This is a genomic window from Acinetobacter sp. FY683 (assembly GCF_059515885.1).
This window is the reverse complement of record NZ_JCAKNA010000003.1, coordinates 115344-172302: the sequence shown is the minus strand read 5'-3', so window position 1 is coordinate 172302 and position 56959 is coordinate 115344. Positions and strand designations below refer to the sequence as shown.

The window sequence follows — 56959 nt, the reverse complement described above, 5'->3', positions numbered from 1 at the left end:
CTTATCCATACACTTATGATTTAGCAAAGCAGTTACATGCTGCTGCAAGCCAACACGGCGATCATGACTATGGTGCATTTTGGGCTGGTGCTCATGTTGCACAAATTCGTAAACTAGAAGCACCCGATTTAATAAATCAGCTTATTCTTGAAATGAATATAAACTAAGCTGTAATAAAAAAGCTTCTATTAGAGAAGCTTTTTACTTTATTTCGTTTCAAGTAAATTCACGTGTTCAACTTGAACATCACTCATAATTTCACCATGAGCAAGTAAATTATTAAAGTAATCTTCCACAACTTTAAATTGATCGACCGTCGATTCTACCTTATACATATTTTGGCGAAACTCATTACTTGCACGTAACCCTTTTGTGTACCATGCAATATGCTTACGAGAGATACGACATCCTGAATATTCACCATAAAACTCATAAAGTTCAGACAAATGTCCAAGCAAAACATCTTTCACTTCTTGAATACTTGGTGCAGCTAAATGCTCACCTGTTTTTAAATAGTGTCCAATTTCACGGAATATCCAAGGTCGACCCTGCGCAGCACGACCAATCATGACAGCATCAGCACCTGTATAATCCAAGACATATTTGGCTTTTTCAGGGCTATCGATATCACCATTGGCAATAACTGGAATGCTCAGCATGTCTTTAACATCTTTAATTAAAGAATAACGTGCCGTATTTAAATACATATCTTCACGAGTACGACCATGTAAAGCTAACGCAGCAATACCTGCTTCTTCCGCACGTTTCGCTACTCGCATAATATTTTCATGACCATTTAAATAACCCAAACGGGTTTTTAATGTCACTGGCACATCTACAGCTGCCACAACAGCATCTAAAATACGGGCAACTAAATCTTCATCTTGAAGCAATGCCGAACCTGCAAGCTTATTACAAACCTTTTTTGCAGGGCATCCCATGTTGATATCTACAATTTGTGCACCATTTGCGACCTGATAACGTGCAGCTTCAGCCAAGTCGGCAGGATCTGAGCCTGCAATTTGGGCAGAAATAGGCGCTAGTTCACCATCAAAGTTGGCACGATATAAGCTTTTCTTACTCATGCGTAAGGTCTTATCTGACGTCATCATTTCACTCACAGCATGCCCTGCACCAAAGTACTTGCATAGTGTTCGAAATGGACGATCTGTCACACCTGCCATAGGAGCGACAATCAAATTATTTGACAGTTGATAAGGACCAATATACATATATATTCTTAACTTTTAGGACTTGCGTAGTATACTGCATCTCCCCTATTAGCTCATCACCTGTGAACGAGTTTTCCATATATGAAAGAAAAAGTGTTTAGTTCAGTGCTTAAACCTGTATCTATTTTAGCCTTTTCAATTGCCTTAACAGCGTGTGGCAATGGCTCTTGGTGGGCAAGTGATGAACCGACATTAAAACAAGAACAACTCAAACGATTACTTCCAAATCGTGTAAACGACCGTGAATCTTGGTCTAAAGATATTTATGATATTGCTGAACAGTTTGGTATTCCACAAACCAAAGAAAATATGTGTTCTATTATTGCTGTGGTCGATCAGGAATCAAATTTCCATGCAGATCCAGAAGTTTCAGGCTTAGGTGCAAAAGCAGTTAAAGAAGTACAAGAACGCTTAGAAGAAAAATTTACTGACAAACTTGGTGATACTATTGGAACACCTATTGCAGGCTACTTCCAAGATGTTTTAAAAAATCAGCCAAGTCCTGAAGACAACTATTTAAGCCAAATGCGTCGAGTTAAAACGGAACGCCAACTTGATGAACTTTACCGTGAAATTTTTGACTATATGTCTAAACACTATCACGTTAGTGCTTTAACAGGCGCTGCAAAATTAGTAGGACAAGATATTGGCGAGAAGATGAACCCGATTACAACATTAGGTTCTATGCAAGTTCATATTGGTTATGCCAAAGAACATAAGCGTCAAAGTGGTAGCGTGGCAGATTTAAGAACCGATTTATACAGTCAATATGGCGGTTTATATTATGGAATTCATCGTTTAATGATGTACCCTGCTAGCTATGACAAACCGATATATCGTTTTGCTGATTACAACTCTGGACGTTATTCTAGCCGTAATGCTGCATTCCAAAGTATGCTCAATGACTTAACCACAACAAAACTTGATTTAGATGGTGACTTACTTCTTTACAATAAAGATGGTGATCCAAAATCGGTTCAAAGTCAGTCTGAACGTGAACTTATTAACGTGTTTTCCAAAAATAATGTTCTCATAACACCGCGCCAAATACGTTCAGATTTGAAAAAAGAAAAAGATCAGGATTTTGAAGACACCGCAACCTATGCCGCGGTTAGCAAACTTTATAAAGAAGCGACAAACAAAGAACCAATCTATGCGATTATGCCTGAAGTTGTTATTACAGGCCCTAAACTCAGTCGTGACTACAATACAAATTGGTTTGCTTCACGTGTAAATGGACGCTTTGAAACATGCATGAGAAAAGCAAGAAATATAAAAATTTAGCGATTTTTGATTTCGATGGAACCCTGTACAAGAAAGATAGTTTCACAGGGTTCATCTTCTATACACATTCAAAAAAGCACATCATAACGCAAGGGTTTAAAATTTTACCTTGGATTCAGGCTTATTATTTAAAAGCCTATCCTGCTCATGCGATGCGTCCAAAGTTATTTCAGGCGATGTTTAAAAATGCCGATGTAAATACCATTGAAAAAATTGCCGAAGAATATGCCCACCATATTACAAAAAACTATAATCCTGAACTATTACTCAGACTACGGGATCACCAAAGCTTAGGAGATGATGTTGTTTTAGTTTCTGCAACAATCGATATTTATTTAAAATATGTGGCTAAATACCTTAATATTGACTTCATCTGTTCACATGTTGAAATACAAAATGGGCAATATACTGGAAGCTACACTACACCAGATTGTAGCAACCAAGAAAAAGCCAACCGCCTTTTAAAACAATACAAACTTAGCCAATACCAACATGTTTATGCTTATGGCAATAGCGATGAAGATCTTGCCATGCTTAATTTGGCACATTACTCACATTATGTTGGCAAAAGCACTCAACTTCCTATATTAGAAAAAACTAAACAATTGGCTTAAACCACACATAAAAAAAAGCCACTGATTTACAGTAGCTTTTTAAAACTTTATAAGCTTACTTTTTAAATGGGAACGCATATTTCACAATACGTTTAATTACACTGCCATATTGCTTAACCAAGCTCGCATTATTGTAATTTAAGCCATATTTTTCACATACTGCCTGCACTTTTGGCGCCATTTTACGATAACGACGCGCAGGAATATCAGGATATAAATGATGTTCAATTTGATGGCTTAAGTGACCCGTCAGAATATGGAAAGCTTCAGAACCTGTTAAGTTTGAAGAGCCACGGATTTGACGCATATACCAGTGACCACGACTTTCATTCTGCAGTACCTCTTTGGAAAACACTTCAACATCTTTAGTAAAGTGACCACAGAAAATAATACTGAACGTCCAAATATTACGAATACCGTTGGCAACACAGTTACCAGCTAAAACAGGTAATGCCGCAGGACCTGCAATCACAGGAAAGAATACATAATCTTTGACCAATTGCTTAGTCATTTTCTTTTTCATAGGAGCAAAGCGTGATTTAAACTCTTCTTTGCTCATACGTCCTTTCAAGTATTTACCAATTTCAAGATTTTGTATTGCAACACCCCATTGGAACAGTAAACAGAATGGAATGCTATAAAGCGGTTGTAATAAATAACCTTTCTTCCAACGCTGTTCTGGGAATAAACGCAGTACACCATAACCAATATCATCATCCATACCTTTAATATTGGTATAAGTATGATGTTTGTAGTTATGCGTTTGACGCCAATCGTCTGCTGTACCGACAATATCCCATTCGTATTTTGTACCATCAAACTTAGGATCATTCATCCAATCATATTGACCATGAATAACATTATGTCCTAATTCCATGTTTTCCATGATTTTAGAAAAACCAAGTAAACCTGTACCTAATAACCATGCTGGCGGAAACCATCCTGCAAACAACAATGCACGACCAGCAATTTCTGAGTATTTCACTGTCGAATATACACGGTTAATATATTTTGCATCTTTTTCGCCTAAATCATCTAAGACCTCTTGGCGAATAGCATCAAGTTCACGTGCCAACTCATCTTGCTCAGCCTGAGTTAATTCACGATTTTTAGGGTTCTTAAAATATTCAAGTTTTACTGGCATATTCATATTTATAGCCTCTTATAAATCTATAACTAAGTCAGTTTGTGCCGAGTTAACACAAATTTTAAGTAAATTGCCTGGTTCGTTATTTTGCGAACCGTTTACCAAGTTTTTAGTAGAACCTTCCGATTTATTGCATGCGCATTTATTACAAATACCCATACGACAACCATGTTTAGGCTTAATATTCTGTTGCTCTAAGCCTAATAAAATTGGCTGACCTTTCGGAATTGCAACAATTTTATTTGACTGTGTGAGCGTCACATTCACAAATCCAACTTCATCATGTAAAACAGGTGTCATGCTAAATGCTTCTGTTTTTACATTTGTAGCATGAGCAAATAACGATTCAACATTTGCAGTAAAACCTGACGGTCCACATGCATATACCGTGCTCTGCTCAATATTGTCTAATGTTTGTAGATGCGATTCATTTAAACGTGCAGCAGCTTGCTCAATATCTTGCGTATAAAAAAATGTAACTTTGAAGTTTTCATACTGTGCTGCTAGTTTTTCAAACTCTGCCTTAAAAGCAACATCCGCTTGAGTTTTTACCCAATACAATAATGTCACTGGCATGGTTTTAATTTTAGCTGAAACCACTAAAGCTCGAATTAAGCTATACATAGGTGTGATACCACTACCCGCAGCAAGCAAAATTAAAGATGAATGATCTTTTGGAAGGAGCATGTCACCATATGGACGACCAAACTCTAGAATATCTCCAACTTTGGACTGTTCTAACAACCAAGAACTCGCCACACCATTTTCAACTTTCTTAGCCACAAGTAATACTTTTTTAGCATCAACCTGCGTCAAACTATAAGTGCGTTCGTAACGAATTCCATTTACCACAATAAATACTGGATGATGCTGTCCTGCTTCACCCACGCTAAATTTACGATTAAATTCAATCGTTAAAGCAACTGTGTCATTTGCAATAACTTCTTTTTTCACAATTGAACCTAAAGCCTGATTTACAGACCACAAAGGGTTCAATTTTTGAAGCCAGAAATTTGTTGAATATGGATCAATCACCACATCAACTAATGTAGATAGAGGAGATTTCGTTTTTTCGATTGCATGCATAGTTCGTACACCACGCCTTTGAATTTTTAATTATTATACACATGTATATATATTTGTATATATACATGTATTGTATCCAATCATTTCAAAGTGTAGTCGTAATGGTTATAATAAGTTAAAGCGACCTTACAACCCAATTTATGATTAAACCACTAATGAAAACAAGCAATGACGCTACTTTGCATGAAGCAAAAAATGTACAGGAAACAATTCCTGCACGTACAGTTGGTCGTAAAGCAACTATTACAAAAGAAGAACTTTTCCAAGCTGCGCTTAATTTAATTGGTCCACAAAAAAGTATTGCATCATTAAGTTTACGTGAAGTTGCACGTGAAGCAGGCATTGCACCTAATAGCTTTTACCGCCATTTTAAAGATATTGATGAATTAGCAATTGAACTTATTGAACGCTCTGGTGGTGTATTACGTAAAATTTTGCATCAAGCACGTTTAAAGGCATCACAACAAAGCAGTATTATTCGTACATCTGTTGAAGTATTTATTGAACAACTTAATGCTGATGAAGGTAATTTAAGCCTTTTATTACGTGAAGGTTATACAGGTTCTCATTCTTATAAATTAGCAGTAGAACACCAACTGAACTATTTTGAACAAGAGTTACGTGATGATCTTATTCGCTTAGAAAAAGAAAATAATAGTAAACTCATGCATCCTGAAATTGTTGCCAAAGCGATTACCCAACTTGTGTTTAATATGGGTGCTAAAGTCATTGAAATGCCTATAGAACAACGTAAAGAAATTGCTGAACAAACCATGATTATGATTCGAATGATCTTAGAAGGTTCACGCCATTTGGATGATGCAAAAATTCGTTAAACAGCGAGTATCCTAAAAACTCTTAAATAAAGCCTTAATGATTAAATTAAGGCTTTTTTCATCTTAATTATTTCACATGACAGTTCTATTTTTATTTTCATAGACCATATATGCCTTATATGAATTCACCATAAGCTTTGTACATTTTGATACTTAAGAACTATAGATACTTTATTATTCACACTTTAAAATATCCATCACATTGACCGTAAAGCCTCTCCCATGCGTTACCAAATCATTGATGTCTACAAAACTAAGTGTTTAAACCGATATATCGCAAAATGCTTAAAAAAACACTCTCCACAGTTTATTGTTATTGAAAGCAAAAGAACCTTTTGCCTAAATATTGATATCATTAATGTGAATCAACAACACACATCTGCAAGCTCTGCAACAGGTGAAGAAATTTCACTAAAGATACTTAATTCCTTCGATACTTTTGATAAAACGTATATGTCTAGACTCTAAAGCTCATACAAACCAATTGACCATTATCTTTTTATTTCCTTATTCTAGTATGTAGATATATTTTAAAAATCATCTATAAATATTAAGGAAATAAAAGTGAACGTAAAGGAACTGTCTGGTCTAGAAATTATGCAAGCGATGTGTGATGGCACTATTCCGCCACCATCAATGAGCCTAACAATCCCTATGATTGCTGGACAAGTAACTCAAGGACACGTTGTTTTCAGCGTTAAAGCAAATGAGCGACATATCAACCCATTAGGTGGTGTTCATGGTGGTTTTGCTGCAACTGTTTTAGATTCAGTGACAGGTTGTGCTGTTTTTTCAATGCTTGAAGCTGGTGTTGGTTATGGCACAATAGATCTGAATGTAAAAATGTGTCGCCCTATTCCACTCAATCAAGAACTCATTGCTTATGGCGATATTATTAATATAAGTAAAAGCTTAGGAATAGCAGAAGGAAAAATTGTTGATAAAGATGGAAAACTCTTTGCTCATGCGACTGCCACATGTATGATTTTTCGTAGTTAGCCTATTTATCAATAATATTTTGAGCGCTAAATTAAGTTTAATTTGCGCTCATTCAAAAAATTAAATTGCAGATTTCAACTTATCTGCTTGATTGAATATCTGAACAGGACGAGATAATCCTCTAAATACACAATAAAATTGAAAAATTGAACCTACTGAAATATCAACTGCTTTATTTTCACTTAATGACCAAGCTTTTGAAGCATCTTGACCAGTAATTGAACTACCTTTAATTTCATAGACAAACAAATCTTGTTCAACATGATCTAAAGATTTATCTCTCAGAATAGTGTTGATCAGTAGTTTCTTCTTCGAATCTACCGTCCATTTATCACCAAACCAAAGTTGCAATAAATCACCTAGAAATAATTGGTGAGATGTTAATGGCCAAATTTGTACTTCAGCACCTTGTACAGGTACATAGTATTGATCAGCATTATTGATAATTGAAAGATAGTTTTCTTTGTAAAAAGAAAAATTAGTGAAAATTTGAGGGATAGTGAGCGTATTCATTCGCTTTCTCCTGTTTAGCCATTTTAGTGCTGGCAAGTTGGTTTTAAATCCACACTGTTTAAACTTTCGTTTAAACGCTCTGTTGTTAATATCAGATTAGCAACAGCAGTTTTTCTTTGCAAGCACTTCATTCAATTTTTCTTTAATTTTTTGATTTCTGCTCAAATAAAAAGCATACAGATTAAAAATGTAAGAAAGATGACAGTTTCCCCTTGACCCACTAGTAAATGTCCTTATAATCGCATGCAGATTCTCCAATAGCTCAGTCGGTAGAGCGACGGACTGTTAATCCGCAGGTCCCTGGTTCGAGCCCAGGTTGGAGAGCCAAATATTAAAAAGCCCAAGCATTTAAGACTTGGGCTTTTTTATGTCTTATTTAAAATAAAAGCACCTAACTTTTTTAGCTAGATGCCCTTTTAAGCAAATCAAATAACATTAAAACTCAAAGTATATTTATAGCGCTTTAAGCTATCACTTTTTATATCAAATGGTTGTTGATAATCTATTTTCAACAAATATTGCCCTTTATCTTTAATTGTAAAATTCAAATTTCCTTGCTCATCTGTTGTTACTTCTTTATACACTTTAGTATCACGTGAGAAATTAACTGTTTGCGTTAAAACCTCAGCACCCAAATTAGAAATACCTTTTTTATTATCTATAAGCTTTAAATGAATAGGTTGATTCGCACGTATTGCATTTGGATGTGTTAAAAATTGAATATCCAAACCATCATGTAAATGCTCAAACACTTTATTACTTGTATTTTTACGCGATACAAAGGTTTCTATAATCTCTGTGACCTGAACGGTTTTAACCTTGTTCTTTTTATCTAATTGCGACTCATATATAACTTTTGTAGAAGCTGGCTTAGTTGCTACTGGTTTCCCCGTTATTACCACCTTCCACATCTTTTCATCTAGAGCAAATTGAGTTGTCGCCCCTTGTTTTACCCCACGAATTCGATAAGTTCCATCAACTTTATTTTCCAAACTCATACTACTTAGCGTTTGAGTTTTAGCCCACTGCTCATCTGCAATTTCAATCTTTTCACCTTGTGGATTGTGATAGTGAAATTTAAAATTTTTAATTGCAATCTCAGGTGAAAATGGATTGTCATAAAAACCCGAAACAATAGCAGAGTGATTATTAAAAGTTTGATAACTTAACGGAGCAACATAAGGGTAATGTGCATAAGTATGAGTCATTAAAAATATAGAACTACACAGCCACAGACCCGTCTTCAATAATTTCATGCGATATAATCTATATACAATTTTCAGCCTCAAGATTAAATTAACCAGACTTATAATACAAATGATTATCATTAATATTTATCGGTGTTAAGCATAATTACAGAAAAACAAAACCCCTCAAGAACTTAATTCTGAGGGGTTTTAGTATTCTTTAATATTTAAGCAGCCTTCACAGGTACACCACTATGGAAACGGAAAAGCTCATCTGGTGCTAAAATCAGATTCTTTTCTACTTCACGAATATGGTCAATACGCTGTTGAATATCCTCTTCAGGATTTTTCAACTTAGATGTTTTAGCAACTTCTATTGCAAGTGCTAAATAATCCTCATAATGGCGAGATTCAGACTTCAATAAGTAACGGTAGTAACGTCCTAATTCTTCATCTACAAGTGGAGCAAGCGAATAAAAACGCTCACACGATCTTGCTTCAACAAATGCCCCAATCACCAATACATCAATTAATGCTTCAGGCTCATAAGTACGAATTTCTTTGCGCAAACCACCTGCGTAACGCCCTGCACTCAAATTTTGCCAAGCTTGCCCACGCTTATTCATTAGCGATAAAACTTGTTCATAGTGCAACATTTCTTCACGTACAAGCTGTGCAAGTTTCACTTGTAAATCGACAAAATAGCTATATCGAAACATCAAGTTCATTGCGGTACTTGCTGCTTTTTTCTCACAATTAGCATGATCTTGCATTAAAACTTCTAAGTTATTTACTGCTTCATCTAGCCAAGGCTGTGGCGTTTTACAACCCAAGAAACCAATAACTGGTTGCATGAGTTCATCATAATTAATTGTAGACATAACTTACTTACGTGCCGCCTTGATAACCGCTTTCATTTCTTTCACTGCTTCTGCTAAACCAATAAATACTGCATCAGCAATAATAGAATGACCAATGTTTAATTCGTGAATTTGTGGGATTTTCGCAATTGGTGTGACATTATGCAAATTTAAACCATGCCCTGCATTTACAACCAAACCTTTTGATGCCGCATATTCAGCACCTTTTACAATTCGATCAAGCTCTGCTTGCTGCTGTTCAGCTGTTTCTGCATCGGCATAAGCACCTGTATGGATTTCAATGGTTGGTGCACCACATGCAACAGCAGCATCAATTTGTGCAAAATCAGCATCAATAAATAATGAAACATCACAACCAATTGCCGTAAGTTCTTGAGTCGCTTTTTTTACATCCTCAAAATGACCTACAACATCTAAACCACCCTCTGTTGTAACTTCTTGGCGCTTTTCAGGAACAAAGCAAATATGATGTGGCTTTACATTTTTAGCAATTTCAACCATTTCATTGGTTACTGCCATTTCCAAATTCATACGAGTTTTTAATACTTTACGCATACGATATACGTCTGCATCCTGAATATGGCGACGATCTTCACGCAAATGCAAAGTAATACCTTCTGCACCCGCTTGCTCACAAATTAATGCCGCATTTACAGGATCTGGATAAGAGGTGCCACGTGCTTGTCGCAAAGTTGCAACATGGTCAATATTTACACCTAATAATGCAGCCATAATACTTTCCTACTTACGATGAGTTTGAGCGTTTTGAACCCACAATTGCCTACTTTTTAAAGGGCGATCCCCTAATAGCGAAGTAATCACTTGTCGATATAGCTTAGTGAGTAATTGTAACTGTTGTAGATTAAATTCCCCACCTTTTTCATACTGCATCATTGTTTCAATTAAAGCACCCGAAATTGCAGATCGAGATGCTTGAGCAGTGGCAAGAAATCCATCATTCAGTTGAAACTGGTAATTCATTTCACTAGAAATAGGTGATTGATTTGAATCGACTGAAAAATCAATTGCATAACCTAAATCCTCTAATAATTCATGTTCAAATTGACGTAAAATTTGACGTAAAAATAAGTTTTGATCTTCTTGTTGAGATAACTTTTGTAATTGCTCTAACGTTTTTGAATATTGCACAAAGCTTTGAGGCATCTCTACCTCAAGTGGACAAAGTCTTAATAAAACTTCATTCAAATAAAAACCTGAAAAAAAGGCATCACCATGAAAAAAAATCGGCTGATTTACAATTTCTAATTTACTAAAATTTTTTAATTCAGATTTCCCTGATGCTTGCAGGCAGATCGGTTGATATTGAGGTGGTGGAGTTTGTCTTAAAATTCCATCGACACGACCATGCTCTTGTGTAAATAAATGCACAATATGGCTACGATCACGATATTTTCGGTGATGAATTAAATAACCATGCAAAATTTCATTGCGCATAAGGCAAGTTTTTAATCCTAATATTATTTTTTTTGCTTATCTTCATCATCTTCATTTGAATCAGCATCATCATGCCCATGTGGAACAACAGCACCCACAACTGCAACAGTACCTTTAACAACACCTTTTGTTGCTTTATAAGCAACTTTAACAGGAACTGTAACAATTTTAGTAATGCATCCTTGCAGAAATAAAATACATATTCCGACAATGACCACATTAATCATTACAGCCCCTAAGCTTTTAGCCAAGCGATATTAAATATCGCTATACCCTAAACTCTTTAATGCACGCTCATCATCAGACCAACCACCTTTCACTTTAACCCAAAGTGTCAGCATAATTTTCTGTTCGAACATTTTTTCCATGTCCACACGTGCATCCATACCAATTTTTTTCAGCTTCGCGCCACGCTCACCAATTACAATGGCTTTTTGGCTTGGACGATCTACAAAAATAGTGGCATCAATATATGTACAAGCAGCTTTTGGACGACCTGTTTTTTCATTTACTGTTGCTTCTTCTGTTTTAAAAGATTCAATTTGAACTGTTAAATCGTAAGGAAGCTCTTCACCTAATTGACGCATGATTTTCTCACGAATCGTTTCAGATGCTAAGAAACGCTCTGAACGGTCTGTGATTTGATCCATTGAATATAGCGGCGGTTGGAACGGCAAATAACGCTCAATGGTGTCACGCAAGTGGTCTAGATTCGCACCACGTAACGCAGATACAGGAACAATTTCAGCAAAATTCATAAGTTTTGCACGTTCTTGAATCAATGGTAATGCTTGATTCTTATTTTCAAAAGTATCAAGTTTATTAATTACCAAAATCACTGGCATATCAGCATTTTGAAGTTTTTCCAAAACAAGTTCATCGTTTGGTGTCCACTTCTGTGCATCAACTACAAATAAAACAAGGTTTACATCACGTAATGCAGAATGTGCAGCACGATTCATCATTTTATTGATCGCACGTACTTCTTTTTTGTGCATCCCTGGAGTATCTACAAATACAGCCTGAGATTTTTCACGTGTATCAATACCCACAATTTTATGACGCGTTGTTTGTGGTTTACGTGAAGTGATAGAAAGCTTTTGACCCAAAATGTGGTTCATTAACGTAGATTTACCCACGTTCGGGCGACCTACAATAGCAACAAATCCACTTTTATAATCCGCAGGAATATCTGTTCCTTGCGAACTAAAGAATTGGCTAATTAAATCGTTACTGTCGCTTTCTTGCGACTCGTGATCAGCATCGATGTGATCGGAATGAGTAGTCATTAAGACTTGATCTCCAAAAGTTTTAAAATATCTGCCGCAACTGATTGTTCAGCATAGCGACGACTAGACCCTTCTCCATACTTCACGGGTAAGCCCTGAACAATACACTCTACTTTAAAGTGTTGATTCGGCGCATCACCCTGAATATCCACAACCTCATAAAGCGGGAGAGGCTTTTTACGTGCTTGTAGATACTCTTGTAAGCGCGATTTAGGATCTTTCAGTTGATCTGTTGGCTCAATATGATCTAAATAAGGTACATACCATTTTAAAACAATTGGTTCCAATATCGTAAGATCATTACAATCTACATAAATTGCACCAATAATTGCTTCTACAGTATCTGCCAAAATAGATTCACGGTGATGACCACCAGACTTTAACTCACCTGTACTTAAAATTAAGTTTTGGCTTAATTTTAAGTCGTTGGCAATTTTACCTAGTGCTTCTTGTCGCACTAAGGTTGCACGCATACGCGTTAAGCGCCCTTCATTTTCATGTGGATAAGCATGATAGAGATAATTCGCTATAATCATCCCTAACAATGAATCACCTAAAAATTCTAGACGCTCATAATTTAATTTATGGCTCACCGAGCGGTGGGTCAATGCCAGCTGTAACAATTCAGGTTGTTTAAACTGATACCCTATGCGACTCACTAAACGACTTTCATTTAGTTTGGACTGAGCTTTGATCAAAATTTTTCTCGAACTTTAACACTAAATCTATATTGAATAAGAAAGGTCTTCTTACTTCATACTTTTTCCTAACAAACAAACGGTCGTCTTTCGTTACTTTTGCAATATCTTTAAATTGAACATTCTTGATATTGTTCATTGAAAAACGCTGATTCATTTGCTTGTTTAGGTTATCCACAGAAATATCTTTAGTCGTGTTTTTCAACACACTCGATATTTCCTTATTAATCATTCTATCATCAAAGTATGGTCCTGAAATAGCAACCAAAAACTTCACGACCACAATAAAGCAAATTACAACAAACAAAATTGATATATACGAAGCCCCAAGCTGAGATTTACGCATAACGCCCCCACTTTAATTGTTATTAATCAATAGCCCCATTTCGACCAAAAGATGGGATTTTAAATCCAGGCTCTTTATGCATCCATTTATAGAAAGCGCGTCCTGTTAAGTTTTCTTCTGGTACAAATCCCCAAAAACGACTGTCAGCACTTTGATCACGGTTATCACCCATTGCAAAGTAGTGCCCTTCTGGAACTGTAACTTCCCAATATAAACCATTTGTATTTACATACTTACCATTTTCAATATAGTTGATAAACGGTGCTTGGCGTGCAACATTCACTCCATCAAGCTCACGCATAGTAAATGTGTGGTCGCCTAAAGTTTCTTTATGATAAATAGATGTCGGTGTATCTAATGCATCTTTTTCACGACTAAATTCCACAGGAACTTTAGCAACTTTTGTACCATTAATTGTAAGTTGACCGTGATCATAAACAATATGATCACCCGGTAAACCTACAACACGTTTAATATAACTAATGGTAGGTTGTGGCGGGTAACGAAAAACAATAACGTCGCCACGCTCAGGCTCACCAACATCAATAATTTTTTTGTTGATAATAGGTAGGCGAACGCCATAATCAAACTTATTCACCAAAATAAAATCGCCAGTTTCTAAAGTAGGTACCATAGAATCCGATGGAATATTGAATGGCTCATACAAGAATGAACGTAAAACTAATACAACCGCTAAAACAGGCCAAAAGTCATAAGCCCATGTGATAATGAAATTTTCATTTCCACGCCCTTTCGTTTGTCTTTGTTTAAAGACAAACTTATCTAATAGCCACACTAAAAAGAATATTAGTGTGGCTGGTACGAGGATTAAATTAAAATCAAAATCCATGAGCTAAATGACCTCTTTGTTTTATCTTTCTACTTTCAGTACTGCAAGGAACGCTTCTTGTGGAATTTCAACACTACCCACTTGCTTCATACGTTTCTTACCTTCTTTTTGTTTTGATAGAAGTTTCTTCTTACGTGAAACGTCACCACCATAACACTTAGCCAATACGTTTTTACGCATTGCTTTTACTGTTGAACGCGCAATAATTTGTGCACCAATAGCAGCCTGAATTGCAACATCAAACATTTGACGTGGAATCAAATCTTTCATTTTTTCAACAAGCGCAATACCACGATGACGAGCATCTTGACGGTGACAAATCATAGCTAAAGCGTCAACTTTATCGCCATTAATCAGCACGTCCACTTTAACCAAAGATGAACTTTCAAAACGTACAAAATTGTAATCGAGTGATGCAAAACCACGCGAGCAAGATTTCAATTTATCAAAGAAATCCATGACTACTTCAGCCATCGGAATTTCAAAAGTAATTGCAACTTGGTTTGCCATAAACTTCATGTCTTTTTGCACACCACGGCGCTCAACACACAATGTCATTACATTACCCAAGTATTCTTGCGGTACTAAAATATTACATTCAGCAATTGGTTCACGAAGATCTTCTACTGTAGAACCATCTGGCATTTTTGAAGGGCTGTCGATATAAATCGTTTCACCACTCTTCATCACTGCTTCATAAATTACAGTTGGCGCAGATGAAATCAGGTCTAAATCGTACTCACGCTCTAAACGCTCTTGTACAATTTCCATGTGCAGCATACCTAAGAAGCCACAACGGAAACCAAAACCTAAAGCATCAGAACTTTCAGGTTCAAAGAACAATGCCGAATCGTTAATTTGTAATTTCTGTAACGCATCACGGAATGGTTCAAAATCACTTGCATCAATAGGGAATAAACCTGCATATACTTGAGGCTTAACCTTTTTAAAACCAGGTAATGTTGCAACTTCTGGTGTTGTTGCAAGTGTAATAGTGTCACCCACTGGTGCACCAAAAATATCTTTAATACCCGCAATGACAAAACCAACTTCACCCGCTTCTAAGATGCCTGTTTCAGTATGTTTGGGATTAAAGATACCTACAGAAGTGATAATGTGCGTTTGGCCTGTTGATTTCATCAACATTTTATCGCCCTTACGTACACGACCTTCTTTAATACGAACTAACGATACAACGCCTAAGTAGTTGTCGAACCATGAGTCAATAATTAAAGCCTGTAATGGTGCATCACGATCACCCACTGGTGCAGGAATAATATTAACCAGTGTTTCTAAAACACCTTCAATACCTAAACCTGTTTTAGCAGAACATGTTGGTGCTTCAGTTGCTTCAATACCAATAATATCTTCAATTTCTTGAATGACACGCTCAGGCTCTGCTTGAGGTAAGTCAATTTTATTCAATACAGGAAGAACTTCTAAACCTTGCTCAATTGCTGTATAGCAGTTCGCAACCGATTGAGCTTCCACACCTTGTGCAGCATCGACCACAAGCAAAGCACCTTCACAGGCAGCAAGTGAACGAGACACTTCATAAGAAAAGTCTACGTGTCCAGGTGTGTCAATGAAGTTAAGTTGATATTCTTCACCATTCGGATGTGTGTAATACAACGTTACCGATGCTGCTTTAATGGTAATACCACGCTCTCGTTCTAATTCCATAGAATCTAGAACTTGTGCTTGCATTTCACGGTCTTGCAAACCACCACAGGTTTGAATAAAACGATCGGCTAGAGTCGACTTTCCGTGATCGATATGCGCAATAATCGAAAAGTTACGTATATTATTGATATTTACAGACTTTTTAGCTGTTGCCATGTGCTACCTTAAAAATATGTACACAATCATGTACTTGATTTTAAAAGTACCTATGACGTGTCAAAAGAATGTTCACTAAATATTGGCACAGTATAAAGCAGAACACTTTTAAAAATATACACTCAGCTTAACTTAATTTAGGCGTTTCATTCGCCACAATCTACGCATTTATATGATTGCAGAAAGATGCTAAAAGATTGGTGTGACATTGTGGATGGGTGGTGATTCTAATTGGTACGAATTCGATCTGATTAAAATGGTGGAATTACACCTAATTAAAAATGGCATATTCGCCACAATTAAATCCCTCGAATTCGATGCCTTTACCATATTGTTAAAATCACCGTTATGGTTTTTCAGGCCATGCATCACTCAATCGTTTCGCATCAATTGCGTGTTTGTCAGCTTGTTCTGCCACGTATTGATATTTTCCAATGCATTCTTTGAGTATGTCACCGTTGGTATTGGCGTACTCAATAATGGTTTCTTTGGTAGCTGTGGACATACGGCTTGTGGCTGTATTGATTTGCTTTGACATGCGCTCAATAGTGGACTTAGCGCTATTGCTATCAGCAATGATATCTTTGAGGCTTTCACTGTAATTTTTCTCCGCTTGTAAAAATTGTTCTACCCAAATTTTTTCCTGTTCACGTGCTTCAGCTTTGGCTTGTTCTGTTGCTGCTTTTGCTTCAGCTACTTCCGTTTTGTACTTAGCATCCAGTAATTGATAGTCTGCTTTCCAACTAGATGCACACCAAGTTTGTACAACACCAAAAATTGAGCCAATTAAAATTATGGCCAATAAAATAATAATGATTGCTTGATAGAACTTATTGATAAAATTTTGAATAGCTAATTTCATTGCGCCCCCATGCATTTTGAATGACGCTCAAGTTGTCGAGTCCACACGCCATGACAGTTGTTTTTACGAATTGAGCAATCACGCTTTGCAACGTATTTATATTTAAGTAACGAATCACAAGCCTGTTTATATTTACCTTGCTTCAGATTGCGAAGCATTGAAGACTGCGACCATGCACCAGTACCGTACTGATATGTAAAATCCATATAAACGTCATATTCAGTCTGAGAAATTGGCACATTCAAAATTGTTTTATTGAATCGCTGTGCATCTTTATCGATATGAGCTTTCAGGTATTCAAACGCCTGCTTTCGTGTGATTGCAGGGTCAGACATTTTGACTTTCACACCGTTTGTATAAACCGTTGTGCCGTGACCAATTGTAGGAATGTCACCTTTCACCGGAATAACTGGTTTAGGTGTAAATCCTTCTTTTACTGCAGTGGCGTGTACTTGTTCATTGCTTGGACCAGATATAAAAAAACCGCCAATCGCTAAAGCTATAGATGATCCTAAAACATAGTATCTAGTCTTTGACATCACACTCTCCAAGCAAATTCTTCTTTTTCAATTCATGAAGTTCTTTTGCTCGTTGATTCTCTTGTCTCTTGTAATGCCAATTAACCAAGAAACCTAATGCACTAACAATCAAACCGCCAATACCTACCACAAGACCAATGATTGCCATTGGATCCATTCCTGTTACTTTGCCAATAAATGAAGCACCACCACCAACTACAGTTGTTTTAACTGCTGAAGAAGTGATAACACCGCTTGTTTCTATTACTGCATGTGTATGCTCCGACATGCTTCCCCCTTAAATTTTGGTATTAAAAAACCCTGATCTAATTAAAGATCAGGGTTAGTAAGTTTTATTCGTGTATTAATTGCTGTTTATGCTTTCCAAATTGCATCAAGCTGTTCAGGTGTCGAACCTACCGCTTCTAGTATTTGAATAAGTAATTGGTCTGTTCTTGAGTAAAAATCTGAATAATCCCAAGCATCTTCTAGGTAGCCGTCACCACTTGAACGCACGTATTTTTCAGCTTGTTCAAATAGCTTGGCGTCGCGCAATTTTTTACGAAATTCACGCTTGTTTAGGTTTGGCATGATAGAGCGATTATATTCTGAAATCTCGTTAGGAGTTCGTGGATCGACCCATCCTTTTGCAATATTATCCCATTCGTGAAATTGCGATGGTTTTGGCTCAGATACAGTTAAGTTAGGGAATATAATACAACCCTGTGTCAAACCCACTCTGATTATTTCTTCTTGCTCAGAGTTAACAATGATAATGTCATCTGGCAAATCATTATACGCAATCTCTAAATCATAAAATGCTTTCTTTTTAATGCTATATGCTAATTCCATATTTAATACCCTGCTACAAACCAAGTTCCTGATATTACTGCACTAGCTTTCTTACAGTATGCAATAACACTTGCCCCACCTACAAAGGCGTTAATCAAAGCACCTTCAGCAAGACCTAAACCACCAACATCCCCCACACTGACTTGCTCACACAATACTTTGTTTGGTAAAGCCTTTTTATACGCTGTATATATAGCTGTTGTCTCGTAGAAACCTTCTACATCCGTAGTTCCCGTGGTACTAGACCAACGCCCCCAATGTACAGTTAATTTTTTCCCATCTGCACCAGGAAACTCCTGATAGCCGACAGATTCTTTATCTGATGCAAACATACTAATGAGAGCTGTATTAATCTCATTAATAGACATTACCTCAAGATTTTCACGCGCTTGCTCTGGTGTGGTTGCACCCGTACCACCACCTGATATAGGAACAGTAATACCCTCACCACCTGTTACAACAAGTGCATCAACTTCGGCTTGACTATAGACTTCTAGATTATTGCGTGCACCTTCGATATCTCTTGCACCAGTACCGCCATGCTCTATCTCAGTTAATTCAGCAAGTTCATAAGCCTCTTGTGCTATACGATGCGCTTCATTTGCTTTTGCTATAGAGTATTCATAGTCAGGTTCATATTGTGTGGTATCAGCTTTATTTTCTTGTAAGATTTCATAAATTTTATCGAAGTCTTGGTTTAATACTGGGCCACGCAATGAGTCGTTATATGTTGCATAATCAGTTGTACGTTCAATTTTGGTTTCACGCTTAAATTGAATAAAAGCGTTTAGTATTGGTGCTGTGTTGAAAGTAACTGTGTTATTACTAAGTGCCCAAGCAGAACCATCAATTCGAACATCATTCACTTTGACTATTAAATATTCTTTTTTTCCACACGGAAAACCTAAAGCAAACGATTCACTTACACCATTCCCAATAGCTTCCGAATAAGGAATTGCCTCTTGAACTGGCATTGCCTTCTCCTAATTTTCAAAATCTAAAGTGGCTTCAACTACGCCACCATTCCCTCTTAAATTAAGACGCTGATTGACTTCGTTTGTTCTGTGTATTTTCCCGACGCGTTCAGGTTGATCTGTAACTGCAGCAGCTAAAGAATCTAAATCATCATCAGGCTGTTCAGTAATTGCAGGATTAAACATGCGCATGTTTTTATATTGCCTTGAGCTGTTTTCACCTTCTTCAGGTGTATCAATTACTGAAGTATGAACCCATAAAAGACCAGATAATAAAGGCCCTTCAAGCGCATCTAGAATACGTTTGTTTTTTTGACCAACAGAATGTTGTTCAGATACACCACATTGAATACCACGTTTTTTCAAACATGATTTAAGCGATGCAGGTGCAAAGTTACCAATGCCATTTGTTTCAATCGTTACTTTAGGTACGTTAAATTCTTCGATTAAATCGCATAACTGCCAAACTTGACCGCCTGTAATCTCACCTGATTGATTTGTGACAATAACCTCACCTGTGAGTGCTATTGATCTATGCCAATACTTCACACCAAAGTCGTCATGCAAGACCAAAGCAACGGATGAAATATCTGATTTTAATTTTCCGCTTGATGGATCCCAACGCATCGTTACGCCAACAATCTGACGCTCTCCAAGCATCATAATCATTCGACCGTTCGCACGTTTTAAAACAGGCTCACAGTCGTAAGGAATCATTTTGTCGGGATCAAGGCGCACTTCACCAACAGGCTTCGCATGCATTTGATATTGCGAATCCCATTCGTTTAGTGTTCTACACTCTTTACGGCGCTTTTCCATCTCTACATGAGTGAAGCGTTCAGGCCACAAAGATTCACTATATACGTCAATTAGGTAATGAGATTCACTAAAAATTATTTCCCATGTATTGCCATTCGTTCTAACAAGAAAATCTTCTTTTTCTTTTAGTAGTCTTGCTGTAGCACCAATGCCACTAAAAACATATATCGGCTTAAAATCAACTAAACATTCAATTGTATTTTGAAAGCGTTTTTCTTCTTTGAACATTTTTAGAATCATACACTTTGCACCTTGTTTTTGAACCAATGTGTAGAGCGAATCGTGGGTGTGAGGTGTACCAATAAAGAGTTTTCGTCCACCAGGTATTAAAATGTGTGTTTGCTCAGATAATCGATAACGCAATTTTTCACGTGCTTCAGGAGTTGCGATATTTGCAGGCATTTCTACATCATCGTTTTGAATATCATTTGCACGCGCACCAGTAACGTTTGAAAGAACACCACGTGCATGTAGTGAGCCGTGACGCACATCCTCTGAGCCATTAACCCACCACTTTTGCAACTCGCCACGTTCTTTAAACATCTTGAAGATTTGGCACAATGGGTGCTTTTCAATGACTTGCTGTGTTCCTCGGCTACATTTTGATGCATCCCCATCCGTTGCGCCTTGGTGAAGTATTAGTCGATTGCGATCTATGAAAAGCATCCAAGCATTGTAAATATCAAGCATTGTTGATTTACCGTGACCACGTGGCATCATTAATAAACCAAGTGGCCCGTAATCTTCCAAGAAGTCACAAACATCTAAATGAAAGTCGGGAACATCCCAATTCATCACTTCGGCATAAATGAGAAAAAACGCAGCAAAGGAAACTTTCATTTAATTAGCTCGGACGCTGTTTGCGTTCTTCTAATTTTTTGGCAACACTCTCTAGTAAAGCAGTCGCCTGTGCCTCGGGAGAAATCTTTCTATCATCCGCACCACCAGTAGTCAGCTCATCATCAAGCAAAACTCGCTTTAATTTCTCCATGACTGTTAAGGCTTCTTTTGCGCCCTTATAAAGCCAAACTTTATCGCCACGACCTTTCTTGTCAAAAATATTTTGGCCATAAGCTTCCGTGACTAAATCAATTGCATCCTTTGAAGTCATCTCTAAACAAAATTCTAATTTCTCTTTTGTTTCAGGCTTGAGCTTTCCGACTTTACTTTTTTCATTCGCCATAAAAAATCCCCTGTATATAGGTCATATATACAAGGGGTGGTCTAGCTGTTTGTTGGGTGTCTTTTACTGAATCACACGTTCAAAGTCAGGTGCTTGAATATCTGTAATGTCATCACCCCAAAAACGTGTACGATCTTGTGTTCGTTCTGCTTTTTGCATTAACTTTTCACGATATCCTGGTGCAATCATATCTTGCATTTCATCAAAGATAAGTCGATTTGCTGCCGCTTTTGTGTACCAAAGGTTTTGTCCTGGTAATTTACTTTTTAAAGCCTTGAATGCCTCATTACCTGCATTGGTATCGGTACCATTTGAAAGTTTTGATGCATTACCCACAGTCAAAGATAATGCTGTTTTAAAGTCTGAACCAAAAGGACCTGCTAAAAAATCAGAAGCATCACGACCGCTTGTATCCGTACCTGCCACTAGAATATCTCCTAGCACTGGCAAGCCACCACCTGCAACAAATGCACGTTTAAAGAACTCATAAGATTTTTCAGGATCTTCACTATCCCACATTGTTTGTGGATCATTGCCGTTGGATAGTTCTCGAAGCTGTACAACCAATCCACCCAAGACCGTGGTCATTGCAATTAATGAGGCTGCATATTTTGCTTTCCCTGCAACCGTTGGTTGTGCCATTGCTCGACTACCGTGGCGCATAAGGAATGATGCAGAGAATGATTTAAATTGAAGCATGGATTTTACAATCTCGCCCATGCCTGTACCTTTCTTTTGACCTGCACTCATCCATGTACGTTCGCGTAATCCAGCCTCAATAACTGCCATACCCTGTTCATCAAGTAAATGTGCCTGAAAACTTGTTGCAATTTCATCTTTAACTTTTTGCGGATCACCGAACTGAGTTAATTTGTCATTAGGAATTTCATAAATTGAACGTGCAGACATAAGCTGATTACCTTTACGATCTAAAACAGGTTCAGCCAATCGCATGACTTCCCATGCGCGTTCGCTTAATCCTGTCTTAGACATAAGCTCACGATCCATTTCGTTTAGATCCGACCATGCTTTATCACGGCTTAAACGTCCGTACTTTTCCATAAGCATTTTTGTAAAGCCGACTTTTGAAGCAGCAGTTAATGCATTTAAACCAGATACACGCATAACCTGAGAAGCCACACCACTTGATATACGTGCTAACTTTTGAGATTTACCATGTACAGAAGTTAGCCCATCATCCGCCCAACGTGCAATTGAACCTAACATTTCATCAGTTGCTAAGCCTAAGCTATGGGCTTGAATGCGGTCTTCTTTATTTTTCGGATTTAACTGTGTAAGTAATTCACCAAAGGTTTTACGGAATGCAATCCCATGTACTGAGGCTGTTTTAGCAATCATGGCTTGATCTGTTACGCTCGATAGTGTTGTACCGCCCAACATAGAAGCAACGTTCATTGAGCGATATGCCAAACCTAAATTTGCTAAGACTTCGGATTGTGGTGTGTTTTGCCCTGTAAATTCTTCAAACATACCTTGTGCACGTTTACGTGATTTACCTGTTGTATTGGCATCCACACCATTTAGCCAATCTTTCTTTTCTGCTGCATCCATTAATATGCGCATGGAATTTTTAGGATTACTCCCAAGATTTTCAACCATAGCAATATCTTTAGATAATCCATTGATGTGCGCCTCCACCAAATCCACAAAAGGCATACCGCCAAAGTCGGCTTGGTAATCCATCCATGCGTCAGCATCCTTAAAATGCAGTACACGACTTTCGGAATGTCGGCTTGTAATTTTGGATGAAGCCCCTGTAGATTGACGACCAATTTCTGTTTTGTTTGCGCCATTACTTGTTAATGTGTCAAATGAGTATTCAAGAAGTTCACGGATTTGATCTTGTGAATAATAACTGCCGTCTTCATGCACGTATTTTTTAGGATCTATAAGCTGTTCGGCTTTGCTAACCCACTCTTGTTTCCCGGCTACAGCAATTTTTTCAAGACTATGTGTTTGTGGTAAGCCCCAATCATCAAGCTTGCCAATGTCACCACCTGAGCGATTAAAGCGTTCACGCATCCCCTCGAATACCTCGCCCATTTTGTCACTAATTTTTTTAGCTAAAGCATCTCCTGTACTATCGCCAAAGCGTTCACGCACAATTTTTGTGACTAATTCTTTATCAGTGAATACGCCTAACCCACCTTTTACGTTGGTGTAGAAATCAACCAAATCACCTCGATAGATTGATGCGATTGCACGTGATTTAGAATCTAAGGACTGTACGCCTGACATATCACCGTGAGGTGCAACCATGCGGTCTACAACTTCACTTGCTGAAAGTGTTGGGTGATCTAACAATGCTAGATTTTTATTTTGAGTGAGAATGTCTTGAGCTGCGATTTTATGTTTTCGCTTGAGTTGATCTTGAATATCTTGAGCAACAAATTCACTCGCTTTAACAAGTTTTTCAGATTCAGATAAGTTGCGCCAAGATTGAATATCTTTTTTCGCAATAGTTTTCATTGCATCTTGAACACGCTGTTCGATCTGCTGAACTTCTTGCTGATTAAGTTTCTCTTTACCAAGTGCTTTTGCTACAGCTTGCTTGCATTGTTCTTTCATAAAAAATGCTCAAATAGTTTTTACTATCTGAGCATGGTTTTAAGTGTGGTTTGTTGGGTAATGATTCATCACTTCTTAAAGACAGGATTAAAATAACCACGAAAACTCTTTATTGCTTTATCTTGATCTGAACTTTTGCAAACAAAAAATTCTCTCGTGTAGTATTTATTATTAAAAATAAAGAATGCCTTACTTCTACGATACTGTATTTCTTTTAACTTAGCGTTAACATCTGGTGAAATTATATCTAACATACTGAAATCAAATGCTATATAGGTATCACCATTAACCCGAACAAGATCACCATCATTTGGCCCACCAACAACCTCGGTAAAAATACGCATAATATTAATCCTTATTTAATTTTTGATAGGCTTTAGAATGGTTATTAGACATTTTATCAACCAAACTGTAAAGCACAACTAATCGCAGTTTGTGCTGCTAAAGTGTCCTCATGTGCCTGTTTTGCTTCCGCTTCTAATTCATCTAAGCGTTCGCGTAAAGTCATCGTAATTTCTTCAACATTTCCATCGGGATCCAAACGACTAACTGAGATATGTTGATCAGGGTTATTTAAAATAATATCAAGTGCTGCGGATTCTTCAGGGCCATCACCAAATAATGAGCCTTGTCTTGGATCACCCATGGCTTCAATTTCATCCATCTTAGATTGAATGTTTTCACTAATTCCTTTTGCACTTCGTTTGTTTTGATCAAAAACATTTAGAAAATCTTTAGCTCCAACACTTAAACCGTCATCGATCAACTGACCTTGATTTAAATAATCTTGAACAGTTAAATCACTAGCTTTTAAGTCTGAAAGTTTTTGTGCTGCTTGAGCTAAATCTTTAGCAATTGTATTTTGATGCCTACCACCTTGTTTCACCAATGCATTCAATTGAGATAGTTGCGGAGCTGAACGCAATAATGCATTTAAAACGGTTTTGCTATCATCGTCTAGGTTTTCAGCTAACCGAGTAATAAGGCTTGAATCATCATAGGTTTGATGTGTGATTGCAGATTCAATACGGCGTTTTCCCTCTTGAGATAAACGCCCATCTTCTGTGATTAAGCTTGCACGTTCCGACTGTGGCACTTGATCGAGAAAGCCACGAATATAATCCATTGAGCCATCTAAATTAATTGAACCATCATTATTGATCTTTAAGAATGATGCATCTGGTAAACGGTCGGCATCACTCACTGCACGCTCAGTTGCACTGAATTGCGCTACATTGGATTCATTTGCTAACTTGGTGAATTGTACACGGTCTGTATCTGTTAAGCGTGTGCGGACTAATACAGGCTTGTCTATGCCTGAAATATCCCAACCTTTCTCACGTGCATAATTTTCAATATACGAGCGATATTCATCTGCCTTACCGATTTCATGTGCTAAATTTAGCGCAAGTATACGCCCATTCCCTGACTCGACTACGTTATCCATGCCGATGATTGGCGCACCATCAGATAACATATTAGATTCGCCCAACCATTCAGGTTTTAAATTATTTGCAATGTCCTCAATCTGCTGACGTGACGCTTCACGTGTTCTATCACGTGGCTGTAATTCCGATGGGTAAAGCGGATTCACACCATAAGCAGTATCATTCGATGCGATCAATTCACTTAAAGATTTAACCTCATAAGCAAAGTCGTAGCTTGAACCATCCATACCAATAGCGGTACTTGTTCCATTCGATCCATATTTAGAGCTCAAGCTATTCCACTTAGTGCGCCATTTATTAACCGCTTGCCCTACAGTTAGTCCATCCATGCCATTATTTTTAACAATCGCATTTGCATTTTTAGAATCGTATTTTCGGACAATGTCTAATAATTTTGCATTTGGATCTGCTTTTAATACTGCAGATGCTCCACCTGGTCCAAGTAAATGCCCTAAATATTGTTCATGTGCTACAGGCTCACGTCCAAGGCTTTTACGCATTGATGCATTAGCATTCTTGATGTGCTTTAAACCTTGTTTGATTTGCTCATCCACATTACTTCTATCACCACCGCCTTGTCCTTTCCATGTTTTATCTAAAACCTGAAATAAACCATGTGCTGTAGAAGTTGGGTTTTTAGCTGTGTGGCTGAATGATCCGCCTGTTTCAATATGACTAATCGTTAGAGCTACCGATGGATCAACGCCTTCTTGTTGTGCTTTACGTGCAATTGATTTTGCATTATTTGGCAAAGCCATTGATTCATAGTTTATAGACTTTTGTTTTTCTTCACCCTTAACAGGGTGAGCCACATTGACAAAACGGCCAGACTTTACATTCTCAATCGCACTATTTAGATTTTTTAAATGGTTATTTTCCTGAATAGCATTCGTTGGTTCTACAGGTGCAACACTATCTAATTCAGCTTCATTCAAAACCAATGCGCTGTTGATCGCATCTGCTTTTGCTTCAGGATCCAAATTCTCTTTTAATTTCACTTGGCTTCGATGTTGAGCATAACGACTTGCGCCAAACATCAAGGCATTTAATGCAACTTCAGTACTTATACTTTCAGGTGTAATTTCATATTTTTTGGCTTGTTTATCATAACCGTCAGCTTTAAGTATTTTACCACTTGCATATTGACCACCTGTAGATAGCCCTGTTGCACCTGCAATCGACAAAACAGCATCTTTTGCTACACCACCAGTACCCTTTAAACCGTATGAGATAGGAAGTGCTGCACTTAATCCTGCAACAACCCCATCAACCGATGCCACTTTCAAAGCTGTATCACTATCAACACCTTTGTGTTGAAGCTCTTCATAGCTATAATTAGTTTCAGATAAGCCAGATGTTGCTACTGCACCTGCAGGACCTGCAACCAAACTACCTACAACTGCCCTTGTAGCAAAATCAGATACGCCAAAGAGGATATTACCTGCGGTACCTGTATTTTCAGCATCCTGTAGTTGCTCAACCTCCATGACCAATTTATCACGGCGATCTTTATTTTTTTCTTCATGAATCTGTTCAAATGATTTTTTACGAACGTCCAATGGTTCGTACATTTCACCCGTTTTAATTTCATCTATCGCCCAACCCAAGTGATCGCCAATACGCTCAAACGGTTTAGCAACAGTATCGGCTACTTTCAATCCGCCTGCCAATATTCCACGAGGCACAGCAGATGCAGCACCATCAAATAAGCCAACTTCTTTTTTACCTTTAGGTTTAGCTGAAAGCCCTTTGGCAGTTAGTGTATTTACTGTTTTTTGTTCATCGTCATCAAGTTCACTAATCCACATTACTTAGTTGCTCCTGGTAATGAAATACGCCAAATCACGCCTTTAACCTGTAATGGATTACCGCGTTCATTGATTAGGTCGTATTGAATTTCACCCTTTTCAGTTTTCTTTTCTGATCGATGAAGTCTTAAAGATTCAAGTTCATGTACTGGTAGTCCTGTGTTTTTTGCAACACGTTCATATCCGTGATTTATATATGCTTCAAATTTACTATCAGTCCAACCGTAAGGTTTTGATACTTTCCAATCCTTTACGCTCTCGCCTAGATAATTTTTATGTTTGCCTGATTGCGTATAGACACCACCAGTTGCCATACCTAAAGCAGTTTTTAAAACATCCTTGTTTGGTGCTTCATCTGTTGCTTTATGCTGAATAGCTCGCTCATTCAGCGTGTCAGCATAAACAGCTTTGAAAGTTTCATAAGCGTTATTTGCAGAAGTTCCTGAAAGCGTATTGCCTACATATTTATTAAATTCTGTTTTCAGTTCAGCTTCTTTAGGCATTATTAATTGCTTGTTCTTTAAAAGCTGTGTGCCATTAATGATTGACGTTGCAAGGTGGCGATTTTCCGTACTTTTAAATCCGTTCATTTGTGCCAATCCTGCCGATACATAATTCATTGAGCCACCACCCAATTGACCTAGTAGCGAACCCCATATTTTCGCACCGTTTTTTACGCCTTTGGATTGATCAATAAGTCCACCAATAAAATTCAACTTCTGATCAACACCCATATCATTAAATGCTTTACGTGCTTCTGGTAGATCCTCATTGGAAATAGGTAGAACTTTGACATTGGCATCTTTTAACGACATTTGACTAACACCGTTTTCAATCGCTTTTTTTATGAATGAATTAGAATTTGTTTTCAATTCCACACTCGTAAGCTCATGCACCTCTAAACCTGCTTCACGCACAGCCTGATTAGGATTGCTTTTAATCGTACTTAGTTTTTCGTTATACAAACTTTCATAAACGCCTAGAATTTTTCCTTCCGTCACTGCATCCGTTGTTGATGAATTCTTCATATTGGCTTTTTGCTGATTAATTAAAGCCAATTGATCACTCGTAGATTTACGTGAAAAGCTCTGAAAATTAGATGATTGCTTGTCGTAAAAATCAAACTCAGCTTCATGTTCTGTGCCTGCAACAGACTTTCTTACATCATTGCGATAGTCATCATCAAGCATGCGACCAGTTAATACTTGAGACTTATATTCATTGAATACTTTACCTGCGACCTGCACACGTTTGTTTTCTTCAACTTCATTTTTTTTGTTAATCGCGTCAATTCGACTTAATGCCTGGTTCTTTTTATTTTGTGCAGTTGGACCATCTAAATAACCGTATTTACCTTCATCTAAATCACTTATTAGTGTAGTTAAATCAGATGTATCTTTTCCGCTGACTGCTATCGTAATTCGATCATCGATGTCTAAAATATCACGAGTGGTATCGTATTTAAGCAAGCGATCTGTTTTTTCAGCTTCTGAAATATTAAGGCTATTTAAATTGTTTTTTAAATACTCACGTCCTTTTTCACGGTCATAGCGAGTGGCAACATCAAAAGCTTTGTCTGCAACCACTACACCTTTTTGAGCATCTGCACGTAGTTGTAAGGGTAATAAGCTTACTGCTTCTTTATCTACATTGCTTTTCCAATACTGCTGTAATTGAGTACGCGCATGCATTGGCATGTCTTCTTCAAGCTCTTTGTATTTAGCTGCACCCCATGTTTTTAATGCTTCATCGCCTTTTTTTGCATCATAAACACCATTCAATACATCATTTTTAACAAGCGTAACTTGTTCTGACATTTGAGTTGTAAGAGCATCATCTAGCTTAATTTTAGCCTCTTGTTCTGCCAACTGATTGCCATGTAATTCTAATCGTTTCGCTGAAACTTCGGCTTCTTGCTGAGCTTTGTCTCTTTGATTTACAGCCTGACCAAATACTTGAGATGCATTCACTAAAGATGCAGAAATATTATCTTGTTGTGGCATGCGAGTACGCTCAACTTGTGGCATCGCATTACCAAAATTACCCATAGGAATTCTAGCCATTATTTCCACCCTGTTGTGTTGCCATAAGCAGACACCCCCGAACTCGCGGCACCAATCGCACCACCGATTAAAGCAGTTTTAGCATTCTTACCATAAACGCTCGCTTCACCTCTTAAACGCTGTGATCCGTTATAGCCTGCGATTTCTGCCATATTTGCATCATATGAGCCGTCTTGTTCAATCTGGTCATTAATCACAATTGAAGTACCTTCATTGACACTAAGCCCATTCTCTGCAAGTGCCGCACGTGCTTTTGATTGCGCCTTTTCCTTATCCTTCCGAATACGTTCAGCTTCAACACGACCTTGTGCCGCTACAGCATCGGCATCTGCCTGTGCCTGTTTTTCCATGTACTTGTTATTTTCGTGTTGCGTATAACCTGTATATGCTGTTGTAATAACCGTTGCAGCAATAGCAACATAAGCCATACTCATGCGATAAACTCCTTATCTTGATAGCCAATGCTTGCAAGAAAACTATCTATTTCACTTTCAGGAATAGTTAGGGATTCCTCTAAAACATCCACATCGGTTTCATCTGTTGGGTGGATCGTGAGCCAAGAACTATCTTCGTGAAAGTAACCAATTCGTTTTGTACCTGGTTGTGACAACATGATGCTCGGTGCATAAATCGTTTTCACACCATCTTCAGTGATTAAAGAGACAGCACCTTTCAATAAAATATTTTGATGTTCAGTGCTGTGCATTTTGCTAACCACAAGCGTTCCTGCCTTTGCATCCATCTGACGCATATAAATACCGGGTGCAAAATGATGTGTTACTGGCGGTACAACTTCATCCACATGATTGTCCTTAATACCGACAACAATTTTGTTCTGAATTTGCTTCACAATCTGAACATAGGTAAGACGTTCGGCATTACTTAAAATGTCATCAAGGATAAGTGTGTTTTGGTTTTGACTAATTTCACTCATTGCCTAACTCCAGATCTAAAAGAATGCCGTGCTGAACAAAGCCGAAATGCTCATATAATCGTACACAGCCTTTCGTACTTATCCCTGTCGTTGTACCGCATTGCACTCGACTAGCTCCCATATTTTTAGCCCAATTTAAAAACGCATCTATCAATAACAATGGCGCACGACTAGCACGATATTCAGGCATTACATAGAAGACTTGTTCAAATGCAATCACCTGATCGTTGAACCAGTCCTTTGTTGTCAAACACACAATGCCACCAACAATCTGCTGATCTGCAATAACCACAAAAACAACACCACTACCATCAGTCGCAATAATTGAGCTTAGATTTTCCTCAAGAGCTTTAATATTGAGCTCTCGATTTTTATAGTTCGGAGCTTCATCAATAAAGCCTTGAGCAATTTGAATAAGCTTTGGAATATCGGACATGCACGCTACATCTACACGCATCTTATTTCTCGTTAATTGATATCTGCATAGAGATAGCTTGCAGGTGAAACGGTAGCGGTTTGTTGTGTGTCACAGTGAATGGGAGTTCGTGCAGGTTTTCCCACGTTCCACCTTCAATCAAGTGATACCCTGTGTGCGGTTCTCTTGGCTTCCAAACTTCACTGCTTGAATAGTTGAATTGCTCAACTAATTTACCGTTAATTTCAGGTGAAATTGTTTTATGAAAGAACAATCCAATACGATCAATCTTTGCCTTAAACATAAGTGATGATGCAGGACTTTGGCTCATTTCAGGAGGAAACATCGCTGCTTTACAGTTGATTGTCTGCCCAATATTTAAAGCTTGATTAAGCCACTGTTCAGGAAATACCATCTGTGTTTCATTTTCAAAAAATTGAACCTGATAAATATGTTTATTGTCATTAAAAAATGCATCAAAACTATTAAATCCAATCAAAGATTCTTTGTTTACAGTGATATCTGACAGCACTACTTCACGCTGACTATCGAGATATGCATCAAATGAAATTTCTTCTAAGCATGTTGAACCATTTCTTGAGATCAACATGAATGATCTGTCTTTACCTAGCTTAGTTGGAACACTACAAATACTTAAAACCACACCACTAAAGTCATGCTGCGCCCATGCAACAACTTCTTGATCACGATTGAATGTGATACTCGCCACTTTCCCATCGCCCAAAACACACCAGACTAATGCTTCAGGTTCTTGCATATACGAAAGTTCATTAATACCTAAATGATTTTCACCAATATGTGAAGCTAAAGAACTCACTTCAGGAGAAACAAGACCATCCACCTCAAAACGATAAGTCAGCGCACGTAAACGCTCACCACCACGTTGTACAAATAGCAACTCATTCCCTACACGTTCAGGTCTTGTTGATGGGTATGCACCATAAGCTGAATGCTCGTTAATATTCACAGTTGTTGGTGATAGTACGCCATCAGAATTCACCATAAATTCACCGCCTGACGTTAAGCAAACAACGCCTCGCTGTGCTTCAAGAAACAAAATACTATTCGATAGACCTGACGCTGAAACAATACTGAATGCATCCCCATCTTCGGTGGTTTCAAGATAGTTACCATTACCACCAACCGCACTAAACCAAATTTTATTAGGGTTCTTTTTCGTATTAGCTAGTGCCAAACGCTGTTTAAAGTAAGTACAGCAACGTGGATATCCGTTAGCTTCATTGAATGCAGGTGGCATAATTGACCACGCACGTTCAATTGCTTGTACATCAGCATCTAATTTTTTTACAACTTCCCCATTCACTTGGTTTGCATTCACAAACTGAGTGATTTTTATAATCCCTCCGTTTACATCGATATAACTACCAATATCTGCAGCAGTAAATACAGCGCCTAAACTTTCAGTAACAACAGCCCAATAGCCTGTTTCAGTATTTGGTTGTTTTCCTGTGCTGTCTTGTGTTGCTTGGTAGTAAGCGCCTGAATACGAAATAACATCACCAACAAGATACGTTTGTGTTGTTAGCCATCCATTCACACCACTTAATGTAAAAGATATCTGTGCTCCAACATCCTTACCTGACGGCTTTCCTTTACGAAATGGAAAACGCGCATTTTCAGAATCCGTAGGCGCATGTGAGAATACGAATTGTATTAACTGCCAATTTTCAAACTTTTCATTACACATAAATCTATGAACAGGTACTTCATTGTGAGTAAGAAACATTTCATAACGGTACTGAACGTATTGAATATCGTGTATTTGACTTGCTGTGTAAGGTGAAACAATAGACTTGATGATTGTTTTACTTCTGGGATTAAACACATCAATGAAGCCATCGCGAAAGATAAGTACAAATGTATCGCCTGAGTTCACAATAAATGGAACTAAGCGATGTGCATTTTTAGCCAAAGAAACAAAATAAGTACCTGGTCTTTTCTTCACACCACCTTCTACAAGCGGAATTACATTTGTTAGTTCTTTAGCACCGTTTGCATACTGCTGTATGTCTGTTCGTGTGTATAACGTTGGTGCAAGCTCACCTGCACTAAAGTTATTTTTAATAAGAAATTGCTTCATTAGTAACGAGATCCCATGAGTGATGAGCTGTAATTCGCTGAGAAATCTTGCGATGGTCGCTCTTGGCCATTGATTGCTCGTGCTTGTTTAAGTGTGTTTTGAAGCTTTTGCCATGCGCTATCTGCTTCTGTTTGGCTACCTGTGATTGGTTTGCCTAATTTATTAACCAAATACAAAATCATGCATTCAGAAAATAAAGAATCCCAAATACCTTCGTTTTGTTCGTCAGCCACATAAACAAGATTAATTAGATTTACATCCGCAAGAATGTGTCGTCCTTCCACTTCATACACATCAAGACCAGTATCGATCACACGGATAAAATCGCTTGGTAATTGAAATGCGTACTGATAACCGAAAGTTGGATATGTTGATATTGGTGCCAATTGCATACGTTTTTTAGCAAATGACCATGGGTGCATGCGAAGCAAAGTACGGCGTGTGGAATCGTAAATAGATGCACAACGCCGTGCTGTTTCTGTGTTTTCTTCAAACGATTGAATAGATTTAGCACCAAGTAAATTCAGTGCTTCATTACAGATAGATACTTTTGTTGTAGACATGAAAAAGCCCTCAAGTTTTATTGATCTTGAGGGCTTTTAAGTATCGGTTTGTTGGGTGTTAAGATTAACCGCCTAATACGCTTAAATATTCTTCATCATATTCGATTCGAGAACCAAGAATATTTGAATACTGTTCCATTGCTTCCGCCTGAAGTTCCAAGCTATTTACTTGCTCATCAGTCAGTAATGGAGCTTGATCTGTACCAAGTTTAGCTAAAAATGCATTTAATGCATTCAGCTTAGTATCAAGTTCAAACTTTTCAGATTGCATTCGCTCAATATGGCTTTTTGGTTGTTTTGCTGTTTGGCTCAATTTATCTTTTAATAAATACCCTTCAAGCATCCAAATTTTTTCACGTGCATTCTGGTAAGCAATTTTCTGCCCGATCAGCTTGTCAAAGTTTTCAGGGCTTGCACATGCGGATTCACCCGTAACTGTGAATCCATTTTCTAAAGTTAAAATACAAATTGTTAGGCAGGGTGTGCTTTTATCTTCTTTTGCAAAGTAATCTTCATGCGCAAAAACTGGAGCTACATCACCAGTTAAATAGCGAATAGCTTTAATCTTTGAATCAATATGATCAGGCGTTAACCGTGGAGCATTTAAGCCCTTATCTTGAATTTCTTTTTCAATTTGCTGTTCTGAATTACTCATTTTAAATATCATCCAATAATTTACTTAGTTTTTTAGATGCTTTTTTCTGCAAGTCTAATTCGGTTGTTTTATATGTAGTTTCAATAACTTCCAACAAGATGCGAATTTTAGAGTTGCGCTCAAGTGGCTTATCTATGCTCTCTCGTTCACGCTCTAACGCCCGTTTTCCACAAAACAATTCAGGATTGAGGTTCTGTTCATCTATTTTAATTGCATCAGCTCTATTCATTCTAATTTTCCCATTCTTAGTTATAAAAAAGACCTAACACCCTCGCTCAAAAGTGTTAGGTCAAAACTGCTACTTATTCGCCTTCTTCTACCACTGGCACTTTGTAGTCAATCGCTACGACTTTAAGTTCGTTTGCACGACCTGCCGCCATAGAGTGAATACCACCAACCTGTTTGACGTTTTTTTTGTCTGGGCGAACAGAAATACTGAAACCGTCAATATCAGCATCACCATAGTGAACAGCAGATTTACAGTACATAACTGCACGCTTAGTACCTGCCGTTGCACCATCTACCACTTTTTCATAAGCAACCCAAGTCACACCAAGCCACTTAGTACCAACCGCACCATTCTGCAACATCTGAATAGACATGTGATCGGCATTTGTTAAGGTATTATCGTTTAAGAACTCTTCCATCATGTCAGCTGTATAATTGACATAAAGCTCTTCACCGTTTTGCTCGTCACATTCGTTTTTACGGAATAATGATTTTGCTTTAATAATTTGCTGTTTAAGCGTCATACCAACAGGTGAAATGATTTGTGTGCTAGGTAATGACACTGGAGTTGTTGAAGCTGTTCCATTATCTGCCACTGTTTTACGGATAATTACGCCAATTAACGCTTGATAGATGATGTCATCAACTTTTCGGTTGTGCGCTTCATGCAATTTCTTCATGTATGTATCTTCTGGATGTGCTTTTAACTTAGGCACATCACGCTTTTCAATCGGAATGAATAAATCAAAGTCATTCATTAAAACTGAGCGAACACCAACATCAGGAATTGTCCATTCAGTATTACCGAAACGAGCGCCAGAAGGCTTCATTTCAACATTACCCATATCGTTAATGGTGAATGATTCACCCTGAATTCGACCACGGTTTGTTACCGTAGCAAGTAAACGCGAAACTTTTTGTGCGCAAGTTGTTTCATAACTATCGTGATACTGCTGTACAAACGCCGGCGTGATTTTGTTTTCATTTGCAATAGACATTTTTTACCCCTTATTTATATTGCTTTTGATAAAATTGCTCTACCTTCGCGTACACACGTTTGTGGTCAGCATGTTGCGGATTAAGGTATGCTTCACTTCGCATTAATGATTGAACATCTTCGCCATTACTTTGCTGTGTGTTAGACGGTGGTGTGTCTTCTTGTAGTTGTTTTCCGAAATATGCAGCCATTTTTAAAACCAATGGATTGTTACCAAATTCAGGACTATTAATTTCTTCGTCAGTTAGAATTCCGTTTTGAATTGCATTTTGTGCAGCAGTTTGAGCAAAACCAAAGTTTGCGTCTGTTTCACCGCCCCAAATAGTTTTCATTTGTTCTGTGCATGCTTCTGCATCTAGCGCAGAATTAGCCTTCATAATCTCAGGCAATAACTGGTTGTATTCACCCAATAAGAAACCTAGCTCTTTATTTCCAAAACCTGCCTCACGCGCACGCTCTAAAAACTCTTGGTTTTCAGGGAATTCTTTAAACTCATCGAGGTTAAAGTTTTCAATTTCCACCTTATAGTCGTCAATTGAATTAATAACTTCAGGTTGATCAACAACTGGATTACCTTCACCCCCTTGTGGGTTTTTCTCAACTGGTGGCGTTAGTACACTAGTTGGTGTTGGGTCGATTTCAGGTACTTGCGATTCGTTATTAGTTAAATCAGTCATTTGTTTCTTCCTTATAATTTGGGTCGTTTGCACGGTTTATTTGTTTAAGAATGAATTGAATTACATCGTTTTGACCTGCTCTAAAGCATGATTCTCTATCTGCTTCTTGACCGCCACGGACGTAAATTGATTTACAAAACGTGGTAGCGAGATGCTCTAAAACTCGCATTCCGTTAATATCTATATCGAATAAATTTCGGTAGGTTTCTGCTGTCACAGGCTTGTAGTAACGTCGCTTTACAAGTGTTCCTGTTTCAATTTCAGATGGTTCAGGCACTTCTTTTTTTAATAACTTTGCCTTGGCTTCCTGCTCATCTCGTAATTGCTGAATAAGAAAATTACGCTCATTATTTACGTGCCAAAGTATTGAGCTAACAATCAAAAGTAGGATTGCTAATACGGCGATAATTAAAATCATTGCATCATCTCACTTGCCATTTGTGGTGCCAGACCTTTAGCCGCCTCTTGCCCTACGGTTTGAATCATCTGTTGTTGTTGCTGTGCTTGTGCCTGCTTCTCTTGCGCTTCTTGCTTGGCTTGTCGCTTCTGTTGAACTCCATCAGCAGTACGCATAATGTTTTGAGGAACGCCAAGACCTGTACCTGTAACAACTGCAACCGCATCAAAATCAATATTGTCTAAAATTGATGGTTCTGCTTGCGCCATATTCGACATAGACATTACGTATCGCTCTGTTGCTGTCACTTCTTCCATGCGCTGACTACGTGCCATTGGTGACACGAATTTGAATGAAAGATTGCGCCCTTGTAGTTCTTCAGGTGGATTACCTAAAGCACCTGCACGTAAAGCTAAGCCAAAGCAACGGTCTAAGATTGTTTGAAGGTATTCAGTTTGGAGGCGACCATACATAGGACCAAGCATCTGACGAATCAATTCAACACGTGTGTGAATCTCTGTCGCTGTCATTTGCTGTGTGCCAATTGGTGGTAACTGGTCAGCCATCAGCTTTTTACGAATGCCACCTTGTAGGTTTTGAAGTAAATAATCCGCTATTTGAAAGTTTGCACCATCATCTAGGCGTTTCATTGAGTTCACATCATTAGCAATAATGATCTTACGTGGACCAATCTTCACTGTATGTGGGTTAAGCACACCGTCATCTTGAGCGATCCACATACCACCAAGCTGTAGATCTGCCGACTGAATTGTGTTTTTCATCAACTCATTTGCCATTTTCGCATCAGGCAAAGCGATAGACATTTGTCCATTGCCATACACTGAATTAGGCAAACGGCGTAAACGAGGGATTGAACAAGGGAATTCGTGATACCCCGATTCTTTCAACATGTGCTTATTGCCAAAATCAAGATGTGTTGAAGCAAAAGGCATATCTTTGTTGATTTGACCTGCGCCTTTGGACTTTCGTGGCTGAATTACGTGTAATAGAGTGAATTTGGTATCAGGTGCTGTTTTTGCTTGCTCTACGACTGTGTGGTGACAATTATCCTCACCATAAGTATTCACCATCGCTTCGGCTGTCATCTCATGTTCACGATAAATTGTGTCGATCAATCCGTCAGCACGTGTAGAACCAATGAAGCAGTTACCAGGATGCCAAGATTCAAAGACATATCCGCCACCTGCTTCACGGTCAATATCTGTGTAAAGCACGCCCCATCCTGCAGTCACAACATCAGTCATCGTTTCAAAGCTTTCACTATCGAAATTCGCTGCATGAATATTGCGCCACATGAATTGACACACATCTTCAAGCCAACGCTCACCCTCTGTGAGCACAGATAGATCATCAATTCCATCAGGTTGAGCCTTGAACCAAATCGCATTCGATGGCGTTACACCATTCATAATCATTGACACAAGGACTTGAACGGAATCCGATGCAGTTGAATCGTACAAATTAATACGATCATCTTGACGCTGACTTTGATTGCTTTGAGTTGAACTAAAATTTTGTTGACGCTCAGGCGCACCATATTTGTAGCAATCAGCCCAATGAGATTCATGAATGGCACGTGCCATTTTTAACTGACCGAAACGTGCACAGTACTTTTGAGCATCTAAATTCATTATTCACCACCACCGAGTTTAGTTTTTTTGCCGTCTTGCTGTGGCATACCACTACCAAGTGCAGAAGATGTACGGCGTTGAGCTTTCTTTTGGTTCGTTTCAACTACTGCCGCTTCTGCTGCTTTTTTTGCATCCCCTTCGGGATCTTGCTGAATTACTTTTGGTTTAGATCCCATGATTATTCCTCTACGACCATCCAACCTTTTTGAGGGTGACAAACAGTACGTTTACGTTTCGGTTTGTCTTCTACGCTTACAACTGTTTGTGGTGCTTCTTTTGGCTCGACTGCCTTACTTTGATTTTTAGTAGCAAGTGCTAATGCCTTTTTTGTTACTTCTAATTCAGCAGTAACAGCATCGAGTTGTTCTGTAGGTACAAAACCTTCAGGATGTTCGACTGCATCCGCTTCCACTGGGTCTTCACCGCTTAAAATCTCTGCCAATGTATCCTCAGCAGTTTTATTTGTTTCAGTTGTTTCAGGCTTCCCCAAAACAGCATCTAATGCGTCATCTGTGGAAGCTTGCACCGTGGTGGTTGCCTTCACTTCTGCTTTAGGTGCTTCTTTCGCACCTGGTGTTTTTACTGGTTGACGTGCCATAAAAAAAGCCCTATTCATTGGTTATTGAATAGAGCTAGTGTTGAGTGTTATTTGTTGCGGTTTGTTGTGTATTAATTCAGGCTTATGGGTTGATTATTCTTATTAATTTGTATGCCATAGCCTCAACAACAATAAGCCAAAATGGTTTTTTTACCACTATGTGTATCTCATACTCACGCCATTGTGGTGATTTACAAAATATAATTTCTTTTTTGTTTTCATACCAATGGTCAAAATTTTTAGGCGCAACCTTTTGAATAAACCTCAACTTAAAACCAAGTAAAAAATTAATCATCCTCAATCTCCCGATCCATCACATCATGTATAAACACAGGCTTACCTTTACGCCCCTCTTCTTTCCATTGTTTAGAAGAATACATTTTAATTTCCTCCTCACTTGCTTTCCGAATTTCAGCATGAGGTGTATTTGGCGCGCTAAATGATCCGTACTTGCTTACAAGAACTTTGTTGCGATGCATGCGAACCACAAGTAACACTGGTTGACCATCTGTATACATAACAAGATCGCCATTCTTGTACTCATCATGATTGATGGATATTTTCGACACAGGCTCAGATAAAGCGCAGTCCAATTGCTCAATAACCTGATCGCACAGACCGCCATCATCAAAAATATCTAACTGCCCGATCTTGTACTTGTACGTCATCCATTCGCCATCACGTGGCACAATTTCAATACCTGTTTCCATTTTCCAAAGTTCAATAAACGCCTCGCCATTCTCAAAATTAGGCTTTCCACCTCTTGACCATTCACTGACAGTTGAAGCATTTGCAACAGGTAAAACGTCTGCAATTTTTTCATGTGTCCAACCTAAGTGAGTACATAAATCTAAGATCATTCGGTTAAAGTCAGGACGCTTGTAACCACGCTGTTTTACAAGGAATTTTTTTACATTCTTCTTTGAACGTTGATTAATAAAACGCGCGCGTGCGCGAGGGGAATCCAAATTAGCTATACAATCGACCACTTCAACCATTGTTAAATCTCCCAAACTTTAATTTTTATTAGCCCACCAGATACGACACTTCCACGTCTTACAACCAATTCATCAAACTGTTCATCGTCTTCACAGAATCCACATTTCACTAAACTATCGATCGTTGCTTTCAAGTGGTTATCAATATCTCTCTTTTGATGTGTTGGAAAATGAAAGACAACTTCAAGTTTTAAGCGTGTAGACAGCCTTAATGCAGGTATCAGATTCATTACCACCGCATGAAACTGCTTTGCTTTATCACTTAACTTCATCCCTCGCCCTGTACGTTCCCAGTAGTGATTTACTGACGGTGGTGTTGCTGCAATCTCACAATACAAAACCTGATTATCTATACTTTCCGTATTTCGCTCTGATTTGATGCTCACAACGCTTTTCTTTGCTTTAAGTACCTTTGCTTGGTTTTCTTCTTTAAGCCTCAATTTCGAGCGTTCTGCCCTATTTCTGTGTGCATTTAGGTGTGCTTGTAGCTGTTGTTCATTCCATCGAAGATTTGTCATCACAGCTCCATAAACTTTTTTAAGAAATTAGAATTCACAATTCCAACGTACTGACACCATCCCCAACCATCACGCCAAAATGCCCAAGTTCCCTTTTCGTTTTTCCAAAAGGTACCGTCTAGTTCACGGTGTGTTGCATCCATTGGTTTGTTATTCAGCATTGAATTCCTCCAATTGAACGTGATAACCAAGCTCAGTGAGGTACGGCGCATATTTTTTGATGTGTTCAAGCTTTCCTAAATTTGCACTGACACGTCCCTCGAATGCTTTTTGAGTTTCCCCAATGTTTGAGTACAGCGATGCAAATGGATCGTAGTTGCATAGCACGGAAGCAAACATTTTGATTTGAGCATCAGACAAGGTTTTGTTTTTCGGCTTAGTCGGCTTTTGTTTTTTAGCCTTAGGTGCTGTCAGCTTTTGAATTCTGTATGTCCAGTAATTCATCCAACCTTGTGCTGTGGTTTTTTCTCTGCTTGTAGACCACTGAGCAAAGTTTTTTAATTCGCTCAAGATTTGAGAATCATCAAGATCAGGTGCTTGTCGTTTTGCTTGTGCCGTTAGATCGGATTGGATCGAATAAACTTTTGATAACTCAATTAAGCTGTACTGCTTTTTGTCGTCCTGATGGTATTCAACAGAATCGCTAAACATTTCAGTTTTTAAGTTATCCACAAGAACAGTATTTTTTTTAATATCTAAAGATTCTAAAGATGTATCTATTGTGTGTTTACTAACTACACTAGTTAGCGGTTCACTAACTACACTAGACTGGTTTACCTGTGGAACTAGTGTACTAACTACACTAGTTTTGTTAGTAAACTGATCTTTTACCGATACTTCATTTATTCGATATGATTTCATGCCTTGTTTGCCACTAGAAATAACTGTCACAACACCTAGTTTAGTAAGCTCTTTAAGTGCTATAGAAACTGTCCGTCTACTCATCTGACGTGCACCTGATAGATCACAGCCTTGTAATTGTGAGTAGCTAACAAAATCAGATTCTTTGTTATGGCCATTTATGCGGTTTTCCAATTCAGCATAAACGTTGCGTGCAGCATCACTAATGAACGGATAAACTTCTTTACGGTACAATCGACTAGACATGACATAGCCTTGTACAAACTTATCGCTATACATGCTTTTTCTAGCCTCTTGCTCTGTTTGCTGAGGCTTTGGAAACGGTATTACAGGAACAGCTTTGGCATTCATACAACACCTATCCTTTCATAGCCTGAACGAATGCGGATCTTTGGTGCATTAGATCGCTGTGGTTTGTAGCGTATGTAATAGCAACACTTGCAAGCCGATTCATAATTAATAGATTTAGAGCCATCTTTTTTAGGCTTACCTTTGTACGAAAACCAAAATTCACTATCTAATGGCCAATATTCTTGACACTGGATACAAAGCTTTTCCTTACCCAGCTCTGTTTCAATAAATTTCGGCTTAACTTCTTTATCTTTAGGTAGGCTCTGTGGTAAATTTGGCATTCTTGGATTACCTCTGTTTACTTTTCGGAGTGGACAGCAAGAAAGCTCAACTGGTCGCACAGTTGGGCTTTTTTTGCGCCTATTGCTTTTGGGGTGACATCTCGTATCTGAGGTGGTGAAACAAGATCAAAACTTGTATCTACGGTATCTGTGGTCAAACGCATGAGTGATGCGAGATTATTTAAGCGTTCCCGAACTTCAGAGATATTTGCCATGCCAAGACTTCTAATATGCTCAGACAGATTTCTTTTTTCTGACTTTGCAATCGCTTCTAAATCACGCTTTTCTTCATACGTGCATTTAAAAGTGATGCTTTCTGTTAATTTTTCAGACATACACCCCCCTTATGCGCTCAGAGCTTTAATTTCAGCCTTCAACTTTCCTTTTGTTGAGACTTCAAAAACCGCTTGTGTGCTTAGAGGTATGCCTTTTCTCCAATAGTTAATAACTGATCTATCACGTCCTAAAATCCGTGCTAGCTCAGCGTCACTCTTGGCTTTATAAAAAATTCTTAAATCATTAACGGTCACGTTTATTTACCTAAACAAATAAGTTTAGTTTATTGAACGATAAGTTTAGGAATATGTCAATTTTTTTGTTTAGTATTTTAAACAAATGTAAGGTTCTAAAATTATGCAAACTACATCAGACCGAATCGCTCATCGCATGAAAGAATTAGGCTTGCAGCACAAAGATTTAGTTGCAGCAACTGGAGCAAGCAAAGGAACTGTCACCAACTGGATTAGTGGAGTAAACAATCCAACTGGCAGTAGGCTTATACAGTTAGCACAGGCTTTAAAAACAACATCAGGATGGTTGCTAACTGGTGTTGATATGGATATCTACCCGGTGGAATCATGGGATAGCAATACGCCATTAGATGATGATGAAATCGAGATTCCATTTTTTAAGGATTTTTCTTTCGCATGTGGATCGGGATCTATTGGTGAAGCAATTCTCTTAAATGAGAAACGTAAATTACGCATGTCAAAAACAACATTACGTAATAAAGCAATCGACCAAAAAGATGCTATTGCAACACTTGCATCTGGTGACTCAATGAGTCCGACAATTAAAGATGGCGATACGATTCACATCGATTTAGGTAGAAATAAGATTAAAGATGGTAAGATTTTTGCTATTTGTCACGGTGGGTTATTTTTAGCAAAACGCCTGTACAACCTACCATTGGGCGGAATCAGGGTTGTTTCCGACAATGTCGATGAGTTCCCAGAAATACATTTAAGTACTCAGGATGTTATTGATCAACAATTTGAGATTGTTGGTTGGATATGGCAAATCTCAAGTATGGAAAATTGGTAATTAATAAATATAATTTTATATGAGGGTTATATGAATAAGAGTAGTTTGTTCTTTTGGATTTGGCAGTTGGGCGCTATCCCAACTCTTATCTACCTTATGTTTTTCAACACCAATTATAATTGGTGGAATTGGATTTTTTTAATACCAATTAATTTTTTCTTAGCTGAGATATGGCCTATCTATTGGTTTCTTAAATTAATAGGATTTGCATCATGATGAAAATAATACCTGGAATACTCGCCTTTTTACTTCTTGTAGGTTGCGCCACAACAGCAAAGTTTGAAAAAAGAATGAACGCAAAGAAAGGAATGACAAAAAGCGAACTGATTGAAGATATGGGAATTCCTGATAGACAATACAAAGATGATGATTATGAAATTATTGAATATAATCAGAGTAACACTGGTTCAGTTCCAGTTGTAAATGTTGGCACCATAGGAAATCAGACATATACAACGCAAACAATGATTAGTAGAACAACCTCATGCAAGCTTGAATTTAAGATTATAAATAATATTGTCACAAACTACAGATACAAAGGCGATATGTGTATATCACAATAGATAGCCCACATAACCAGCCCACTTCGGTGGGTTTTTTATCACCCGTAAAAAATAAAAGTTCAGAAAAATAATAAAAAGTTTAATTTACTAAACAAAACTATTGACTACGTTTGTTCAGTTAACTAAACTAAATCTCGTAAGCAATAAAAAAGCCCTCTCGACTCGACATCAAAGGGCTTATTTACTCAACGAGGTAATTATGATTCAAACCGCATCACATAGTCAAACGCCTAAGTTTGATAATAACAAAAGTCAAACGACTTCTATTTTACGCCGTGAACCAACTTACGAAGAAATGCACGGCAAGACAGCTAACATTTTTAGCAATATCTGCGCCTTTCTTTTGCTGTTTGTCCTTTTCTTTGGAATGGCTTGTATTGCTATAAGCCAAGCAGAGAAAGAGTCTGCAAGGCAAGTCGAAGCAATGGTTCAAATTGCGGAGGGTAAGTAAATGAACGCATTCACGGAATTACCTACATCATCTCTAATTGAGCGCATGAGCAATGATGAATATCATGCTTCACCTGAATTTAGTTCAAGTCAATTAAAAGATATTTTACGTTCAGGTGCTCACTTCTATTCGAAGAATATTTTGAAAGAAGATGCGAAAGAAACATCAACAGCAATGAGCTTTGGCACTTTGGTTCATACAATATTTTTAGAGCCTGAACAATTTGAGCATGAATTTGCTATTGCTCCTAAGTTCAACCGCAGAACCAAAGAAGGTAAAGCGGAAGCAGAAGCTTGGGAACTAGCAAATGCAGGAAAACTACCAGTAACAGACGAAGATGTTGCTCATGCTCAACGTATAGCTGAAAACTTAAAAACTTTAAGTTCTTACGCTGATATGCAGAATGATTACGGCATGGCAGAGGCAAGTATATTTTTTGTTGATCCCATCTTTGGGTTGAATTTGCGTATTCGCCCAGATTGGCACATTGCCCCGTGTAAAAAATTTCCAAACGGCTTGATCTTGGATTTAAAAACTACAACAGATGCACGTCATCACGCATTTCAAAAAAAATGTAGCGACTTTGGTTATGACCTATCTGCATCTATGTACCGTGAAGGCTTTCAAGAATATTACCAAACAGAAGAAAAACCACCGTTCATTTTACTGGTTGCTGAAAGCTCTGCCCCATTCAACGTTAAGCAGTACAAAGCATCAGACTTATTTTTAAGTGTTGGTGAGGCACGTTACAACAAATCAAAAGCACTACTTGCTGAATCCCTGCTGATCGATGAGTGGGATGGCTACTCAAAAGATTTAGAAGAAATCTTCTTACCGTCATACATGACAAAACAAGCTTTAGAAAACGATTTTAATTAATTAAATTTTAGGAATATTTATTATGAACGCTCAAACTCAAAACATGCCTGCTCAAAGCCCTGCTAAAGCTTTCCAAGTGTACATGAACAAGTACAAATCACAGCTTGAAATGGCTTTGCCGAAACATTTAACAGTAGATCGCATGATGCGTCTTTCTTTGACTGCATTTAGTCAAAACCCTAAGCTGCAACAGTGTTCTTCTAACTCTATTTTTTCAAGCATTATTATTGCATCTCAACTTGGTTTAGAACCTGGTGTAAATGGTCAAGGTTATTTAGTTCCTTACAATGGCACGTGTACTTTCATTCCTGGTTGGAAAGGTTTAGTTGATCTAGCACAACGTGGTGGTCGTGCCTCTGTTTGGACTGGCGCTGTTTATGAGGGTGATGAGTTTGATTACATGCTTGGTGACTCTCCTTATTGCCGTCACAAACCGTGTGGTGAATTTGATGTTGATAAATTAACTCATGTTTATGCAATTGGTCGTGTTAAAGATTCTGAAATGCCAATTATTGAAGTATGGCCAGTTAAAAAAGTGCATGCTCATTTTGTAAAAACTGTAGTGAAAGGTTTACAGCCTAATCATTACTCGAAAAAACATTTTGAAGCATACGCTCGTAAAGTCGCTTTACTACAAGTCTTAAAATACATGCCTCAATCAATTGAGCTATCTAATGCTATGGATGTTTCACACGCTCAAGAATCAGGTAAGGGCGTGACAATCGATGGTGACTTTGTGACTGTAGATAACAGTAATGAAGATCAAAATGACCAATCATCAACACAAAATGAGGCTCAAAATATTGAGCATGAACAGCAACCTACTCAACACGTTCAAGAACAAGAAATTGAATATGCGCCATCATTCGAGCAGATAAAGCGTGGAGTTTTAACAGCTAAATCCCCTGCACACCTTGACGTGATGGAAGAGCAAGCAATGGATCATGCTGATAAAGATGAGCGAAAACAATTAATGCAACTTATCAAAGCTCAAGGTCAAAAGTTTCAAAGTGCTGCGGAGGTAGCTACTGCAAAAAAGCCTGAACCTCAACACCAGGAAGCGCCTCCAGTCGAAGCTGAACAACCCAAAAAACCGACATCTACAGAAATTCGTAAAGAATATTTAGATCAGATTGAAGGTATGACACATGTAAAGGATCTAGAAACGATCATCCCTTTAATTGATAGTAATGAAATTTTAACCACGGCGCATAAAACTTATTTAGTGAATTCGATTAAAAATAAAATTGAAGACATTAATAAAGCAAATGTGGCGCAAGAAACAAAATCAGTTCATGCCGTTGATGATATTAAAAGCCAAGCCGTAGCGAATGGTTTAAAAATTCAAATCACTGATGCACCTACTATCGATCAATTAACAGTGGTAGGTCAGACCATTCGTGACAGCAAAGAAAAGCTTACTGTTGATCACATGGGTGATGTTCTGCAAGTTTACGGCGCACGGAAAACCTTTTTAGAAAATCAACAAGACATGTTCGCAGATGTTCAAAAATGTTGGATTGATTCAGCAATTGAACGTATCGAAAACGCACGTAATCAAGACGATATTAATGCCGAATATATCGACCCGATGTACGAAGAGCAATCAGACAAAGACAAGCAACGCTTAAATATTGCAGCACAAAAACGTGAAGCTGAGATTTTAGGTTAATAGACAAACCGTGGCTGTACTCTCATACAGCCACTATTGAAAATATAGAAAGGTAGTGTGATGGATATTAAACGTGATGAAGCTTTTGAAGAAGCTTATGCTGAAATTTTCAAACCAATTATTCGTAGACCATACCCACGCAATCAAAATGGCGAATATGTGTATAAAGAAATTCACGAAGCTCACTTAATGTGGCAACAAGCCAAAAAAAGTAGCTGTGCCTGATGGGTTTGTTCTGGTTAATGTTGACTTAGCTAAAAGATGCATTTCTCATATTTGTATAGCTGAATGTCATCCGAGTGTTGACGATGCTTGTTTTAAACAAATGGATGATGATATTGATAACCTTGAAAAATCCATGATCGAAGCGCAGGAGTCAACCAATGACTGAAATTCAAAAAAACATTGCTGTAGCGAATTTGGTCATCGATGAACTTCATAAAGATAAACCGTTTGTTTTGAAGTTGAATATTGAAGAGCGTAAGCATTTTTTATTAGTTTTGGGCAATTCAAAAATCGATTTGAAAATTAATCACAATGCGAATGGTTGTGAAATTTTAATAGAAGAATCTATTGTGCATCCGCTTTATGCAGTCATGGCCACTTATATTACTGAACACAGCAAGCCTAACAACATTGATGCTTTTATTGCTAGCGGTGAATTTGATAAGGCTTTTAAAAATGTATTTGGGTTACCTAAAAGTGTAGTGAAAAGTTTGAAGGAGGTTTCTTAATGTCAAAATTTGAAGGTATGACTATTGCAGATGCATTAAAATCTAAACCTGTTTTAAAAACACCAGATCTTGAAGAAATTTTTGGTAGATCATCTCGTTCATTGAATCGTTGGCAAGATTCAACACTTTATGCGAATCCAATGCCAAAACCATTTTCAGAGTGTCGAGGCGCAGGAAATAACTATGATGCTGGTCAATTATTAAATTGGTATTCTACTTGGCCATTACGTAAAAAAGAAACGCTAGCTTCCTAGCGTTTCATTATTCCAAATCAATTTTAATCGATCTATCCATTCATTATAGGCTTTTGCCTGATCTTCTAAATAATCATGTTTATCATAAGTACCCCAAATTTTAGGGAGTGCATGGCCAAGCATAATTTCACAAACATGAGGTTGAGCAATCGTTGACATGTTTGTTCGCATTGTCCGTCTTAGATCGTGAACAGACCAATGTGCTAAATCATTTTTTTTATGTCTTTTCAACCACTGAAAAATATTATTAGGCATTGTGAGATGTGATGTTTCACCAAGCGGTCTATTTGCCCCATCTGCAGTGAACAGATATTCAGAATCCCCTAACCCCATTGCTTCGAGAAGATATGGTTTTACACCGGCTACAATTGGTCGAACTAAAGGCTTTTTAGTTTTCTTTCCTGTTTTGTGGTTTTCAGGCGGTATCGTCCAGATGTTTTTCTCGAAATTAAAATCAGATTTTTTAGCAAGCTTCAGCTCACCAACTCGACAACCATAAATTAGCAGCAGTGTAAGAAATATCTTATTTTTATATGCCATTCGTGTTCGTTCAAGTGCATACCAAGATAGGTAAATCTCTTGATCTGTTAGTGTTCGCTCTTTAACACCCTTTTCTATTCTTAAGTCATGCTTTGCGGATATGCCTATTAGGTAATTATTCTGAACTAATCCCCTTCTTTGCCCCCACTTCAAGCACTGATTTGAATTAAGTAGAAGTCTAGCTGAAATTGATGGGGATTTTTTTGCAACTTTTTCTAGTAATAAAAGCCATTGGTATGCAGTAACATCATCACAGTTTTGTTTACCTATTTCAGGTAAAACATAAATTTCAAATGAGCGTTTAATCTCATGTTCACTTTCTTTATTTGGAACACAAAATTTTTCATGCCATTCATAAAACAACTTATCAAAAGTATAAGCATCTTTAATGCTCACTTTTTCTTTTAGCTTCACTTGCTTTGGATCGTAACCTTTTTCAAGCTCCCCTCTTAGTCGATCTGCCTCAGCACGAGCATTTTTTAAAGATAGGTTGGGATATGAGCCTAAATCTAGTCGGTGCTGTTTACCGTTATATCGGTAACGCAACTGAAAAACGATTTTACCTTTAGGTGTAATTCGGACACCCATTGCATCACGGTCGGCAAATTCTTCTATTTTATCTCGATCTTTTCCTAGTTGAGATTTTAACCATGTTTCAGAAAGAGCCATAAATCACCATGTACACAATAAATTTTATAAAACTAAGTACACACTCTTAATATGTACTCAATTGTGTACATATTTGCAGAGGCTTATAGTTTCTCTTGATGTCTTATTGTGTCTTATTGGTGCGCATAAAAAAAGCCTAATTAAAGGCTTTGTTTGTATCTTACGTCTGAATGTGTCGCTTAATGTCTGATAGCTTCTTAATCTGAGTTATTAATATGCGCAATAATCGAAAAGTTACGAATGTTTTTTATATCAACAGATTTTTTAGCTTGCGCCATGGGCTACCTTGGAAATAAACGCGCTATGCATGCAATAATTAATACACAGCAAAAGCAGAATAAAGTTGCGAGTGATTATAGCAGATGGTTTTTTCAAAGTATTCATTATAATAATTTAGTTTTCAGCTTTATAAATTCTTTAAAAATAGAGCCTCCTTTGCTTTATAGACAAAATTTAAAATCGGCTCAAATAAAATTACTCTCCATTTTTTAATACTCAGAGTCTAAAGCTGAAGGTTACTCACACCATTTCACAGCGATTCCCTTTTATCACTGCAATTGATTATTAAGCCAAACTTAATTTACAATTTATATTTCATATAGATTAATAAGGTCGCAATATGCTTTTAAAATCATTACTGATTATCTCTATTTCTATAGTTTCATTTCAGACATTTGCTCAAAGCTATAATTCGTGTCAGCTTAAAAAAGAAAAACTACAACAACAAATTAGTTATGCGAAAAAACATAATAATGCAAATAGAGTTAAAGGTTTAGAAAAAGCGCTTGCTCGCGTAGGACAACAATGCGCAAAAATTAAAGCCAACCAAACATCACACGCTAAATAGAATTTACTCAAAATCCAATGCAATAAACTTTTTTCTGCGCTCAATACAGATCATGTTTATTTAAAAATAGATTTACTACGACTTAATTCTACTTTAAAAATTTCAAAGGCTAATTTACCAACTTTATCAATACATCAGCCTCGTATTTAAGCTTTTACCCAACCTAAATCAATGAAAAATCAAAAGGATCTTTTTCATTTGAAATAGGTTGATAAGCATGCGTAAAAGTAGGTGACATTCTTTTAGGTCTACCCGTCTCTATTTCAATACATGCCCACTTCGTATTCGCAACAAATAATAACGTCTGATCTGATGGTCTATAAAAAGCATACTGTCTAAATAAGTATAATGAATTGATATCATTCAACCATGTTCTCAATACAATGGTTTCCCCTTCAAATGCTGCTTTTCGATATTGCATTTGATGCTCAACTGCGACCATGGCATGTTTAAGTTCAATATATTGTTTTAAACCTAAACCCAATTCTTCAATATGTGCTGATGCAACATCTTGCATCCACTGTACGTACACCACATTATTTACATGCCCCAAAATATCAATATGTTCTGGCTTTACAACCATTGTTAAATCAAAAATACCACTCATTTATTTCTCTTAAATTCTATAGCCACAACACATGTCTAAGTTTATCTAAATATCGCTCAATAAGAATAATAAAAACCGCTCATTAAGAACGGTTTTTATTAAAAAATTAATCTATAAATTTAATAAATACAGCTTATTGAATGCGAACACCAACAATTGCTGGCTGTCCATCTCGAATAATAGTTAGGCGTACAACATTATTCTTTTTAAATTGAGCTACAGTTTCAACAAATTCTGCTGCATTTTTTACATCGCGGCTATTTACTTGAACAATCACATCACCTGGAATTAAACGAGCTTGTGCAGCTGCTCCGCCACGTAATACGTCTTGCAACAACACACCGCCTTTAATAGCTAAATGGCTTTGCTCTTGTGGTGTTAAATCGCGAATACTCACACCTAGTACTGGTCCTTTATTCTGTGCATTTCCTACTTTATCTTTAGCAGGAGTATCATCTGGAGCAGTTGATAATTGCGCTGAAATATTTCGACGCTTATCATCTCTTAATACTTCAAATTGTACAGTTTGACCCGGTGTAAGACGGTTTAAATACGTGAACAATTCAACGGTTCTTAAAATAGGAGTACCATTAAGTTTCAAAATCACATCGCCCGATTTCAAACCCGCTTTTTCTGCAGGTGAATTTGGTGCAATTTGTGTGATCAATGAACCTTCAGGTTTCGGCAACTTATACGATTCCGCTAAATCACGATCAATATCCTGTAAACCTAAACCTAAATACGCACGCGTAACCTTGCCATTTTTCTTCAGTTGATCTGCAACATCCATTGCCACATCAATTGGAATAGAAAATGAAAGCCCCATATAGCCTCCCGTACCACTAAAAATACGTGAGTTCACACCAACAACTTCACCTTTTTGGTTAAACAATGGACCACCCGAATTACCCGGGTTTAAAGCAACATCTGTTTGAATAAATGGTACTGTGGTTTCCCCAGTCATATTACGCATTTTCGCGCTGACAATACCCGCAGATGCAGAATAATCAAAGCCAAATGGAGAACCAATCGCAAGCACAGGTTCACCCACTTTTAAGGTATCTACATTTCCTGTTTTGAGTTCTGGAAAATTCTTACCTGTTACTTTTAACAAAGCGACATCTGTACGCTCATCACTTCCGACTACCGTTGCATCTAACTCACGGCGATCATTTAAAACGACAGTGACTTTAGAGGCATTTTCAACAACATGATGGTTTGTAAGCAAATATCCATCTTTACCAATAAAAAATGCACTACCAAAACCCGTCTTTTCTTGAGGTGCTTTTTGCTGTGGAATAATGATTTGATTACCAAAAAATCGGCGTAAAATTTCAGGAACTTGTTGTTGCATGAGCTCATCTTGAGTCATTTTTTTCACAACGTTTACACTTACAACTGCAGGGCTTACATTTTCTACTAAATTAGAAAAATCGACAGGAGTTCCTGCATTTGTTTGTACGGCTATCATCGTAAAAACTGCAGCATAAATCCCTTTTTTTAATTCATTTGTCTTCATATAAAATGTTCACTCAACCAATTACTTACACGTTATAGATAATTATTATCACAAAGGAATCTATTCTTTCGTAATAAAATGTTTCCCCTATATGTTTTATAAACAATAACTTAAATATTCCTTAATTTTTTAAATTAAATAAATTTATTTCATTATTTAACACTAAATTACGCTTGTTTTTTTGTATAAAAAGCGTTCTGATATTCAAACTTTTCTCAAAATTAGCTTATGGATATGACTAATTTAGATATTTCTCATCAATTCGATGTGATTATTGTGGGGAGTGGCGGTGCAGGTTTAACACTTGCATTATCTTTGCCACATCATTTTAAAATTGCTGTTTTAGCCAAATCATCACTCACCGATGCAAGCACCTATTATGCTCAAGGTGGCGTTGCTGCTGTTTTAGATCAAACAGACTCTATTGAACAACACATAAATGACACAATGATTGCAGGTTCATTTTTATGTGAAAAAAATGCTGTTCAACAAACGGTAGAAGGTGGTCAAGCTTCTGTTGATTTTCTATTAGAACAAGGTGTTCAATTTACGTTAGATGATCAAAATCAGCTTCATTTAACACGTGAAGGCGGGCATTCACAACGTCGAATTATTCATGCCGCAGATGCGACAGGTAAAGCAATATCCACCACCCTTGTTGAACGTGCAAAAGAAAAAGAAAACATCCAAATTTTTGAAAATTTTATTGCTATAGACATCATCACATCACAAAAGCTCGGTCTAACAGAAGACAATCATGCTTTAGGTTTATATGTTTTAGATGAAACTACAGATCAAGTTCAAACCTTTTTAGCGCCATTTACTGCATTAGCTTGTGGCGGTGCAATGCGTGCCTATTTACATACATCCAACCCTGATATTGCAACAGGTGATGGTATTGCTATGGCGTATCGAGCAGGTTGCCGTGTGGCAAATATGGAATTTAACCAATTTCATCCCACATGTTTATACCACCCTCAAGCTCGCTCCTTCTTAATTACAGAAGCGATGCGTGGTGAAGGGGCTTATTTACGCCTGCCTGATGGCGAACGCTTTATGTTACGTTTCGATGATCGAGCTGAACTTGCTCCACGTGATATTGTGGCAAGAACCATAGACTATGAAATTAAGCGTTTGGGGATCCGTCACGTTTGGTTAGACATCACCCATAAATCTGAAGATTTTATTCAAGAACACTTTCCTACGCTTTATGCACGCTTACTCGAACTTGGTATTGATATCACCAAAGATATGATTCCTGTTGTACCCGCAGCACATTATACCTGTGGTGGTGTAATGGTAGATGAACATAGCCAAACAGATATTGTAGGTTTATATGCGATTGGTGAAACATCATATACAGGTTTACATGGTGCTAACCGAATGGCAAGTAACTCACTTTTAGAATGCTTTGTTTATGGCATGAGTGCTGCACAGCATATTCAAGAGAGTTTTAGGGAAAACTATCAATCGCCTAATGTTCCTGCTTGGGATGATTCTCAAGTCACCAATCCTGATGAAGATGTCGTCATTTTACAAAACTGGGATGAATTGCGCCAAACAATGTGGAATTACGTAGGCATTGTAAGAACCAACAAGCGCTTAGAACGTGCTTTACACCGTATTGAAATGCTCAAAAGTGAAATTCATGAGTATTATCAAGATTACAAAGTCAGTAAAAACCTGATTGAATTACGTAATTTAGTTTTGGTTTCTGAAATGATTGTTCGATGTGCAATAGAGCGCAAAGAATCTCGTGGTTTACATTACACTCTAGATCATCCAAAACAATCAGATCACTTACAAAAAACGGTGCTCAGTCCACATAGCAACCAAACTACACTCGAAAACATTCACTCATAAAATGTATTCATTCCTCTTCTAATTTAGGAGAGGAAGTTTTTCCATTTACTTAATAAGAAGAAATAAAATTTAATAATAAATCATATATGCCATTTCAAAAGTTTTGAGATGTAACGGTACTAAATCAGGTAGAGCCTGATATCCACCTGCCAAAACAAATAGCAATGGAATTTTATGTTTTTTCGCCAGACTAAAAACTAATTCTTCTCGTTTTTCAAGTAGTTCTGTTGTCAGCCAAGGTGAACCAAAAGGATCATTTTGATGACAATCCATACCTGCTTGATAAATCATTAAATCAGCATTCCAATCTATCGCTTTTTGAAACGCTTCATAAATTGCCATTGTATATTGAGCAAAATTGCCTTTATTTTTATGTATTACTCTCGACTCTGAACGCGCATTACCTGTAATTCCTAAAGGATCACCATGAATAGAAAAATTAAATAAATTTTCTAATTTTGCTGCAAAATCTGTAGTGCCATCCCCTACATGCTGATCACAATCTAAAACAAATATTTTCTTGTCTGAAAAATATTTTGCAACCAAAGCTAAACCATTGAATGTACAAAATGACCCACCATAAGCATAGGTCGCATGATGAAATCCCTGTGCAATATTTGCAGAAATACCATGTTCAAATGCTAATTCGGCAGCCAATATTTGCCCTGCGTTAATATGTAGAACAGCATCTCTATATTGCTCATTCCAAGGCTTAAATCCTGCCATAGTCGCAAGTTTGGTTGGTTCACCCGTTAAAACAGCATTTGTATATTTTTCATCATGCAAATCATAAAAAAGGGTTTGATCTAAAAGTTGTGGTTCATGAAATTGTACATAACCAAATTGAGAAAGTGCTTGTGCTACAGCCGTCAATTTTTCCATACTATTTGTATGTGTTTTTGCAAAATAACGCGGAGAATAACAAACTTGAAGCATCGCTATTTCTCCTTATATTTGCGCTTGTGCAATATTGAATAATTGAGTCAGTTCAGTTGTACCAGGACTATATAACCCATTCGCAACTTGTTGCTTATAGTGTGTTGAAAATGCTCTTTTTCTATTTTCAGGTGAAATAGCTAAAGTGGTTAATCTTAGAAACCAAAAGCCATTGAGTTCTTTATAAGACACTACATGCCCTTTAAATTGCTTATTTATTCTTTTATTTTCAATTTCACTAATATCATAATCTACTGAAAACAAAGAACCTGCGGGAACACGCACACCATTCATCAATAGTGCTTGTAAACTGATACAAGAATGGTTATCTCCCATATTCATTTTTTCAATGAGAATCGGACGCTCTTGATCATCAACAATAATATTAATTTCCCCTTGCCGAAGTACCGAACCATGTGCAATTTTTAGAAAAAAATTCTCTGCCATAGGGCAAGACCCAACTTTAGGTTTTTCTGCTAAAGTCTGTAATTCAACAATCTGACTCTGTTCTGAAATTTGAGGCAAAACAACATCTACTAACATTTGACAGAGAATTTTACTTTCTTCAAATTGCATTAAATTAGCTAATGACCTTAAATGTGCTTGAAACTCTCGTTCTATTTTCAAGCTTCGAACAAACTCATCATCATGCGGATTTTCATTTAAAAACACATCAATGCTTGGATTCAAATCTAGGCTACGCCACCCTGAAATTCCTATTGGATACAGTGATTTCAAATCTAAAATTTTCTTTAAATTTTTCCATGAATATTCATTAAATATTTTTAAATCAATAAACTCATTTTCTAATCTAGGTTGATTAATATATTCGGCAAGTAAACGAGTCGATTGTGTATATCCACACCCTCGTCTTTCTGTTTGATGGCTATAATGTTCATTCAACATTTCCTTTAACTTTTCAGATAATGGATAAACCTTATCTTGAAAAGCTTTTACCACCTCATGATCACTTACCTGCATAGTTATCCCACATCTATGTTTAATTTTTATTAAAGAAATTTTTATTTATAAACAACTTAGCACCATTTTAAAATTTGAACAATTAGTTTTCTAATTTTTAGGAATTGCATACGTTGCAGTAACATGAGCCACAGGATCATTCATTCCTATAGAATAAATCCAAACTTCACCCACAATTAAACTCCTCCCTACTTTTATTAATTTACACTCACCTTTTAAGTTTTGATTACCTGCTGGCTTACGTAAAAAATTAATATTCAAATTAGTTGTAACTGCCAAAGCAACAATACCTATTTCACCTAAAATTGCGACATAAAGTGCTAAATCTGCAAGTGCCATCATAGTTGGCCCTGAAACAGTTCCACCTGGTCTTAATTGTTCTTGATCTATCTTATAGATTAAGCGTGATCCCTGAGAAAAAACTTCTTCGACCTCACAATTGACTAAGCTTTGTGAAAAATCACGTTTTAAAAATTCAATAATTTCTGTTTTAGTACTTTTCATTTTGATTAAAAAAATCCCTTATAGACGTTTTACTATAAGGGATTTAAAAAAGTATAGTGAAATTAAAATTTAATTATGCAGATTTTAAATAAGCCAATGCTTGTTCAAATACCTGATCTGGTGTTTGTGTCGCATCTAAACGCTTAATACGCTCAGGAGAACGCTCGGCCAATGTGGCATAACCAGCTCTTACTTTCTCAAAGAAAGTTACTTTCTCTTGTTCAAAACGATCTAATGCTCCACGCTCTCTAGCACGATTCATCCCAATTTCAATGGGTGCATCTAACCAAAAAGTAAAATCAGGCATACGCGTTACAAAATTTGCATTTAAAAGCTCAAGTTTCTCTTGGCTCAAACCACGACCTGCACATTGGTAAGCAAAACTTGCATCTGTAAAACGATCACAAAGAACTGTCTTTCCTGCATTTAGTGCAGGCATCACAACTAAATCTAAATGCTGCGCACGTGCTGCATACATCAATAACAGTTCAGTATCATTACACATTTTTTCGTCATGATTTACAGATAACAATAGCGAACGAATCTGTTCTGCCATTGGCGTTCCACCTGGCTCACGAGTAAGTACAACATCTTTATTCTGTTGTTCTAAATACTCATAAATACGACGAATTAAGGTTGTTTTACCAACACCTTCTGTCCCTTCAAAACTAATAAACATCTTTACTCCTTATTTTTTAGATCTGATGACAGCCAGATATTCTTGTACCGCACGATTATGGTCTGCTAAATTACTTGTAAATTTGTGCCCACCATTACCCGTTGCCACAAAGTAAATATTATTAGAATTATCGGGATGTAATACTGCTTCAATTGCTTTCTTACTTGGTAAAGAAATTGGTGTTGGCGGTAAACCATTAATTCTATAAGTATTGTAAGGTGTCATGGTTCTTAAATCATTACGTGTAATATTGCCATTGTAACGATCACCCATACCATAAATTACCGTTGGATCTGTTTGTAGTCGCATACCAAGTTTT

68 protein-coding genes, 1 tRNA gene and 3 pseudogenes (2 of these 72 only partly in view) are annotated in these 56959 nt (G+C 37.4%); 16 read left to right on the top strand and 56 right to left on the bottom strand.

Annotated elements, in window-relative coordinates:
• A protein-coding gene (locus AC5YDH_RS02880; protein ID WP_496116778.1) for an NAD(P)H-dependent flavin oxidoreductase crosses the window boundary here: on the top strand, positions 1-167 show its 3' end. It extends 877 nt beyond the left edge of the window; the window shows 167 of its 1044 coding nt (coding positions 878-1044); the start codon falls outside the window, past its left edge; it ends in the stop codon at positions 165-167.
• 39 nt (positions 168-206) lie between these two features.
• On the opposite strand, the gene dusB is transcribed toward AC5YDH_RS02880, so the two are convergent.
• The gene (gene dusB / locus AC5YDH_RS02875; RefSeq protein WP_496116777.1) at positions 207-1232 is read right to left on the bottom strand and encodes a tRNA dihydrouridine synthase DusB; all 1026 of its coding nucleotides are present in this window, start codon (positions 1230-1232) and stop codon (positions 207-209) included.
• An 81-nt stretch (positions 1233-1313) separates the two neighbouring features.
• Between dusB and AC5YDH_RS02870 the strand changes: the two genes are divergently transcribed.
• Both AC5YDH_RS02870 and AC5YDH_RS02865 read left to right on the top strand, forming a co-directional pair.
• Positions 1314-2516, top strand: coding sequence for a DUF1615 family protein (locus tag AC5YDH_RS02870; RefSeq protein WP_496116776.1), 1203 nt, complete (start codon positions 1314-1316; stop codon positions 2514-2516).
• A complete protein-coding gene (locus tag AC5YDH_RS02865; RefSeq protein WP_496116775.1) occupies positions 2483-3130 on the top strand; it encodes an HAD-IB family hydrolase in 648 nt (215 codons plus the stop codon). Before AC5YDH_RS02870 ends, AC5YDH_RS02865 begins: the two co-directional genes overlap by 34 nt.
• 55 nt (positions 3131-3185) lie before the next feature.
• Here AC5YDH_RS02865 and AC5YDH_RS02860 read toward each other — a convergent pair whose 3' ends face one another.
• Together AC5YDH_RS02860 and AC5YDH_RS02855 are read right to left on the bottom strand one after the other, a co-directional pair.
• Positions 3186-4280 carry a fatty acid desaturase family protein gene (locus tag AC5YDH_RS02860; RefSeq protein WP_496116774.1) on the bottom strand — a complete coding sequence of 365 codons (1095 nt, stop codon included), beginning with the start codon at positions 4278-4280 and terminating at the stop codon, positions 3186-3188.
• A 12-nt stretch (positions 4281-4292) separates the two neighbouring features.
• Positions 4293-5363, bottom strand: coding sequence for a flavin reductase family protein (locus AC5YDH_RS02855; protein WP_496116773.1), 1071 nt, complete (start codon positions 5361-5363; stop codon positions 4293-4295).
• 155 nt (positions 5364-5518) lie between these two features.
• Here AC5YDH_RS02855 and fabR point away from each other — a divergent pair, with 155 nt between their 5' ends.
• On the top strand, positions 5519-6199 hold the full coding sequence (gene fabR / locus AC5YDH_RS02850; protein ID WP_496116772.1) for an HTH-type transcriptional repressor FabR: 681 nt from the start codon (positions 5519-5521) through the stop codon (positions 6197-6199).
• Between the two features lie 597 nt (positions 6200-6796).
• Positions 6797-7198, top strand: a complete 402-nt coding sequence (locus tag AC5YDH_RS02845) for a PaaI family thioesterase (protein WP_496116795.1) — start codon at positions 6797-6799, stop codon at positions 7196-7198.
• Positions 7199-7258: 60 nt separating this feature from the next.
• Here the strand turns inward: AC5YDH_RS02845 and AC5YDH_RS02840 are convergent, their stop codons facing one another.
• Positions 7259-7711, bottom strand: a complete 453-nt coding sequence (locus AC5YDH_RS02840) for a hypothetical protein (RefSeq protein ID WP_496116771.1) — start codon at positions 7709-7711, stop codon at positions 7259-7261.
• Positions 7712-7962: 251 nt separating this feature from the next.
• Here AC5YDH_RS02840 and AC5YDH_RS02835 point away from each other — a divergent pair.
• Positions 7963-8038 (top strand) — tRNA-Asn (locus tag AC5YDH_RS02835).
• Between the two features lie 98 nt (positions 8039-8136).
• Here AC5YDH_RS02835 and AC5YDH_RS02830 read toward each other — a convergent pair.
• From AC5YDH_RS02830 to AC5YDH_RS02620, 43 genes and pseudogenes are all read right to left on the bottom strand, one after another.
• Positions 8137-8967, bottom strand: coding sequence for a DUF4198 domain-containing protein (locus AC5YDH_RS02830; protein ID WP_496116770.1), 831 nt, complete (start codon positions 8965-8967; stop codon positions 8137-8139).
• Between the two features lie 158 nt (positions 8968-9125).
• Positions 9126-9779 (bottom strand): MiaE family protein, encoded by a 654-nt coding sequence (locus AC5YDH_RS02825; RefSeq protein WP_496116769.1) that lies wholly within the window; start codon positions 9777-9779, stop codon positions 9126-9128.
• Between the two features lie 3 nt (positions 9780-9782).
• Positions 9783-10511, bottom strand: coding sequence for a pyridoxine 5'-phosphate synthase (pdxJ, locus tag AC5YDH_RS02820; protein WP_496116768.1), 729 nt, complete (start codon positions 10509-10511; stop codon positions 9783-9785).
• 9 nt (positions 10512-10520) lie between these two features.
• On the bottom strand, positions 10521-11234 hold the full coding sequence (gene recO, locus AC5YDH_RS02815) for a DNA repair protein RecO (protein WP_496116767.1): 714 nt from the start codon (positions 11232-11234) through the stop codon (positions 10521-10523).
• Positions 11235-11257: 23 nt separating this feature from the next.
• Positions 11258-11461, bottom strand: coding sequence for an NF038104 family lipoprotein (locus AC5YDH_RS02810; RefSeq protein WP_496116766.1), 204 nt, complete (start codon positions 11459-11461; stop codon positions 11258-11260).
• A gap of 30 nt (positions 11462-11491) precedes the next feature.
• Positions 11492-12523, bottom strand: a complete 1032-nt coding sequence (era, locus tag AC5YDH_RS02805; RefSeq protein ID WP_496116765.1) for a GTPase Era — start codon at positions 12521-12523, stop codon at positions 11492-11494.
• On the bottom strand, positions 12523-13221 hold the full coding sequence (gene rnc / locus AC5YDH_RS02800; protein WP_496116764.1) for a ribonuclease III: 699 nt from the start codon (positions 13219-13221) through the stop codon (positions 12523-12525). Before rnc ends, era begins: the two co-directional genes overlap by 1 nt.
• Positions 13193-13567 carry a DUF4845 domain-containing protein gene (locus tag AC5YDH_RS02795; protein ID WP_496116763.1) on the bottom strand — a complete coding sequence of 125 codons (375 nt, stop codon included), beginning with the start codon at positions 13565-13567 and terminating at the stop codon, positions 13193-13195. Before AC5YDH_RS02795 ends, rnc begins: the two co-directional genes overlap by 29 nt.
• A gap of 22 nt (positions 13568-13589) precedes the next feature.
• Entirely contained in the window at positions 13590-14417 is an 828-nt protein-coding gene (lepB, locus tag AC5YDH_RS02790; protein WP_496116762.1) for a signal peptidase I, read from the bottom strand.
• Between the two features lie 21 nt (positions 14418-14438).
• Positions 14439-16256 (bottom strand): translation elongation factor 4, encoded by a 1818-nt coding sequence (gene lepA, locus AC5YDH_RS02785; RefSeq protein ID WP_496116761.1) that lies wholly within the window; start codon positions 16254-16256, stop codon positions 14439-14441.
• 346 nt (positions 16257-16602) lie between these two features.
• Positions 16603-17118 (bottom strand): hypothetical protein, encoded by a 516-nt coding sequence (locus AC5YDH_RS02780; RefSeq protein ID WP_496116760.1) that lies wholly within the window; start codon positions 17116-17118, stop codon positions 16603-16605.
• A complete protein-coding gene (locus AC5YDH_RS02775; RefSeq protein WP_496116759.1) occupies positions 17115-17657 on the bottom strand; it encodes a glycoside hydrolase family protein in 543 nt (180 codons plus the stop codon). The genes AC5YDH_RS02780 and AC5YDH_RS02775 overlap by 4 nt, the downstream gene beginning before the upstream one ends.
• Positions 17644-17925, bottom strand: a complete 282-nt coding sequence (locus AC5YDH_RS02770) for a phage holin family protein (protein WP_496116758.1) — start codon at positions 17923-17925, stop codon at positions 17644-17646. Before AC5YDH_RS02770 ends, AC5YDH_RS02775 begins: the two co-directional genes overlap by 14 nt.
• Before the next feature lie 86 nt (positions 17926-18011).
• Positions 18012-18488: a hypothetical protein gene (locus AC5YDH_RS02765; protein ID WP_496116757.1), complete on the bottom strand. Its 477-nt coding sequence runs from the start codon at positions 18486-18488 to the stop codon at positions 18012-18014.
• 2 nt (positions 18489-18490) lie between these two features.
• On the bottom strand, positions 18491-19462 hold the full coding sequence (locus AC5YDH_RS02760; protein WP_496116756.1) for a hypothetical protein: 972 nt from the start codon (positions 19460-19462) through the stop codon (positions 18491-18493).
• Positions 19463-19471: 9 nt separating this feature from the next.
• Positions 19472-21121, bottom strand: a complete 1650-nt coding sequence (terL, locus tag AC5YDH_RS02755) for a phage terminase large subunit (RefSeq protein ID WP_496116755.1) — start codon at positions 21119-21121, stop codon at positions 19472-19474.
• 4 nt (positions 21122-21125) lie between these two features.
• A complete protein-coding gene (locus AC5YDH_RS02750) occupies positions 21126-21464 on the bottom strand; it encodes a hypothetical protein (RefSeq protein WP_496116754.1) in 339 nt (112 codons plus the stop codon).
• 63 nt (positions 21465-21527) lie between these two features.
• Positions 21528-24053 carry a hypothetical protein gene (locus tag AC5YDH_RS02745; protein WP_496116753.1) on the bottom strand — a complete coding sequence of 842 codons (2526 nt, stop codon included), beginning with the start codon at positions 24051-24053 and terminating at the stop codon, positions 21528-21530.
• 68 nt (positions 24054-24121) lie between these two features.
• Complete coding sequence (locus AC5YDH_RS02740; RefSeq protein ID WP_496116752.1) at positions 24122-24397, bottom strand: hypothetical protein; 276 nt, start codon at positions 24395-24397, stop codon at positions 24122-24124.
• 56 nt (positions 24398-24453) lie between these two features.
• The gene (locus AC5YDH_RS02735; RefSeq protein ID WP_496116751.1) at positions 24454-27309 is read right to left on the bottom strand and encodes a lytic transglycosylase domain-containing protein; all 2856 of its coding nucleotides are present in this window, start codon (positions 27307-27309) and stop codon (positions 24454-24456) included.
• Positions 27309-29372: a methyl-coenzyme M reductase gene (locus AC5YDH_RS02730; RefSeq protein ID WP_496116750.1), complete on the bottom strand. Its 2064-nt coding sequence runs from the start codon at positions 29370-29372 to the stop codon at positions 27309-27311. The genes AC5YDH_RS02735 and AC5YDH_RS02730 overlap by 1 nt, the downstream gene beginning before the upstream one ends.
• Entirely contained in the window at positions 29372-29806 is a 435-nt protein-coding gene (locus AC5YDH_RS02725) for a hypothetical protein (RefSeq protein WP_496116749.1), read from the bottom strand. The genes AC5YDH_RS02730 and AC5YDH_RS02725 overlap by 1 nt, the downstream gene beginning before the upstream one ends.
• Entirely contained in the window at positions 29803-30306 is a 504-nt protein-coding gene (locus tag AC5YDH_RS02720; RefSeq protein WP_496116748.1) for a hypothetical protein, read from the bottom strand. Before AC5YDH_RS02720 ends, AC5YDH_RS02725 begins: the two co-directional genes overlap by 4 nt.
• Positions 30299-30742, bottom strand: a complete 444-nt coding sequence (locus AC5YDH_RS02715) for a GNAT family N-acetyltransferase (RefSeq protein WP_496116747.1) — start codon at positions 30740-30742, stop codon at positions 30299-30301. Before AC5YDH_RS02715 ends, AC5YDH_RS02720 begins: the two co-directional genes overlap by 8 nt.
• A 22-nt stretch (positions 30743-30764) precedes the next feature.
• Positions 30765-32843: a phage tail protein gene (locus tag AC5YDH_RS02710; RefSeq protein WP_496116746.1), complete on the bottom strand. Its 2079-nt coding sequence runs from the start codon at positions 32841-32843 to the stop codon at positions 30765-30767.
• The gene (locus AC5YDH_RS02705) at positions 32843-33406 is read right to left on the bottom strand and encodes a phage connector family protein (protein ID WP_496116745.1); all 564 of its coding nucleotides are present in this window, start codon (positions 33404-33406) and stop codon (positions 32843-32845) included. The genes AC5YDH_RS02710 and AC5YDH_RS02705 overlap by 1 nt, the downstream gene beginning before the upstream one ends.
• 64 nt (positions 33407-33470) lie before the next feature.
• Positions 33471-33719, bottom strand: coding sequence for a crAss001_48 related protein (locus tag AC5YDH_RS02700; protein ID WP_496116794.1), 249 nt, complete (start codon positions 33717-33719; stop codon positions 33471-33473).
• Positions 33711-34061, bottom strand: a pseudogene (locus AC5YDH_RS02695) (Gp49 family protein); the annotation flags it as partial. The pseudogene AC5YDH_RS02695 and the gene AC5YDH_RS02700, both read right to left, overlap by 9 nt.
• Before the next feature lies 1 nt (position 34062).
• Positions 34063-34290: a hypothetical protein gene (locus tag AC5YDH_RS02690; RefSeq protein ID WP_496116744.1), complete on the bottom strand. Its 228-nt coding sequence runs from the start codon at positions 34288-34290 to the stop codon at positions 34063-34065.
• A 73-nt stretch (positions 34291-34363) separates the two neighbouring features.
• Complete coding sequence (locus AC5YDH_RS02685; RefSeq protein ID WP_496116793.1) at positions 34364-35281, bottom strand: phage capsid protein; 918 nt, start codon at positions 35279-35281, stop codon at positions 34364-34366.
• Positions 35282-35297: 16 nt separating this feature from the next.
• Complete coding sequence (locus tag AC5YDH_RS02680; protein WP_496116743.1) at positions 35298-35963, bottom strand: hypothetical protein; 666 nt, start codon at positions 35961-35963, stop codon at positions 35298-35300.
• Entirely contained in the window at positions 35956-36345 is a 390-nt protein-coding gene (locus tag AC5YDH_RS02675; protein WP_496116742.1) for a Bbp19 family protein, read from the bottom strand. The genes AC5YDH_RS02680 and AC5YDH_RS02675 overlap by 8 nt, the downstream gene beginning before the upstream one ends.
• Positions 36346-36377: 32 nt before the next feature.
• Positions 36378-38012 carry a portal protein gene (locus tag AC5YDH_RS02670; protein WP_496116741.1) on the bottom strand — a complete coding sequence of 545 codons (1635 nt, stop codon included), beginning with the start codon at positions 38010-38012 and terminating at the stop codon, positions 36378-36380.
• Positions 38012-38188, bottom strand: a complete 177-nt coding sequence (locus AC5YDH_RS02665; RefSeq protein WP_496116740.1) for a hypothetical protein — start codon at positions 38186-38188, stop codon at positions 38012-38014. Before AC5YDH_RS02665 ends, AC5YDH_RS02670 begins: the two co-directional genes overlap by 1 nt.
• Positions 38189-38190: 2 nt before the next feature.
• Entirely contained in the window at positions 38191-38610 is a 420-nt protein-coding gene (locus tag AC5YDH_RS02660; protein ID WP_496116739.1) for a hypothetical protein, read from the bottom strand.
• Positions 38611-38692: 82 nt separating this feature from the next.
• Positions 38693-38905, bottom strand: coding sequence for a hypothetical protein (locus AC5YDH_RS02655; RefSeq protein WP_496116738.1), 213 nt, complete (start codon positions 38903-38905; stop codon positions 38693-38695).
• 331 nt (positions 38906-39236) lie between these two features.
• Positions 39237-39608, bottom strand: a pseudogene (locus AC5YDH_RS02650) (hypothetical protein); the annotation flags it as partial.
• A 2-nt stretch (positions 39609-39610) separates the two neighbouring features.
• On the bottom strand, positions 39611-40126 hold the full coding sequence (locus AC5YDH_RS02645) for a RusA family crossover junction endodeoxyribonuclease (RefSeq protein ID WP_496116737.1): 516 nt from the start codon (positions 40124-40126) through the stop codon (positions 39611-39613).
• Positions 40126-40287: a hypothetical protein gene (locus AC5YDH_RS02640; RefSeq protein WP_496116736.1), complete on the bottom strand. Its 162-nt coding sequence runs from the start codon at positions 40285-40287 to the stop codon at positions 40126-40128. Before AC5YDH_RS02640 ends, AC5YDH_RS02645 begins: the two co-directional genes overlap by 1 nt.
• On the bottom strand, positions 40277-41338 hold the full coding sequence (locus AC5YDH_RS02635; protein WP_496116735.1) for a hypothetical protein: 1062 nt from the start codon (positions 41336-41338) through the stop codon (positions 40277-40279). Before AC5YDH_RS02635 ends, AC5YDH_RS02640 begins: the two co-directional genes overlap by 11 nt.
• Entirely contained in the window at positions 41335-41619 is a 285-nt protein-coding gene (locus tag AC5YDH_RS02630; RefSeq protein ID WP_496116734.1) for a hypothetical protein, read from the bottom strand. Before AC5YDH_RS02630 ends, AC5YDH_RS02635 begins: the two co-directional genes overlap by 4 nt.
• 17 nt (positions 41620-41636) lie before the next feature.
• Positions 41637-41954 carry a hypothetical protein gene (locus tag AC5YDH_RS02625; RefSeq protein ID WP_496116733.1) on the bottom strand — a complete coding sequence of 106 codons (318 nt, stop codon included), beginning with the start codon at positions 41952-41954 and terminating at the stop codon, positions 41637-41639.
• A gap of 9 nt (positions 41955-41963) precedes the next feature.
• Entirely contained in the window at positions 41964-42149 is a 186-nt protein-coding gene (locus AC5YDH_RS02620) for a hypothetical protein (RefSeq protein WP_496116732.1), read from the bottom strand.
• A 103-nt stretch (positions 42150-42252) separates the two neighbouring features.
• Here AC5YDH_RS02620 and AC5YDH_RS02615 point away from each other — a divergent pair, with 103 nt between their 5' ends.
• The 8 genes from AC5YDH_RS02615 (at position 42253) to AC5YDH_RS02580 (ending at position 47495) form a co-directional block, all read left to right on the top strand.
• Positions 42253-42942, top strand: a complete 690-nt coding sequence (locus AC5YDH_RS02615; RefSeq protein WP_496116731.1) for a S24 family peptidase — start codon at positions 42253-42255, stop codon at positions 42940-42942.
• Positions 42943-43154: 212 nt separating this feature from the next.
• Positions 43155-43505 carry a hypothetical protein gene (locus tag AC5YDH_RS02610; protein WP_496116730.1) on the top strand — a complete coding sequence of 117 codons (351 nt, stop codon included), beginning with the start codon at positions 43155-43157 and terminating at the stop codon, positions 43503-43505.
• A 199-nt stretch (positions 43506-43704) separates the two neighbouring features.
• Positions 43705-43956, top strand: a complete 252-nt coding sequence (locus AC5YDH_RS02605; RefSeq protein ID WP_496116729.1) for a hypothetical protein — start codon at positions 43705-43707, stop codon at positions 43954-43956.
• On the top strand, positions 43957-44835 hold the full coding sequence (locus tag AC5YDH_RS02600; protein WP_496116728.1) for a PD-(D/E)XK nuclease-like domain-containing protein: 879 nt from the start codon (positions 43957-43959) through the stop codon (positions 44833-44835).
• A 22-nt stretch (positions 44836-44857) separates the two neighbouring features.
• The gene (locus AC5YDH_RS02595) at positions 44858-46507 is read left to right on the top strand and encodes a recombinase RecT (protein WP_496116727.1); all 1650 of its coding nucleotides are present in this window, start codon (positions 44858-44860) and stop codon (positions 46505-46507) included.
• 60 nt (positions 46508-46567) lie between these two features.
• Positions 46568-46732 carry a hypothetical protein gene (locus AC5YDH_RS02590; protein ID WP_496116726.1) on the top strand — a complete coding sequence of 55 codons (165 nt, stop codon included), beginning with the start codon at positions 46568-46570 and terminating at the stop codon, positions 46730-46732.
• Between the two features lie 158 nt (positions 46733-46890).
• Positions 46891-47241: a hypothetical protein gene (locus AC5YDH_RS02585; protein WP_496116725.1), complete on the top strand. Its 351-nt coding sequence runs from the start codon at positions 46891-46893 to the stop codon at positions 47239-47241.
• Entirely contained in the window at positions 47241-47495 is a 255-nt protein-coding gene (locus AC5YDH_RS02580; protein WP_496116724.1) for a hypothetical protein, read from the top strand. Before AC5YDH_RS02585 ends, AC5YDH_RS02580 begins: the two co-directional genes overlap by 1 nt.
• Here AC5YDH_RS02580 and AC5YDH_RS02575 read toward each other — a convergent pair.
• Together AC5YDH_RS02575 and AC5YDH_RS02570 are read right to left on the bottom strand one after the other, a co-directional pair.
• On the bottom strand, positions 47484-48704 hold the full coding sequence (locus AC5YDH_RS02575; RefSeq protein ID WP_496116723.1) for a tyrosine-type recombinase/integrase: 1221 nt from the start codon (positions 48702-48704) through the stop codon (positions 47484-47486). The two genes, AC5YDH_RS02580 and AC5YDH_RS02575, sit on opposite strands and share 12 nt — an antisense overlap.
• A 206-nt stretch (positions 48705-48910) precedes the next feature.
• A pseudogene (locus tag AC5YDH_RS02570) lies at positions 48911-48982 on the bottom strand (hypothetical protein); the annotation flags it as partial.
• A 341-nt stretch (positions 48983-49323) separates the two neighbouring features.
• On the opposite strand from AC5YDH_RS02570, the gene AC5YDH_RS02565 reads away from it, so the two are divergent.
• Positions 49324-49551, top strand: a complete 228-nt coding sequence (locus AC5YDH_RS02565) for a DUF1090 family protein (protein WP_496116722.1) — start codon at positions 49324-49326, stop codon at positions 49549-49551.
• Between the two features lie 163 nt (positions 49552-49714).
• Here the strand turns inward: AC5YDH_RS02565 and AC5YDH_RS02560 are convergent, their stop codons facing one another.
• Entirely contained in the window at positions 49715-50158 is a 444-nt protein-coding gene (locus AC5YDH_RS02560) for an acyl-CoA thioesterase (protein ID WP_496116721.1), read from the bottom strand.
• Between the two features lie 133 nt (positions 50159-50291).
• Positions 50292-51677, bottom strand: coding sequence for a Do family serine endopeptidase (locus AC5YDH_RS02555; RefSeq protein WP_496116720.1), 1386 nt, complete (start codon positions 51675-51677; stop codon positions 50292-50294).
• A 228-nt stretch (positions 51678-51905) separates the two neighbouring features.
• Between AC5YDH_RS02555 and nadB the strand changes: the two genes are divergently transcribed.
• Positions 51906-53540, top strand: a complete 1635-nt coding sequence (gene nadB / locus AC5YDH_RS02550; RefSeq protein WP_496116719.1) for an L-aspartate oxidase — start codon at positions 51906-51908, stop codon at positions 53538-53540.
• 69 nt (positions 53541-53609) lie between these two features.
• Here the strand turns inward: nadB and AC5YDH_RS02545 are convergent, their stop codons facing one another.
• The 5 genes from AC5YDH_RS02545 to mltG all read right to left on the bottom strand — a co-directional run.
• Complete coding sequence (locus AC5YDH_RS02545) at positions 53610-54476, bottom strand: arginase family protein (RefSeq protein ID WP_496116718.1); 867 nt, start codon at positions 54474-54476, stop codon at positions 53610-53612.
• A gap of 12 nt (positions 54477-54488) precedes the next feature.
• Positions 54489-55457 carry a hypothetical protein gene (locus AC5YDH_RS02540; RefSeq protein ID WP_496116717.1) on the bottom strand — a complete coding sequence of 323 codons (969 nt, stop codon included), beginning with the start codon at positions 55455-55457 and terminating at the stop codon, positions 54489-54491.
• 90 nt (positions 55458-55547) lie between these two features.
• Positions 55548-55961, bottom strand: a complete 414-nt coding sequence (locus tag AC5YDH_RS02535) for a PaaI family thioesterase (RefSeq protein ID WP_496116716.1) — start codon at positions 55959-55961, stop codon at positions 55548-55550.
• A gap of 73 nt (positions 55962-56034) precedes the next feature.
• Positions 56035-56640: a dTMP kinase gene (gene tmk, locus AC5YDH_RS02530; protein ID WP_496116715.1), complete on the bottom strand. Its 606-nt coding sequence runs from the start codon at positions 56638-56640 to the stop codon at positions 56035-56037.
• A gap of 9 nt (positions 56641-56649) precedes the next feature.
• On the bottom strand, positions 56650-56959 hold the 3' portion of the coding sequence (gene mltG / locus AC5YDH_RS02525) for an endolytic transglycosylase MltG (RefSeq protein ID WP_496116714.1). 746 nt of this gene lie beyond the right edge of the window; 310 of the gene's 1056 nt are visible here — the last part of the coding sequence; its start codon lies off the right edge, out of view — the gene reads right to left on this strand; the stop codon is at positions 56650-56652.

Bases quoted from the DNA above. Each gene is read 5' to 3' on its own strand.
- dusB (WP_496116777.1), bottom strand. From the start codon at position 1,232: ATGTATATTGGTCCTTATCAACTGTCAAATAATTTGATTGTCGCTCCT.
- AC5YDH_RS02870 (WP_496116776.1), top strand. From the start codon at position 1,314: ATGAAAGAAAAAGTGTTTAGTTCAGTGCTTAAACCTGTATCTATTTTA.
- AC5YDH_RS02865 (WP_496116775.1), top strand. From the start codon at position 2,483: ATGCATGAGAAAAGCAAGAAATATAAAAATTTAGCGATTTTTGATTTC.
- AC5YDH_RS02860 (WP_496116774.1), bottom strand. From the start codon at position 4,280: ATGAATATGCCAGTAAAACTTGAATATTTTAAGAACCCTAAAAATCGT.
- AC5YDH_RS02855 (WP_496116773.1), bottom strand. From the start codon at position 5,363: ATGCATGCAATCGAAAAAACGAAATCTCCTCTATCTACATTAGTTGAT.
- fabR (WP_496116772.1), top strand. From the start codon at position 5,519: ATGAAAACAAGCAATGACGCTACTTTGCATGAAGCAAAAAATGTACAG.
- AC5YDH_RS02845 (WP_496116795.1), top strand. From the start codon at position 6,797: ATGCAAGCGATGTGTGATGGCACTATTCCGCCACCATCAATGAGCCTA.
- AC5YDH_RS02840 (WP_496116771.1), bottom strand. From the start codon at position 7,711: ATGAATACGCTCACTATCCCTCAAATTTTCACTAATTTTTCTTTTTAC.
- AC5YDH_RS02830 (WP_496116770.1), bottom strand. From the start codon at position 8,967: ATGAAATTATTGAAGACGGGTCTGTGGCTGTGTAGTTCTATATTTTTA.
- AC5YDH_RS02825 (WP_496116769.1), bottom strand. From the start codon at position 9,779: ATGTCTACAATTAATTATGATGAACTCATGCAACCAGTTATTGGTTTC.
- pdxJ (WP_496116768.1), bottom strand. From the start codon at position 10,511: ATGGCTGCATTATTAGGTGTAAATATTGACCATGTTGCAACTTTGCGA.
- recO (WP_496116767.1), bottom strand. From the start codon at position 11,234: ATGCGCAATGAAATTTTGCATGGTTATTTAATTCATCACCGAAAATAT.
- AC5YDH_RS02810 (WP_496116766.1), bottom strand. From the start codon at position 11,461: ATGATTAATGTGGTCATTGTCGGAATATGTATTTTATTTCTGCAAGGA.
- era (WP_496116765.1), bottom strand. From the start codon at position 12,523: ATGACTACTCATTCCGATCACATCGATGCTGATCACGAGTCGCAAGAA.
- AC5YDH_RS02795 (WP_496116763.1), bottom strand. From the start codon at position 13,567: ATGCGTAAATCTCAGCTTGGGGCTTCGTATATATCAATTTTGTTTGTT.
- lepB (WP_496116762.1), bottom strand. From the start codon at position 14,417: ATGGATTTTGATTTTAATTTAATCCTCGTACCAGCCACACTAATATTC.
- lepA (WP_496116761.1), bottom strand. From the start codon at position 16,256: ATGGCAACAGCTAAAAAGTCTGTAAATATCAATAATATACGTAACTTT.
- AC5YDH_RS02780 (WP_496116760.1), bottom strand. From the start codon at position 17,118: ATGAAATTAGCTATTCAAAATTTTATCAATAAGTTCTATCAAGCAATC.
- AC5YDH_RS02775 (WP_496116759.1), bottom strand. From the start codon at position 17,657: ATGTCAAAGACTAGATACTATGTTTTAGGATCATCTATAGCTTTAGCG.
- AC5YDH_RS02770 (WP_496116758.1), bottom strand. From the start codon at position 17,925: ATGTCGGAGCATACACATGCAGTAATAGAAACAAGCGGTGTTATCACT.
- AC5YDH_RS02765 (WP_496116757.1), bottom strand. From the start codon at position 18,488: ATGGAATTAGCATATAGCATTAAAAAGAAAGCATTTTATGATTTAGAG.
- AC5YDH_RS02760 (WP_496116756.1), bottom strand. From the start codon at position 19,462: ATGCCAGTTCAAGAGGCAATTCCTTATTCGGAAGCTATTGGGAATGGT.
- terL (WP_496116755.1), bottom strand. From the start codon at position 21,121: ATGAAAGTTTCCTTTGCTGCGTTTTTTCTCATTTATGCCGAAGTGATG.
- AC5YDH_RS02750 (WP_496116754.1), bottom strand. From the start codon at position 21,464: ATGGCGAATGAAAAAAGTAAAGTCGGAAAGCTCAAGCCTGAAACAAAA.
- AC5YDH_RS02745 (WP_496116753.1), bottom strand. From the start codon at position 24,053: ATGAAAGAACAATGCAAGCAAGCTGTAGCAAAAGCACTTGGTAAAGAG.
- AC5YDH_RS02740 (WP_496116752.1), bottom strand. From the start codon at position 24,397: ATGCGTATTTTTACCGAGGTTGTTGGTGGGCCAAATGATGGTGATCTT.
- AC5YDH_RS02735 (WP_496116751.1), bottom strand. From the start codon at position 27,309: ATGTGGATTAGTGAACTTGATGACGATGAACAAAAAACAGTAAATACA.
- AC5YDH_RS02730 (WP_496116750.1), bottom strand. From the start codon at position 29,372: ATGGCTAGAATTCCTATGGGTAATTTTGGTAATGCGATGCCACAAGTT.
- AC5YDH_RS02725 (WP_496116749.1), bottom strand. From the start codon at position 29,806: ATGAGTATGGCTTATGTTGCTATTGCTGCAACGGTTATTACAACAGCA.
- AC5YDH_RS02720 (WP_496116748.1), bottom strand. From the start codon at position 30,306: ATGAGTGAAATTAGTCAAAACCAAAACACACTTATCCTTGATGACATT.
- AC5YDH_RS02715 (WP_496116747.1), bottom strand. From the start codon at position 30,742: ATGTCCGATATTCCAAAGCTTATTCAAATTGCTCAAGGCTTTATTGAT.
- AC5YDH_RS02710 (WP_496116746.1), bottom strand. From the start codon at position 32,843: ATGAAGCAATTTCTTATTAAAAATAACTTTAGTGCAGGTGAGCTTGCA.
- AC5YDH_RS02705 (WP_496116745.1), bottom strand. From the start codon at position 33,406: ATGTCTACAACAAAAGTATCTATCTGTAATGAAGCACTGAATTTACTT.
- AC5YDH_RS02690 (WP_496116744.1), bottom strand. From the start codon at position 34,290: ATGAATAGAGCTGATGCAATTAAAATAGATGAACAGAACCTCAATCCT.
- AC5YDH_RS02680 (WP_496116743.1), bottom strand. From the start codon at position 35,963: ATGACTGATTTAACTAATAACGAATCGCAAGTACCTGAAATCGACCCA.
- AC5YDH_RS02670 (WP_496116741.1), bottom strand. From the start codon at position 38,012: ATGAATTTAGATGCTCAAAAGTACTGTGCACGTTTCGGTCAGTTAAAA.
- AC5YDH_RS02665 (WP_496116740.1), bottom strand. From the start codon at position 38,188: ATGGGATCTAAACCAAAAGTAATTCAGCAAGATCCCGAAGGGGATGCA.
- AC5YDH_RS02660 (WP_496116739.1), bottom strand. From the start codon at position 38,610: ATGGCACGTCAACCAGTAAAAACACCAGGTGCGAAAGAAGCACCTAAA.
- AC5YDH_RS02655 (WP_496116738.1), bottom strand. From the start codon at position 38,905: ATGATTAATTTTTTACTTGGTTTTAAGTTGAGGTTTATTCAAAAGGTT.
- AC5YDH_RS02645 (WP_496116737.1), bottom strand. From the start codon at position 40,126: ATGACAAATCTTCGATGGAATGAACAACAGCTACAAGCACACCTAAAT.
- AC5YDH_RS02640 (WP_496116736.1), bottom strand. From the start codon at position 40,287: ATGCTGAATAACAAACCAATGGATGCAACACACCGTGAACTAGACGGT.
- AC5YDH_RS02635 (WP_496116735.1), bottom strand. From the start codon at position 41,338: ATGAATGCCAAAGCTGTTCCTGTAATACCGTTTCCAAAGCCTCAGCAA.
- AC5YDH_RS02630 (WP_496116734.1), bottom strand. From the start codon at position 41,619: ATGCCAAATTTACCACAGAGCCTACCTAAAGATAAAGAAGTTAAGCCG.
- AC5YDH_RS02625 (WP_496116733.1), bottom strand. From the start codon at position 41,954: ATGTCTGAAAAATTAACAGAAAGCATCACTTTTAAATGCACGTATGAA.
- AC5YDH_RS02615 (WP_496116731.1), top strand. From the start codon at position 42,253: ATGCAAACTACATCAGACCGAATCGCTCATCGCATGAAAGAATTAGGC.
- AC5YDH_RS02610 (WP_496116730.1), top strand. From the start codon at position 43,155: ATGATGAAAATAATACCTGGAATACTCGCCTTTTTACTTCTTGTAGGT.
- AC5YDH_RS02605 (WP_496116729.1), top strand. From the start codon at position 43,705: ATGATTCAAACCGCATCACATAGTCAAACGCCTAAGTTTGATAATAAC.
- AC5YDH_RS02600 (WP_496116728.1), top strand. From the start codon at position 43,957: ATGAACGCATTCACGGAATTACCTACATCATCTCTAATTGAGCGCATG.
- AC5YDH_RS02595 (WP_496116727.1), top strand. From the start codon at position 44,858: ATGAACGCTCAAACTCAAAACATGCCTGCTCAAAGCCCTGCTAAAGCT.
- AC5YDH_RS02590 (WP_496116726.1), top strand. From the start codon at position 46,568: ATGGATATTAAACGTGATGAAGCTTTTGAAGAAGCTTATGCTGAAATT.
- AC5YDH_RS02585 (WP_496116725.1), top strand. From the start codon at position 46,891: ATGACTGAAATTCAAAAAAACATTGCTGTAGCGAATTTGGTCATCGAT.
- AC5YDH_RS02580 (WP_496116724.1), top strand. From the start codon at position 47,241: ATGTCAAAATTTGAAGGTATGACTATTGCAGATGCATTAAAATCTAAA.
- AC5YDH_RS02575 (WP_496116723.1), bottom strand. From the start codon at position 48,704: ATGGCTCTTTCTGAAACATGGTTAAAATCTCAACTAGGAAAAGATCGA.
- AC5YDH_RS02565 (WP_496116722.1), top strand. From the start codon at position 49,324: ATGCTTTTAAAATCATTACTGATTATCTCTATTTCTATAGTTTCATTT.
- AC5YDH_RS02560 (WP_496116721.1), bottom strand. From the start codon at position 50,158: ATGAGTGGTATTTTTGATTTAACAATGGTTGTAAAGCCAGAACATATT.
- AC5YDH_RS02555 (WP_496116720.1), bottom strand. From the start codon at position 51,677: ATGAAGACAAATGAATTAAAAAAAGGGATTTATGCTGCAGTTTTTACG.
- nadB (WP_496116719.1), top strand. From the start codon at position 51,906: ATGGATATGACTAATTTAGATATTTCTCATCAATTCGATGTGATTATT.
- AC5YDH_RS02545 (WP_496116718.1), bottom strand. From the start codon at position 54,476: ATGCTTCAAGTTTGTTATTCTCCGCGTTATTTTGCAAAAACACATACA.
- AC5YDH_RS02540 (WP_496116717.1), bottom strand. From the start codon at position 55,457: ATGCAGGTAAGTGATCATGAGGTGGTAAAAGCTTTTCAAGATAAGGTT.
- AC5YDH_RS02535 (WP_496116716.1), bottom strand. From the start codon at position 55,961: ATGAAAAGTACTAAAACAGAAATTATTGAATTTTTAAAACGTGATTTT.
- tmk (WP_496116715.1), bottom strand. From the start codon at position 56,640: ATGTTTATTAGTTTTGAAGGGACAGAAGGTGTTGGTAAAACAACCTTA.